Here is a 54,634-nt window from a genome sequence, read left to right as displayed (position 1 = left end):
TCATCTCGATGAACTCGACGGTGATCTGCTCGCCCGTACAGCTCGAGGTCGGTACGGTCGAGCACGTACGACTCGACGCGACGATCGGCACCGTCGAACGTCGGATTGCTTCCTACCGAGATCGCGGCCGGCAGCCGGGTGCCGTCGGCGCGGATCAGCCAACCGGCGTATACACCGTCCGGCGGAACCCGCGTAGGCCTCGTCGACCGGGACGTTGGCCGTCGGAAAGCCCAGGTCACGGCCACGCTGGTCGCCCTTGCAGACGACACCGGTGATCTCGTGCGGGCGGCCGAGCACCTCGGCAGCATCCGGGAGACGTCCCTCGGCGACGAAACGTCGGGTCAACGTCGAGGAGTACGGCTCCTCGCCTCCGTCGAGCTGCAAGCCGTCGACGCCGAACCCGGCGCGCAGACCTGCTTCGCGCAGGAAGGCGGTGTCGCCGCTGGCGCGGTGACCGAACCGGAAGTTGTCACCCACGGCGACGAGCGAGGCGTGCAGCTGCTCGACCAAGACCCGGTCGACGAACTCCTGCGGGGTCCACGCGGCCATCTCGAGGTCGAAGTCGAGGATCCGAACTTCGTCGACGCCTGCCGCGAGCAGCAGCGACCCGGCGCTCGATCGTCGTGAGCATCTTGGGCGCATGAGCCGGTGCCACGACGGCGAGCGGATGCGGGTCAAAGGTCACTGCAATGACAGGCAGATCACCGGCAAGCTCGCGGGTGCGCTGCACGACATGCTGGTGTCCTCGGTGCACACCGTCGAAGTCGCCCACCGTCACAGCCGCGGGATCGACGCGGGTGCGGTCGAAGCACCCAGGATGTCTCGCCAGATCGTCACGGAAAAACTGTGCCATACCGTGCTGGGCGGCCGTCGGCGAGCCGAACCTAAGAACGTTCTCATCGCTTCCTCATCACCTGCCGGGCCATGATGCGGCAGGCTGGTCACCATGAACGCAACCCGTCGGCTTCCGACCCTGCTGCTCGCCATCGTGGCGATAGCGCTGACTGCCGTCATCGCGGGCCGTGTGTCGGCGGGGGCCGATCCGGCGCCCGCAGGACACCACGCCGATCGTCCTCGAACCGACCCCTGCGCCGACCACGACGCCGTCTCCGACACCCACCGCGAAGCCCACGGCCACGCCGACGGTCGAGCCCGATGACGACCAGGTCACGCCACGCCTGCGCGACGACGACGATGACGACGGCCCGGACGACGACGATGACGATGACCGCGACGATGACGACCGCGACGACGACTGAGGTGAGACCGGGTCGATTTTCCACGCTGTCAGTTCGCCAACGTCTCACCCTGACGGTCGGCGTGCTGACATCGGCTGCGCTCATCGCCGTCGGCCTGACGTTGTACGCGCTCGAGTCCCGGCGTATCGACCGTGGCATCGAGAACAGTCTCACCCGAGGAGATCGGCGAGTTCCGCGCGCTCCAGAACGAGAACGACCCCGACACCGGCAAGCCGTTCGACTCGGCTGACCGGTTGCTGCGGGTGTTCCTCGAACGCAACCTCCCCGATGACAACGAGGCCCTGTACGGCTTCCGGGCGACCGGCGGCCCCACCTACCAGGGCGAGGGCGACAAGCTGATCCAGACGTCCCCCAAGTTCCGTGCAACGGTCGAACGCCTGCGCTCCACCGGGGGCTCAGCGACCATCGAGGTCTCCGGCCAGCGATACCGCGTCATGGTCCAGCCGATCCAGCAAGGTGACTCGACGTCGGCGTTCGTCGTCACGCACGACGTGACAGCCGCGCGGTCGACGCTACGTGAGCTCATGACGACGTACGCACTGCTGTCGGCCCTGTCCGTCATCGTGATCGCCGGCATCGCGTCGTGGAGTGCGGGCAGGCTGCTCAGTCCGGTACGTCAGCTGCGTGACACCGCCCGCGGCATCAGTGACGGCGACCTCGGCGGCCGGTTGGTCGTCACAGGGCACGACGACCTCTCCGACCTTCAGCGGACGTTCAACGACATGCTCGACCGGCTCGAATCCGCCTTCGTCACCCAGCGGGGCTTGCTCGACGACGCCGGGCACGAGCTGCGCACACCGTTGACGGTCCTGCGCGGCCACCTCGAGGTGCTCGACGTCGACGACCCCCACGACGTCGCTGCCACCCGTGAGCTGCTGCTCGACGAGATCGACCGGATGTCACGGCTGGTCAACGACCTGCTGATGCTGGCCAAGGCGCGCCGCCCCGACTTCGTGACCCGCACCCGGTCGACGTCGAGTCGCTGACCTACGGCGCCCTCGACCGAGCCCGCGCCCTTGCCGATCGCAACTGGCTGATCGACGGTGTCGCACGCACCACCGTCCGTCTCGACCAGCAACGCATCATCCAGGCGTTGCTGCAGCTGTCCGACAATGCCGTCAAGCACACCGAGCCGGGTGCTGAGATCGGTATCGGATCGCGACTGCACGAAGGGCACCTCGATCCTGGGTGCGCGACACCGGCCGGGCGTCGACCCCGCCGTCGCCGACGAGGTCTTCGAGCGCTTCTCCCAGGCCGAGGGCGCCACCGAAGGCTTCGGGCTCGGTCTGTCGATCGTCAGTGCCATCGCCGAGGCACATGGTGGCACGATCGTCCTAGACGACTCAGTGGCCGACGAGGCCGCACACGGGGCGACCTTTCGACTACAGCTACCCCTGGGGGGAACCGCATGAATCGCATCCTGATCGTCGAGGACGAAGAACGTATCTCGTCGTTCGTGGCGAAGGGGCTCAAGGCCGAGGGCTTCACGCCGACCGTCGTGGCAGACGGCATCACGGGTCTCGACTACGCCCTGACCGGCGAGTTCGACCTGATGGTGCTCGACATCGGGCTGCCCGGCCTCGACGGTTTCACGGTTCTCGAGCGGGTGTCTGCTGAACGTCCCGCCCTCCCGGTCATCGTCCTGACGGCTCGCGACTCGGTCACCGACACGATTGCGGCGCTGGAGGGCGGAGCAGCCGACTACATGTCGAAGCCCTTTCGGTTCGGTGAGCTTCTGGCCAGGGTCAGGCTGCGGCTCCGCTCCCCCGGCGATGCCGCGCCCGATGACGAGATCACGGTCGGCGACACCAGGCTCGACCTTCGGCGACGTCGGGCGTTCGTCGGCGACAAGGAGGTCGAGCTGTCGGCCAGGGAGTTCGCACTGGCCGAGGTGCTGATGCGCAACCAGGGGCTCGTGCTGTCGCGCGAACAGCTGTTATCGCAGGTGTGGGGCTATGAGTTCGACCCCGGCTCAAACGTCGTCGACGTGTACGTCGGCTACCTGCGCAAGAAGCGGCGCCGAGCCGTCTCGACGGTGCGAGGGCTCGGCTACCGCGTGCAGTGACCTCCGTCAGGTCACAACGTGATCTTGAATCCTGACAGCCGCGCTTGAGGCAGCCGCGCCATCATCGGTTCGAGCGCTTCTGCCACAGCGGTCGGCGTTGGGCGGTCGGCCGGGTCGTCGGACAGGCAGGCCAGGATCAGCGCGGCGAGGTCGCCCGGCACGAAGTGGGGCAGCGCGTAGGGGCTCGTCGGTCAGCTGCGCCCAACGGGGTTCCCGCTCGAAGGCCCGGAAGCCAGCCGCGGCGCGGAACATCGTGGCACCGAACGCCCACATGTCGCTGGCATGGCCGACCTCGCCGAGCTCGCCCGGGACGGCACTGCTCTGGCGCCATGTACTCGTCGCTGCCGACGGGGTGGTCCAGCGCAGCGGCATCCTTGACGTCCATCGCGACGCTGAAGTCGATGAGCTGGCCGGCGCGCCCATGATGACGTTGCTCGGCTTCAGGTCGAGATGACAGATGTCGGTGTGCCGCAGGAAGTGCAGCGCCGAGCACAGCTCGCAGTCCGAGTGGCAGCAGCTGGTGCAGCGGCAGGTAGCCGTGCTTGGAGATCAGCGACGACAGGTTCGGCCCGTCGATGTTCTCGAGCACGAGGTAGGGGCGCTCCGCCTCCTCGTCGTAGGCGAACAGCCGGACGATGCCGGGGTGGTTGAGACGCGAGAGCATCTCGACCTCGCGCAGCATCCCCGCACGCGAGCTTTCCACGTCGACGTGACCCGGACGCACGACCTTGACGATCACGGGTGCGTAGAGCCGCTCATCGAAGGCGAGCCAGGCCTCGTAGACGTCCCCGTCGCCGACCGACTTCACGGCCGACAGGCCGGGGGCGATCAGATCGCCCCCGGCCAGTCCCCAGGTGTCTGACATCAGTTCGAGCTGCCCGTGTTGACGGTGTTCTTGGTGGGCGCGCTGTTCTTGGTAGGAACGCTGTTGACGGTCTTGACCGTGTTCTTGCTGGGCGCGGTGTTGACCGTGTTGACCGTCGGCGCCGTGTTCTTGGTGTTGACCGTGTTCTTGGTGTTCACGGTGTTCTTGGTGTTGACCGTGTTCTTGCTGTTCACGGTGTTCTTGGTGTTGACCGTGTTCTTGGTCGGCGAGTCGTCGTAGCGGTCATCGTCGTAGCGATCGTTGTCATCGCGCAGATCGTCGTCGAGATCGGTCGACTGGGTCCACGACGTCGCAGTGTCTTCGCGCTTGGCAACCGGATCGGCGTTGGCCCCGGCGACGACGAATCCGACTCCGCCGAGGGCGACGGCTCCGGCGACGCTCACGATGCCTGTGCGTACGTACTTGTTCATGTTCTCTCCTCAGTCGGTGTTCCTACTGAGCCACTCTCCCACCGGACGTGAGGCACATATGAGGCCATCGTGAGAGCCCTCTCATCTCCCCCACCCCCAACGCTGAGGAGGTACTTACCGCCCTCCGACGAGGTAGTTGCCGCCCTCCGACGAGTCGCTGGCAGCGGCCACAACTGCCTCCTCAAGGGGCAGTAAGTACCTCCTCACGGGGCTGTAGGTACCTCTTCACGGGGCGGTAAGTACCTCGTCAGCGGGGAGGGTTAGAGGAGGGGGCCGAAGGGGTCGCAGGATCGCCTCGTAGAGACGGTTGATGAACGGTCGCGACTCCCACTCGTGCAGGTCGAGACGATCGGCCTTCGACAAGTCGGCGGAGAAGACCTCGTACATCCCTTGCGCGAGGCCCGCATCGAGGATCTCGAGGTTGATCTCGTAGTTGCCGGTCAGGCTGAGCCGGTCGATGTTGGCCGTGCCGATCGTCGTCCACTGGCCGTCGATCGTCGCGGTCTTGGCGTGCACCATGTGGCTGGTGTACCGGTGGATCTCGACGCCGCCGCGCAGCAGACGACCGTAGAACCCGCGTGACAGCCAGTCGGTCACGACATGGTTGGACACCTTCGGCACCAGGATGCGGACTCGCACCCCGCGTCGGCTGGCCTCGAGAAGAGCGTTGAGGATGTCGCGATCGGGGATGAAGTAGGCGGCCGTGATGTCGATCGAATGATTGGCGCGATCGATCGCCTCGAGGTACATCCCGCGGATCGGGAACATCAAGCTGACGCGGCACGTTGCGGTGCGCCCTGATCTGCGGCAACCAGCCGCGGAGGTGAGCGGACCGATCTCCGGCAGGTGCGCGGGACGCTGGATGTTCCAGAAGTCGATGAAGGCGTTGTCGAGGTCCCACACGGCAGGCCCCTCGAGCCGCAGGTGCGTGTCACGCCACTGCGTCGCATACAGCTGGCCGATGTTGTACCCGCCGACGAAGCCGACAGCGTCGTCGACCACGAGGATCTTGCGGTGATCGCGGCCGTAGCGTCGCGGGTTGAACACCTGCCAGCCAGCGCCCCAGACGGGGTACTTGAGCACGTGAACCGGCGCAGGGAACCGGAAGAACTTGCGACTGACGACGAGATTGGCGAAACCGTCGTAGATCACGTAGACCTCAACGCCACGTTCGGAAGCATCGATCAGCGCACGCTTGAACCGCTGGCCCATCGCATCGTCCTTGATGATGTACGACTCCAGCAAGATGCGCTGGCGGGCACCCGCGATCGCGTCGAGCATGTCCTCGAACAGCACAGCACCGTACGTGTAGGTCGACGCGGCGCTGCCGTCGCCGATCTCGTGACGCGAAGCCGCCGCCGGCTTGAGCGGCGCGACATTGCGTCCGCGCAGCATCTTGCGCACCTTGGTGCCACCCATGAGGGATGCCACCGCCGCGATCTGGACCAGCAGGAGACCGATGAGCCCCCGTCGCAGCATCCGACGGGTCGACTGGCGAAGACTCATGCACCGAACCCTAGACGAAGACGGCGACTGGTTTGGCCACCTGGCCGCGTTGTTCGTACAACGCCAAGAACTCGCCGGACGGATCGAACACTGCCACGGCCCGGGGAGCCCCCAGGTCGATGCCGGTCAGCGCGCGGCCGAAGCGTACGTCGCTGGCCTCCCGAGCCGTCAGGTCGTACGAGTCGAAGCTGGCACGGGCGACGTCGTCGAGCCCGATGACCGTCAGCTCGTTCTCAGGCTCCTCGAGGGTGCGGGCCAGCCGCAACGGGAACCCGCCGACGCGGGTGCGCCGCAGCATCGTGAGGTGTCCCCCGACGCCCAGCGCTGCCGATGTCGCGGGCCAGTGCCCGGATGTAGGTGCCGCTGGAGCACAGGACCCGCACGTCGACGTCGACGTGATCGCCGTCGCGGCGCACCTCGTCGAGGGTGAACTCAGAGACTGTCACGGGCCGGGCCTTGAGCTTGACCTCTTTCGCCACCACGCACCTTGGCGTAGGACCGCACGCCGTCGACCTTGATCGCCGACACCGATGACGGCACCTGCATGATCTCACCGGTGTAGGTCGGCAGCACGGCGCGAACGGCAGCCTCGTCGAGGTGCGCCGCCGACGTGGTCTCGATGACCTCGCCCTCGGCGTCGTCGGTGATGGTCGACTGTCCGAGCCTGATCGTGGCCAGGTACTCCTTGTCGGACGCCGTCAGGTAGCCGAGCAACCGGGTGGCCCGGTTGATGCCGAGCACCAGGACGCCGGTCGCCATGGGTCGAGCGTGCCGGCATGGCCGACCTTCTTGGTGCCAGCCAGCCGCCGCATCTTGCCGACGACGTCGTGCGACGTCCACCCAGTGGGCTTGTCGACGATCACGAGCCCGGACTGCGGAACATCCGTCACACGCCGTCCTCGTCGTCGTCTTCGTCCACGACAGGCTTCTTGTACGGATCGGCGTCGCCGGCGTACTCGGCCCCGGCCGAGCGGGCCGCGACCTCGTCGTCGGAGGCCTTGACCTTGGCCAAGAGGTCTTCGATCTCCTTGGCGGTCTCGGGCACGGCGTCGAGGTAGAACGTGATCGACGGGGTGATGCGGGGTGCCGAGCTGCTTGCCGACCTCGGACCTGATGAGTCCGGTCGCGCTCTTGAGCGCAGCAGCGGTGTCGGCACGCTGCGCTTCGTCACCCATCACGGTGTAGAAGACCGACGCCTGCTGACCGTCGCCGGTCATGCGCACGTCAGTGATCGTCAGGAAGCCCAGACGCGGGTCCTTGACCCGGCGCTCGAGCATCTGTGCCACGACGACCTTGATGCGGTCACCGACCTTGGCGTTGCGGGGTCCGGCCATGATGTTTCTCCCAAAATCAGTGGACGTCATCCCGTACGAGACCCGAGGGCCTCGTACGGGATGACGTCCGGGTTGATGACTAGTCCCCGCTTCTTCTCGCGGAGCTCGAACGTCTCGACGACGTCGCCGAGCTTGATGTCGTTGAAGCCCTTGAGCACGAGACCGCACTCGAAGCCTTCGCGGACCTCGGACACATCGTCCTTCTCACGTCGCAAGCTCGAGAAGTCGAGGTTGTCGGCGATGACAGAACCGTCGCGCAGCAGGCGTGCCTTGGCGTTGCGCTTGATCGTGCCGCTGGTGACCATGCAACCGGCGATGTTGCCGATCTTGCTGGAGCGGAAGATGTCGCGGATCTCGGCGGTACCGAGCTGCGCTTCTTCGAACTCCGGCTTGAGCAGACCCTTGAGCGATGCCTCGATCTCTTCGATCGCGTTGTAGATGATCGAGTAGTACTTGATCTCGACACCTTCGCGGTCGGCCAGCTCCGTCGCCTTGCCCTGCGGGCGGACGTTGAAGCCGATGATCACGGCGTTGGACGCCGCAGCCAGCATGACGTTGGTCTCGGTGATCGCACCGACACCGCGGTCGATGACACGCAGAGCGACCTCGTCGCCGACGTCGATCTGGGCCAGTGCGTCTTCGAGCGCCTCGACCGAACCGGAACCATCACCCTTGAGGATGAGGAGCAGCTCGTCGGTCTCGCCCTTCTCCATCGAGGACATGAAGTCTTCGAGGGTGCGGCGGCCGCTGCGCTGAGCCAGCAGAGCGTTGCGCTCACGGGCCTCACGCTTCTCGGCGATCTGGCGAGCCAGACGGTCATCGGCGACGACCATGAAGTTGTCACCGGCGCCAGGCACCGCTGTCAGACCCAGCACGAGGGCCGGACGCGACGGAGTTGCCTCTTCGATGTTGTTGCCGTGCTCGTCGAGCATCGCGCGAACGCGACCGAACGCCGGACCGGCGACGAGCGAGTCGCCGACCTTGAGCGTTCCACGGTGGACGAGGACAGTGGCGACCGGACCGCGACCACGGTCGAGGTGCGCCTCGATGACGAGACCCTCGGCGTTCTGGTCGGGGTTGGCGCGCAGGTCGAGCGAAGCATCAGCCGTGAGGATGATGGCCTCGAGCAGCGCGTCGAGTCCGGTGCCGGCCTTGGCCGACACGTCGACGAACATCGTGTCTCCGCCGTACTCCTCGGGCACGAGACCGTACTCGGTGGCTGGCCACGGGCCTTGGTCGGATCGGCGTCGGGCTTGTCGATCTTGTTGACTGCGACGACGATCGGGACACCCGCGGCCTTGGCGTGGTTGAGCGCCTCGACCGTCTGCGGCATGACACCGTCATCGGCTGCGACCACGAGGATCGCGATGTCGGTCGCCTGGGCACCACGGGCACGCATGGCGGTGAACGCCTCGTGACCCGGAGTATCGATCAGGGTGATGCGACGCTCGTTGCCGTCGACCTCGGTCGCTACCTGGTAGGCACCGATGGTCTGCGTGATGCCGCCGGCTTCCTTGTCGACGACGTTGCTGCTGCGCAGCGCGTCGAGGAGCTGGTCTTGCCGTGGTCGACGTGACCCATGACGGTGACGACCGGCGGGCGGGGGGCGAGATCTTCTTCGTTGCCCTCGTCCTCACCGAACTCGATGTCGAAGGACTCGAGCAGCCGCGGTCCTCGTCCTCGGGCGAGATGACCTCGACGTTGTAGTTGAGCTCTTCGCCCAGCAGCAACAGGGTCTCGTCATTGGCCGACTGCGTGGCCGTGACGATCTCACCGAGGTGGAAGAGCACCTCGACCAGGGATGCGGAGTCTGCGCCGATCTTGTCGGCGAAGTCGGCCAGCGAGGATCCGCGGGTCAGACGAACGAGCTCGCCATTGCCCTTGCGGACGCGGACGCCGCCGATGGCGGGCGCCTGCATCTGGTCGAATTCCTGACGCTTCGCGCGCTTGCTCTTGCGTCCACGACGGACGGGTCCACCGGCGCGACCGAACGCACCCTGGGTTCCGCCACGCGTGTTGCGGCCCGCGGGACCACCTGTGCGCGGAGGACCGCTGAAGCCGCCGCCACCGGGACGACCGGGTGCGCCGCCACCGGCTGCACCGCCGCCTCCGCCGGGACGACCAGCGAAACCGCCGCCGCCACCGGGACGACCGCCACCGGCACCGCCGGGACGACCCCGGAAGCCCCGGGACGACCATTGCGTGCTGCCGGTCCGGCGAGGCCGGACTGGCGCGGCATCATGGCCGGGTTCGGGACGGGGCATACCGGGCTTGCCGGCCGACGGAGCCGGAGCGGCACCGCCTTCACGAGCAGCGGGGGACGCGGAGCGGCGCTCTGCATGCCCTGCTTGGACGAGAACGGGTTGTTGCCGGGACGTGCGCCGGGAGCCTTGGGGGGCCGGAGCCTTCGGGCCGGGGCGCGGACCGGGCGTCGGTCCACCGGGCTTGGGGGCCGCTGCTGCCGGAGCCGACGGGGCGGCCGGGGCAGGTGCCGCGGACGCTGCAGGAGCGACCGGTGCTGCCGGAGCAGCAGGCGCAGGTGCAGCTGCCTCGGGTGCGGGGGCCGCAGCGGGCTTGCGGGGTCCGGGAACCGGACCGGGCGTGCGCGCCGGAGCCGCGGCCTTGTCGGCGGATGCCGGTGCCGAGGCTGCAGGAGCAGCCGGCGCCGCATCGGACGGGGCAGCTGCCGACGCGGCGGGAGCCTTGCCGGACTTCTTGGCACCCTGCGCATGCAGGGCTTCGCCGTGCACCTCTTTGAGGCGACGGATGACGGGTGCTTCAACGGTCGAAGAAGCCGACTTCACGTACTCACCCATGTCTTTCAGGGTGTTGAGGACGACCTTGCTTTCGACACCGAACTCTTTGGCGAGCCGTGGACTCTGACAGCCACTTTTCTCCTTCAGGGGGGTCCGACCCCGAAGGAGGATCAGACCACTAGTTGATGAACGTGCTCATTGCGCAGTACTCATCGCGCAGTACTCATCGCGCAGAACTCATATGCATAGTCATGAGTGTTGCTCCGATTTCTTGGGTCTTGGGACGCATGGTCTGCGTCCCTCGGTGATCAGTCTCGCTGGTCCAGCTGGGTGAGCGTCTCGGTGAGCACGCTCAAGTCGAGCGGCCCTTCGGTTCGAAGGGCCCGACCGAACGCCTTGCGGCGTGTCGCCAGCTCAAGGCACCGGATCGTGGGGTGCAGGTGCGCCCCTCGCCCCGGCAGCGTTCCGCGTAGATCGGGTGTCACGACAACTGCCGCCTCCACCTGTTCTGCCACGACTCGCACCAGAGTGGCCTTGTCCGCACGTTGCCTGCAACCGATGCAAGTACGAACGACCTTGGACAGTCTACCCGTTTCGGGAAGCGACTGCGTCATTGGTCACTGGCCCTCGGTACGAGGCGCCTCGGTGTCGGAGCGGATGTCGATGCGCCACCCCGTGAGCTTGGCTGCGAGACGGGCATTCTGGCCCTCCTTGCCGATCGCCAGCGAGAGCTGGAAGTCGGGCACGACGACTCGCGCGGAGCGGGTCGACTCGTCAACGATCGTGACGCTCTTGACCTGCGAGGGTGACAGCGCGTGGGCGATGAACTTGGCCGGATCGTCGTGGAAGTCGACGATGTCGATCTTCTCGCCGTGCAGCTCGTGCATCACGTTGCGCACACGTGAGCCCATCGGGCCGATGCAGGCGCCCTTGGCGTTGATGCCGGACTGGTTGGCGCGCACCGCGATCTTGGTGCGGTGACCGGCTTCGCGAGCGATGGCGACGATCTCGACGGAGCCGTCGGCGATCTCGGGCGCTTCGAGGGCGAACAGCAAGCTTGACGAGGTTGGGGTGGGTGCGGGAGACCTTGACGCGGGGTCCGCGCATGCCCTTCTCGACCTCGTAGACGTAGGCCTTGAGGCGCTCGCCATGGGCGTACTTCTCCTCGGGCACCCGCTCGGTCGCCGTCAGCACCGCTTCGAGGCGACCGATGTCGAGCATGACGTCGTGCGGGTTGCGTCCTTGCTGGATGACGCCCGAGACGATGTCACCGACCTTGCCGGAGAACTCGCCGTACTTCGACTCGTCCTCGGCGTCGCGGATGCGCTGCATGATGAGCTGACGGGCGATGGTCGCGGCGAAGCGGCCGAAGTCGTCGGGGGTGTCGTCGAACTCTTCGCTGAAGGCCACGGGCGGACGAACAGGCGTCTCGCCCTCTTCGGGCTCGGGTGCCGGGGGCGTCTCGAGGCGTTCCTTGGCCCACACCGTGATGTGGCCGGACTTGCGGTCGAGCTCGACCCGCGCGTGCGGGTGAGAGCTGCCGGTCTTGTGATAGGCCGAGAGCAGGGCGGTCTCGATGGCCTCGCAGACCACCTCGAACGGGATGTCCTTCTCGTGCTCGAGGGCGCGCAGTGCGGCCATGTCGATGTCCATCAGGCGTCCTTCCTGTTGAGCCGATTTGCACGAGCGCTGAATTGATCTGGTCGTAGGCGTAGCGAGTCGTCGTCCGTCCGACGATGTCGACGCCGCTGTCGTCGCTGGCACCGATACGGCCGTCGACGGATGCGTCGTCGTCGGTCAGCCGCAGGCGCACGAGACGTCCCTCGTTGCGACGCCAGTGGCGCGGCAGGGTCAGCGGTCGGTCGACGCCACGGGACGTGACTTCGAGCGTGTAGGGCTGCTCGCCCATCACGTCGGACGAGTCGAGCACCTCTGAGAGGGCCCGGGTCGCATCGGTGATGTGGTCGATGCCGACTCCGCCGTCGCGGTCGACCGCGATCCGCAGGACTCGCTTGTTGCCAGCAGGCGTCAGGTCGAGCGCCTCGAGATCGAAGCCCAGTGCGGTCACAGTGGCTTCGACGAGGGTCTCCAGACTTTGCGTCATGGCTCGTCCTCCGTCTTCTGTTGTAGGTACTTCTCTTGGTGGCAGCCAAGGTGGCGCTGCGTGAAGTATCCGGACCACCTTATCGAACTTCGAGCGGCTACCCTGCCACCATGATGACCCGTCGCGTCCTGCTCGGAACAGGTGCCGTTGTTGCCGGGGGTGCGGCCGCCCTCGGTGCGGCGCAGATCACTCACCGGCTCGACGATGCGGCACGTCTGGTGGGCCTCGAACCCAAGCCGGAGCCTGTTCCGGGCGACCGCGAGATCGTCCGGCAGGCGGCGTCGGACCAGGCTGCCGTGACAGCCACGGTGGAGGCCCTCGACTCGGCGTACCCAGCCTGGGGGCTGGCCCCCGTCGCGGGGATCTGCCAGCAGCAGCCGACGCCGTCGGCGGCAGCACGGCGAGCACCGACCTCGCGGCGCTGCCCACCGACGAGCGCGCGGCGCTCAGCCTGCTGCGATCGACGTTGCGCACCGCCTCGCGGGAACGGGCGGCTGCTGCTCAGAAGTCCTACTCCCCCGAGCTCGTTCGGGTGCTCGCGTCGATGTCGGCCGGGCTGGCCCAGTGCGAACGGCAGGTGACCGCGCGGTGAGCACTGTCAGCACCGGGGACGACCTGAACGCCTGGCTCGCGCTCGAGCACGAGGCCGTGTGGCTGTACCCGGTCATCGGGGCGCCGTTCGACGGCCTGCGTGCCCGTGCGAACCAGTCCTTCGAGGCACATCGCGACACCCGCGACGCATTGCTGGCCAGGCTCGACCGGCTAGGCGTCGAACCGGTGTCCACAGCTCTGTCGTACCGGACGCACGCTCTGAAGAACGTCGCATCGGCTCGTCGGGCGGCGCGGGACATCGAGTCGCGGATCAGCGCGGCCTGCCTGCAGGTCGCTGGTCGAAGCGATGCCGATACCCGCACCTTCGCGGTGAAGAGCTCCAGAAGGCCGCCCTCGCCGACCTGGCCTGGGGAGCGCGTCCCCAAGCCTTCCCCGGTCTGCCCTGACCGCCGCCCGACCAGCCCCTGATCAGCCCCGCAGAGCCGATACCAGATCGGCCAGGTCGACGTCTTCACGTTCACCGGTGGCCCGGTTCTTGACCTCGACCTTGCCGTCGACGAAGCTCTTGCCGACCACGACGATCGTCGGGACACCGGATCGGCTCGGCGTCCTTGAACTTGACGCCGGGCGACACCTTGCCGAGACGGTCGTCGAACAGCACGTCGAAGCCTTCACCGACCAGATCGGCGTAGACCTGCTCGGCGCCGGCCACGACGGTCTCGTCCTTGCCGGCCACGATCAGGTGGACGTCGAACGGTGCGAGCTCCTTGGGCCACACCAGCCCGGCGTCGTCGTGCGCGTACTCGGCGACGGCGGCGACGGCACGGCGAGATGCCCACGCCGTACGAACCCATCGTGACGGTGACGGCTTGCCGTTCTCGTCGAGCACCTTGAGGTCGAGCGCTTCGGCGTACTTGCGGCCGAGCTGGAAGATGTGTCCCATCTCGATGCCGCGGGCCAGCTCGAGCGGACCGGATCCGTCGGGAGCAGGGTCACCCACCCGCACCTCAGCGGCCTCGATCGTGCCGTCGGCGGTGAAGTCGCGACCGGCGACCAGGTCGATGACGTGGGAGCCCTGGATGTTCGCTCCGGTGACCCAGCTGGTGCCGTCGACGACCCGAGGGTCGAGCAGGTAACGGATGCCCGACTCGCTCTCGGAGCCCAGAGCAGCAGGCCCGATGTACCCCTTCACGAGGGTCGGGTGGGCCGCAAAGTCCTTGTCCTCGAAAGCCTCGATCTCGGCGGAGACACCTGCGCCTCGAGCCGCTTGGCGTCGACCTCACGGTCACCGGGCACGCCGATCGCCAAGGGCTCGCGGGAGCCGTCGGGGTGCCGCAGGATCACCAGGACGTTCTTGAGCGTGTCGGATGCCTGCCACGGACGATCGTCGCGGGCGAAGGCCTCGTTGAGGTGGTCGACCAGCGTCTCGATCGTCGGCGTGTCAGGTGTCTGCTGCAGCGTGCGCGGCCGGCAGTCCGTCGAATGCGATCGCGTCGGGCACGATCGTGGTCACCGCCTCGACATTGGCCGCATAGCCGCCGGCCGACCGCACGAAGGTGTCCTCGCCGGTCTCGGAGACCGCCAGGAACTCTTCGCTCGCCGAGCCGCCCATCGCACCGGAGGTCGCCTGGACGATGACGTACTCGAAGCCGAGCCGGTCGAAGATCCGCACGTACGCGTCACGGTGCGCCTGGTAGGACGCCTCGAGTCCTTCGTCGTGGGTGTCGAAGGAGTAGGAGTCCTTCATGATGAACTCACGACCACGCAGGATGCCGGCGCGAGGACGAGCCTCGTCGCGGTACTTGGTCTGGATCTGGAACAGGCTCAGCGGCAGGTCCTTGTACGACGAGTACAGGTCCTTGACCATGAGGGTGAACATCTCCTCATGGGTCGGGCCCAGCAGCAGGTCGTTGCCCTTGCGGTCCTTGAGCCGGAACAGGTTGGGGCCGTACTCCTCCCACCGGTTGGTCGCCTCGTAGGGCTCACGCGGCAGCAATGCCGGGAACCGCACCTCCTGGGCGCCCATCTCCTCCATCTCCTCGCGGACGATCTTCTCGACCTTGGCCAGGACCTTCAGGCCCAGCGGCAGCCACGAGTAGATGCCCGGAGCGATGCGACGGACGTAGCCGGCACGCACGAGGGCTTGTGGCTCGGCACCTCGGCATCGGCCGGATCGTCGCGGAGGGTACGGAGGAAGAGCCGGGACATACGCATGCCCCGAGCCTATCGGGCTACGACCGGACGGCCTTCAGGGCGATCCGGATCATCGGCGCCTGCAGCGGGAGCCGGGCGATCAGACCGATCTTGTACCAGGCGGGAGCCCGCCTGCTGCGCAGGCCGTCAGCCGCCATCTGCACGTTGGCCGGGAACACTGCCGCGAGCAGACCGGCGGCGAGCACCCCACCGAACCGCCGGCTGCGCGGGTCGAGCAGCATCGCGCCGGCGGCGATCTCGACGGCACCGGAGACCAGGACCAGCCTCCTTGGCGTACGGCAGCTTCTTCCGGCACGATCTGCTCGAAGGGCTTGGGCTTGGCGAAGTGCAGCGCACCGGCGCCGATGAGGAGGCCGGCGAGGAGCTGATGTCACGAGTCATGACAGGACCTTAGGGTAATTCTTCCCCGCTGTGCGGCCGAACATCGGCGAGAACAGCTCGGTGACGCCCTGGGTCCACGTTCCGTCGTCGCGGATCGTGATGACGACCTGCGAGGTGCCGATCTTCAGCCGTCGCGCCCCGTCGAGCCGCAACGTCAGCTGCTTGTCGAGATTGGGGGCTGGATCTCCGAGGACGCGCATCGCGATGGTGGCCGTCCGGTCTCCCCGCCGCACGAGCACCCGATGATGCACCGGACGGTAGTCGACTCCGGCGACTGCGGTGCCGTCCTGGCTGTGGACCCGGAACGACCCATTGCGCTGACTGGGCCGTCGAGTCTGAAGGTGACCCGGACGACGGCACTGTCGGCATCCTCCGTGAAGGTCTGCGGCCCGGCACTGACAGTTCCGAGTGCCATCATCTGCTCCAGCGGGACGACGCAGTAGCCCTTCTTGCGCGCGCCCTTGACGATCGCCGGGACCGCCTTGATCGTGCGCGGAGAGTTGCCGACCGCGTCGTGCATCAGGATGTTGTTCTCGCGGTGCCTGCGCAGCCCGGCCAGTGCGCTGCGAGTGATCTGCTTGGTCGAGCGGTTGCGCCAGTCGTCGGTGTCGACCGTCCACAGCACCTCGCGCAGGCCGTATCGTCTCGCGATCTTGCGAACTCGCTTGTCGGTCGCGCCGTAGGGAGGCCGGTAGAACGTCGGACTCTGCCTGATCGCCCGACGGATCGCCTGCTTGGTGAGGTGCAGCTGCCGTTTGACGCTGCGATTGGGTCGGCTGGTCAGATCGGGATGGTCCCACGAGTGCACCTCGACCGCGTGTCCGTCGCGCACCATCTGGCGCAGCAGCGCGGGGTGACGTTGAGCGTTCTGCCCGGTCACGAAGAACGTCGCCTGAGCGCGCTGCTTGCGCAACACCTTCAGCAACCGCGGCGTGTTGGTCTTGTGCGGACCGTCGTCGAAGGTCAGTGCCACCTTGCCGTGGCGGCAGGCCAGGTCTGGCGGGATCGGACGAATCGCCGCCGCGGCGGTGGCCGGGCTCAGGGTCAGGGCGGTGATCAGGAGGATCGTCGCGACGAGGGCAGACAGGCAGCGGCGAAGCACGACAGCAGTGTAGGGGTGGGACGGCCCGGCTCAGAGCAGGATCGACGCGAAGGTCGTCGTGTGCTGAAATCCGGCCCGTTCGTAGGTCCGTCGAGCCGCCGTGTTGTGGTCGTTGACGTACAGCGTCACCAGCGGGGCGACACTGCGTCGGACCTGCTGGACGACCGCTGCTATCGCCGGACCGGCGATTCCTCGTCCTCGCAGGTCGGGACGCACGTAGACCCCCTGCAACTGGCATCCGTACTCGGTGGCCGCGCCGACCTCGGTCTTGAAGATGACCTCGTCGTCCTCGATGATCGCGAACGACCACCCCTGCGAGATCAGCTGGGCGACGCGAGCGCGGTAGCCGCTGCGGTTGCCGATCTCGGGGTTGACGCCGACCTCTTCGGTGAACATCGCGACGCAGGCGGGGTACAGGATCTCGAACTCGTCCATCAGCACCGGCCGGACACGCGGATCGGGTGCCAGGGCGCTGTCGCGATCGATCACCATGAACGGCTGGTCGAGGCGCGGAGATCGCGCCGGGCCCCATCGTGGCTCGAGCAGGTTCCACATCGGCAGGACCGCGTCTCGCGGCCCGACGATCGACGACGGGCGGATCCGTTCGGACAGCAGATGCTCCGAGAACGCCTTGATCGCCCGGGGCGTTGCCTGCACGGGGATGATGTTGTTGCCCGCGTGGCAGGCGGAGATCAGCTCGTCGTCCTCGAAGTAGCCCAAGATCTGGCCACCCAGCCATCTGCTCTGCAGGCGAGTGGCGTCGACGCGGTTGCGGACGAACAGGTTGACGAGCGGATCCTGGTCGAGCAGCTCCGCGAAGTTCGGGTAGGTCATCAGGGGTCAAGGACCGAAGCTGACTTGTCGTCTTGAGCACTGAGCCTCCCCACCTAAGTTGGCTACACACTACGCGGACCCGGGCCGGGCCAGGGTGCTGGGAGCGCTCACGAGTCAGGCGTCGGGGGCTGGCCCAGCAGGCGACCTGAACGAGCCCTGCTGCTGAAATAGTCGCGGTGACACTCCGTCGGACCGCGTGAACGCGCGAGAGAAGCTGCTTGCATGCGAGTACCCGAGTCTCTCCGCAACGCTTCCCGGTGCCATACCGCCCAGCAGCAGACGTCGTGCCGAGTCCATGGCGGCGGTGAACGACTGCTCGGCAGTGCCGCTCGACACCCGCGCAACGGCGCCAACGACGCCATCTTCGAACGCGTACCAGCCTCTCAGCTCGTCATAGCCGGGCGGGCGCAAGCACGTGTACTGGGCCACAGCACCTCTCAGCATTGCTTCTTCGTCCTGCTCAGGAACGTTGAAGACCTGAACGTCCTGCTCACTCAACCGGGTCGACGCCGGCGCCGACTGTATCGGCATCATGATCGAGTCGGCGTCAACCTCGACCCGGTTGGGAATTCCGGCAGGAAGCCAGATCGCCTGGCCCGTGCCGAGTTTCCAGCTCCGCTCCCCTACCTGCACTCGAGCGCATCCGCGATACATCCAGATGATCACGTGGAAATTGTTGACCAACGGCGGTGTCGCGCTAGCGGGGATCGAGCGCGGCCCGGGTTGCCCGGTCCACTGTTGACGCAGTAGACGCACCACCTCGGCATCGCGCTGCGCAGTCCGCTGGCGTTCATTCGCGCCCGGGGTGCGCACCAGTGTGGCGTAGGCAGATGGCGGCATGCCGAACTCGGCACGAAAAGCCCGACAAAAGCCGCTCGCACTCTCGAAACCGACTCGATCGGACACCCAGCGCACATCACGTCCTGTGGTCAGATAGTCCGTGGCTGCGACAAGCCGGCACGCCGTGCGCCACTGCCTGAAGCCACCGCAACCTCGGCCAAGAACTTGCGCTGCAGGGTCCGGGGACTCGAGTCCCACCCGTCTGGCCCATTGGGCGCTCGTATAGCCTGAGCCCCGGATTGCGCATCAACTCGTCGGCGACGGCTTGAAGCGCCGGCGAACTCGGGTGACGAAGTTGAGTCCGCGGCAATGGCAACACCAGATCAGGTTCCGGCAGTTGCGTGCCGATGCACAAGAGCCACCCAGGCCCGTTTGCGGGCGACCGACAGTGCGCAGAGGCGAGATCCCCACCGTGAAGTGATGGATGAGCCACTCCCGCCAACCAGCCGGCACCATGACCCTGCTGGGTGCGTTGGTTCTGGAGATCACGTGGCGCCCAGGCACCATGACCGGAAAGCACAACGCCCCCGGCTCGGCATCGATCTGGCTGTGCGCTCCTGCGGGAATCGCACAGTGCCTGCCCGGCAACCAGGCGTTCCACACCCGTTTCGGTACGAACTGACACCACCCCCTTGTCAACCCAGACCAGGACGCACTCGTCATGCGTACGCCAGCTCATGGACGCCGACGCGCGCGAGTGAGCCGTTGACCAGATCGTGTGAAGCGCACCACTGCTAAGACTTTGGCGTTGCAGGTCAACCACTGTCACATAGGCGAGCCTACCCTTAGGCGACTCCTGGAGTCACTTCGCCTGAACGCCGACGAGCACGAGTGGATAGTCATGCCAAAGAACTCCCGTCCAACCACGGTTCATCCGTTGAGCCTGCGCGAGCTTGAGGTGATCAGGGTAGAAGATCTGACGCCCGGCATGCGCCGAATCACCCTGGCCGGGCCGCAGCTCGACGCCTTCGTCTCGTCCAATGGCCTGGACCAGCCGGCGTTTCGCAGCGCGGGCTTCGACGATGCGATCCGCTTGCACCTGCCCTATCCCGGAGCGACCGAAGCCGCGCTCCCCGTGCAGAAGCGAGGACGACTGGAGTTCGGCAAGGATCCTCGTCCGCTCTCGAAGGTCTACACCGTGCGTCGGTGGGACCCCGAGAGTCGCGCGCTTGACCTCGACTTCGTCAAGCACGGAACGGGTGTCGCAACAACCTGGGCCTACCGGGCTTCGGTCGGGGCCCGTTCCACATCTCGGACCCCCCGTCTCCGAAGGTCTCCCGGCTGTGGACTGGCTACTGGTCGCCGGCGACGAGACCGCCCTTCCGGCAATCGGGCGTCTGCTCGACCAGCTCCCCTGCTGGAACCCGCGCGCAGGTCTTTGTCGAGATCGCCGAGGCCGCACATCAACTTCAGCTCTCGGCAAGTCAGAACGTCGAACTGACCTGGCTACATCGCGATGCCTCCCCCGGCACAACCACCCACCTGCTCGATGCCGTGCGGAACGCCACCTGGTGGCCCGGACGGCCATGGGCCTGGATCGCGGGTGAGACCAGCACGGTCCGCGATATCCGCCGCTACCTCGTCGAGGAGCGCCACCTGCCCAAGTCCGACATCGAGTTCACCGGCTATTGGAAACGCGCTGAAGTTGTCGCGCTGCCCGATGACCCTGCCGTGCCCGATCCGGAGAAGAACCCAGAAGCCTTCGAAAAGCTCCACGAGCTCGGAGAACTGCTGCCACCCCTCGCCATCCGTGCCGCAGTCAACCTCGACATCCCAGAACAACTGGCCCGTGGTGCCACGACCGCCGCTCAGATCGCCGCCCAGATCGACGCCAATCCGATAGCCCTCGGCAAGTTGCTCCGCTACCTGCACGCGATCGAAATCCTCGATGAGTCGGCACCGGGGCACTACCACCTCAGCGCGGCCGGCGACTTCTTGGTCGCTGACTTCGTGATCGACGTTCTGCACCGCGACGGCGCGGTGGCCCGCCAGGAGCTTGCCTTTCACGGCATCGAAGAGGCGGTCCGTACCGGTCGGTCGTCCTATGCCTCGGTCACGGACAGGACTACAGTGCCCTGCGCAGCGAGCAGTGGTTCGAGGACACCTATCTCGACAGCATTGCCAGCTTCGCGCCCTATATTGCCGCACCGCTGGTCGAGTCTGGCGTCCTCGATGAAACAGACCACATCGTGCTGCATTCAGACGGCGCAGCGGCAATCGCCCAAGCTCTTGTCGCAAGGAACGCAGACGCTCACATCACGATCGTGGCCCTGCCCTCGCACGCAGCCTGGCTGAACCGCGAGCTCAAGACCTCCATCCCCGATGAGAACGCCCGCAAACGTGTCTCAGTCGCCGAGCAGTCGATGTTCGAGTCCCCGCCCGACTGCGATGCCGTCTTGTTCGTCAAGTCGCTGTCCCAGCTGCCCGATGCTGACGCCGTGCACGTCCTGCAAAAGACCAGCAATTCCCTGACCTCCGGCGATCGGCTGTTGGTACTCGAGGATGTGTTCGACGTCGATGGGCTCGACGAGCATGCCGCAGAGGCCGATGTGCTCAACCTGGCTCTTCACGGCTCGGGCCACCGCACAGACGCCGAGCTGCGGGCGCTGTTCGAACGGGCAGGCCTGCGTCTCGACGAGGTCCAGACCATCGGCTGGGGTCACTCGCTCTATCTCCTCCGCACCTCTGAGAAAGGCATCACATGCTGAACCGACTCCCCCATCGCCGACGTATCGCAGCGGTTGGACTGGCCGTAACCCTCGGCCTGTCGCTGGCCGCCTGCGGCTCCTCCGAGAGCGATGGCTCCGCTGCCACAGCCGAGGGCGGCTTCCCGGTCTCCGTCGACGCTGTCTACGGCAAGGTCACCGTCGACGCCGTGCCGAAACGCGTCGTGGCGCTGACAGTCCAATCGGCCGACATCCTGGTGTCCTTGGGCATCCAGCCCGTCGCAGTGGCGACCAGTGAGAAGGAGATTGCTGACACCTTCCCCTATCTGAAGGGGACGTTCACTGGTGAGCTCGAGCCTGATCTGCTGCAGGAATATCAGGCCAATGCCGAGAAGATCGCCTCCTACAACCCCGACTTGATCGTGGGAAGTTCCTACCAGATCACCGAGAAGGCCTACAAGCAGGTCTCCGAGATTGCGCCCACGCACCCGGGCGTACGAGCCGGCAATGTCGACTGGGTCGACACGGCCGCAGCCCTGGCCGAGGCTAACCGGTACCGACGTGCAGCCGGTGCTGGACAAGACCGAGCAGGCCTGTGCGGCCGCACGCTCGAAGGTTCCCGGCCTGGCGGGCAAGACGTATCAGTTTGTCGCAGCTGAGGAAGGAAACTTCCGGTTCGGCAATGGCAAGCTCCCTCGAGTGCTTCGGCCTGACAGCCGACGATAGCCAGGACGACTCGATGAAGACACCCGATGCCGGAATCTCAACTGAGCGGCTCGACGAGCTCGACGCTGATGTTCTCGCCATCTGGGACTACGCAGGCGAGTCGGCCAAAGCTCAGAAGGATCCGCGCTGGGCCAAGCTGCCAGCGGTCGCGTCCGACAGCATCATCTGGGCAGACCTCGTGCTGGCCAGCGCGGCCAACAGCCCCAGCCCATCGTCGTTCGACCATCTGATTGACGTTGTCCTCCCGGTCCTGCAGAAGTCGTCGATTAGCAAGTGACCGGGACGATCCACCCGGCGCGGTCGAGGCAGGCCACACCTGCCTCGACCGCCCCGGCCCCTCGGGCGACAGTTGCCTCCAGCGGTAAGCGGCGGACCGTTGGACTGCTGCTCGCCATCGTGCTGCTCGCGCTGGTCTGTGTAGCGAGTATTGCGATCGGTTCGAAGAACATCGGGCTGTCCGCAGTGCTCGATGCGCTGCAAGGCCACGGCGACGACGGCATCGGCTATATCGTGCGCGAGCTCCCGGGTACCCCGCACGATTGTGGGGCTGGCAGTGGGCGCCGCCCTCGGTCTGGCCGGAGCACTGATCCAGGCGCTGACCCGCAATCCCCTGGCCGATCCCGGGATCCTCGGTGTCAACGCCGGCGCCGCCTGCGCGATCGCCATCGCCATCGTGGTCTTCGACGTCGAGTCGATCTCCGGCTACGTGTGGTTCGCAGGGGGCGGCGCCCTGCTGGTGACCGTTGCGGTCTACCTGATCGGCGCGGCCGGACGGGGTGGGGTCGATCCGATCCGACTGACATTGGCCGGTGTCGCGCTCGGCGCAGTGCTGATGGGCATCACCACGGCGGTCATGGTTTCTGACGCCGAGGTGCTCCACCGCATGCGCGTGTGGAATGCCGGCACCCTCGTCAATCGCGATATCGACACCCTGGCCACGATCGCCCCCTTCCTGATATTCGGCCTGCTGATCGCCGCATGTGTGTCGGGTCCGCTCAATGCGATCGCGCTGGGTGATGACCTCGCCCAATCCCTCGGAGTCAGCGTCATACGCACTCGCGTGCTCGTCGTGCTGGCGGTTGCACTGCTGGCCGGAGCTGCGACCGCAGTTGCCGGCCCGATCAGCTTCATCGGCCTGATGATGCCGCACGTGGCACGCTGGATCGTTGGCCCCGATCAACGTTGGATCATCGCGTACACGATGGTCTTGACACCTGCGTTGCTACTGGCCGCCGACGTCGTAGGCCGAATCGTGATGCGTCCCGGCGAGGTACCGATCGGCATCATCAGCGGACTTGTCGGCGCGCCCGTGCTGATTGCGCTGATCCGGCGCAGGAAGGCAAGTGGACTGTGAGCGCCCGTCTGGTCGACTTCGGCCGACCCACTCTGATGCTGCGTCGGGGCCCGTTCGCGCTGCGCTTCGACCGCAGGACCGTGATCGTCTGCGCAGTCCTGGCCGTCCTGACGGTTGCGCTCGGCTTCTTGAACTTGATGCTGGGCGACTACTCAGTTGGCATCGATCAGGTTGCCAAGGTACTCACCGGGGCCGAGGACGGGTTTGCGCAAACTGTGGTCGTGCAGTGGCGGGCCCCCCGTATCGTGGCCGCAATCGTGTTCGGCGCGGCCTTCGGCGTGGCGGGCGCAGTTTTCCAGTCGCTCACCCGAAATCCGCTGGCAAGTCCCGACGTGATCGGCTTCGCCACTGGCTCCTACACCGGCGCACTGGTCGTCATCATCTGGTTCACCAGTGCCTATGCCGTCGTCGCGGTCGGCGCCCTGGTCGGAGGGGCCATCACCGCTGCGACGGTGTACCTGCTTGCCTACAGCAGAGGCCTACAGGGCTTTCGATTCATCGTGGTCGGCATCGCAGTCGGAGCCATGCTGGCATCGGCCAATGCCTGGATGCTCCTGGTCGCCGACGATGAGGTCGCCGGGGCGGCCGTCGTATGGGGAGCCGGTTCTTTACACGCAATCGGCTGGTCACAGACCGCAGTCGCATGCCTGGCCATCGTGCCATTCGCGGCGGCGGCCATGGTGCTGGCGCCAGGCCTACGTCAGATCGAGATCGGTGATGACGCATCCACCGCTCTTGGCCTGCGCGTCGAACGCCACCGCGGGATGCTGATCGCCGTTGGTGTCGCCCTGACCGCCGCGGTCACTGCCGCGGCCGGCCCGATCGCCTTCATCGCCCTGGCTGCTCCCCAGATCGGTCGCCGTCTGGTCCGCGGTGCCGGCGTCCCGCTGATCCCTGCCGCCATGACGGGCGCTCTGCTGCTGCTGGCAGCCGACACAGTTGCCCAACATCTCCTACCCACCTCGCCGCCGGTCGGTATCGTCACGGTGGTGATCGGCGGCGGCTATCTCATCTGGCTACTCGTCGTCGAAGCACGGCGTCGACTGTGATCCCATCCCAGGAGTTCCGTATGACCACGACCCAACCACTCTCACCGCCCTCGGCGGTGGGGTCGCCGGCCCGCCTGCGCGCCGAGGACATCACGATCGGCTACGACAAACGGGTCATCTCAGAACACCTCGACGTCGCGATCCCCGATGGCTCGTTCACCGTCATCGTGGGGCCCGAATGCCTGCGGCAAGTCGACACTGTTGCGCGCCCTCTCACGGTTGCTGACGCCAACTTCCGGTCAGGTGATCCTGGACGGACAACAGAATTGCCAGCTACAAGGCCAAGGAGGTCGCCCGCCGTATCGGCCTGCTGCCCCAGACGTCCAACGCCCCCGATGGCATCACCGTGGCCGACCTTGTCTCACGCGGGCGCTACCCGCACCAGAACCTATTGCGCCAAATGGACCTCGACGGACGAGCAGGCCGTCGCCGACGCGATGGACGCAACGGGCGTCGACGACATCTCGGGCCGGTTGGTCGACGAGCTCTCAGGTGGTCAGCGCCAGCGGGTCTGGGTCGCGATGATCCTGGCACAGCAGACTGATCTGCTGCTGCTCGACGAGCCCACGACCTTCTTGGACATCGCCCATCAGGTCGAGCTTTTGGAGCTGTTCACCGATCTCAATCACGATGGGCACACGCTGGTCGCGGTGCTGCACGATCTCAATCAAGCCGCCCGTTACGGCACCCATCTGATCGCTATGCGTGATGGCAAGGTCGTGGCCGAAGGTCCACCAGCAGAGGTCGTGACCGCCGACCTGGTCGAAGAAGTCTTCAGATTGCGTTGTGTCATCATGCCTGACCCTGTCACGGGCACGCCGTCAGTGACCCCGATCGGCCGGGGTCGCAGTCCTCGACGCTGATGGGCCAGGGCGACCACAGGCCCCCCGCGCAGATGGTGCTCCGCTGAGGGGTTGGCATGCTGGGCGAGCCCGTCGATCAGCGCGAAATGGCGTGGGTCATGGGTCCGATCCGAGACCCTGTGTCCGGCCATGACCTGCGAGGTCATGGCCAAAGCAGTCGGCCGTTCCGACATCTCGGCAGTCATCGAAGCGGTACACCAGCAATTCCCCGGCTTTGTGTTCTGCGTGGTTGGCGACGCCGACTCCCATATCTCGAGGACGTCGAGACGGGGCCCGCTGTGGTCGAGCACATGTCATGAATCACATCGACCTTCGAGCCAATCGGGCACTTTGCTTGTCCACGGCTCAGAGCCGACCGCCATGAAAGGCAACCTCCCCGGAACGGTAGTCCTCATCGGCTTTCCATTCTCCGATGCCGCTCACGAGTGGTATCGCTGCGCTGTCGAACAGGAGACCGCTGCGCTACGCGTGGAGCATTCCAGGTCGATCGTGGCGATTCTGAACGGAGTCTCCAGAAGGAGACTGTGCGGGCAACACCATCGTGAAGCCGAGCCAGGCGAGCAGACTTCTCAGCTCACGGACCTCAGCTGACGGTGACCGCCGCAGAGCCGCCCTCGACGGGTTCCATGCCTTCGGCCAGACGCATGGCCTCCTCGATCAACGTCTCGACGATCTTCGACTCCGGCACGGTCTTGATGACTTCACCCTTGACGAAGATCTGTCCCTTGCCATTGCCCGAGGCGACACCCAGATCTGCTTCCCGCGCCTCGCCGGGGCCGTTGACGACGCAGCCCATGACCGCGACCCGCAATGGCACCTCGAGACCGTCGAGACCTGCAGTGACCTGCTCGGCCAGGGTGTAGACGTCGACCTGCGCGCGACCGCACGACGGGCACGAGACGATCTCGAGCTTGCGTTCACGCAAGTTCAGCGACTGCAGGATCTGCAGACCGACCTTGACCTCCTCGACCGGAGGTGCCGACAGCGAGACCCGGATCGTGTCACCGATGCCCTTGCCCAGCAGGTAGCCGAAAGCCGTGGCGCTCTTGATCGTGCCCTGGAATGCGGGACCGGCTTCGGTCACCCCGAGATGAAGGGGCCAGTCGCCGCGTTCGGCCAGCATCTCGTAGGCCTGGGCCATGATGACCGGGTCGTTGTGCTTGACCGAGATCTTGAAGTCGTGGAAGTCGTGCTCCTCGAACAACGACGCCTCCCAGACCGCCGACTCCACCAACGCCTCAGGCGTCGCCTTGCCGTACTTGTCGTAGATCCGCTTGTCGAGCGACCCGGCGTTGACCCCGATGCGGATCGAGACTCCGGCGTCCTTGGCGGCGCGAGCGATCGCACCGACCTGGTCGTCGAACTTGCGGATGTTGCCGGGGTTGACCCGCACTGCCGCGCATCCGGCGTCGATCGCCGCGAAGACGTACTTGGGCTGGAAGTGGATGTCGGCGATGACCGGGATCTGCGACTTCTGCGCGATCGCAGGCAGCGCGTCCGCGTCGTCCTGGCTGGACAAGCCACCCGGACGATGTCGCAACCAGCAGCCGTGAGCTCGGCGATCTGCTGCAGCGTCGTGTTGATGTCGGAGGTCAACGTCGTCGTCATCGACTGCACCGACACTGGCGCGTCACCGCCGACGTCAACGGTGCCGACCTTGATCTTGCGGGTCTTGCGACGAGGTGCGAGAACTGGTGGCGGCATCGCAGGCAAACCGAGATCGGTCATGAGAGGCTCACAGGGTTGACGATGTCGGCGTAAATCAAGATCACACTCATCAGCATAAGGAGGGCACCCACGCCGTAGGCGACTGGCAGCATCTTGGCCACGTCGACGTAGCCGGGGTCGGGCTTTCCACGCAGCTTGGCGAATCCGCGGCGGATGGCTTCCCACAGAGCACCCGCGATGTGACCGCCGTCCAACGGCAGCAGCGGGATGAAGTTGAACATCGCCAGGAACAGGTTGAGGCCCGCCAGCAGCACGATGACCCGTTGGGCTCGCTCTGACCAGGTCGGGTCGTCGATCGTGAAGGACTCCCCCGCCACCCGGCTCGCACCCACGACGCTGATCGGACCGTCAGCGCGTCGCTCCGCCCCGAAGGCAGCCTTGGTGACATCGACCATCCGGGCGGGAAGATGCCAGATCGCCTTGGCCGTTCCGACGACGTAGTCACCCATGACGTCGGCGACATAGCCCGGTCCCTGACGCTCCATCTGCTGGGTCGGCGAGACACCGAGGAATCCGACGTCGACCGTCTTGTCGGGATCGTCGAGATCGACCCGGGCCAGCACCGAGGTGGCGACCGTCGCGGTACGGGTCTGGCCGTCACGGACGAACTCGATCGTCGCCTCTTTCGAGCCATTGGCGCGGATCTTGCGGGTCAACGCGTCCCACGACGTGATCTCGGTTCCGTTGAATGCCGTGATCTCGTCGCCCGGCTTCAGCCCGGCCTTGCTGGCCGGCGTCTCCGGGTCGTCGGCGGTGCACGCACGCCCGGCCTGCGCGTCGACGATCGCGCAGTCCGACACCTGCTGCACCGTGGTCGTGGGGGTCATCGCGCCGAAGCCCATGAAGACGACCGCGAACAGGAAGATCGCGATGAACACGTTGACCATCGGGCCACCGGCCATGACGATAAACTTCTGCCACCACGGCTTGCGGTAGAACAGCCGGTCCATGTCCTTGTCGTCGACGTGCTCGTACTCCGCGTCACGCGCATCGGAGATCAGCTGGGTGAACATGCCGGTGTTGCTCTTTCGCACCGCGTGCGGGTCGGCGCCTTTGGCCGGCGGCAGCATGCCGACGAGCTTGACGTAGCCGCCCAACGGGATTGCCTTGAACCCGTACTCGGTCTCACCGCGCTTGGTCGACCAGATCGTGTTGCCGAAACCGACGAAGTACTGCGTCACCTTGATGCCGAACTTCTTGGCCGGGTACATGTGCCCGACCTCGTGCAACGCGATGGACGCCACGACGCCGATCACGAAGATCACGACGCCCAACGTGTAGATCAACGCGTTCATCGTTTGTCCACCAGCTCGCGCCCTTCCAACAGCCACGCACTCGGTCTCGGGCCCAGGTGTCAGCGCCGAGCACGCCGTCGAGGGTCATCTCTTGGCGGGCGGCGTCCGGATCGGCCAGATGCTGGTCGAGAACAGCGCCCACGGTGTCAACGATGCCCAGGAAGTCCAAGTTCCCGGCGACGAATGCGTCGACGCACACTTCGTTCGCGGCATTGAACACGGCCGGGCCGGTCCGGCCGAAGGTGCCGGCACGGCGCGCGAGCGTCACGGCCGGGAACGCCTCGTCGTCGAGCGGGAAGAACTCCCAGGTCGCCGGGCGGGTCCAGTCACAGCCTGCGGCCGCGTCGGGCACCCGCTCTGGCCAGGCCAGGCCGAGCGCGATCGGCAGCTTCATGTCGGGCGGGGACGCCTGCACCATGGTCGCCCCGTCGACGAACTCGATCATGGAGTGGACGACCGACGAGGGATGCACCACGACGTCGATCCGGTCGAAGTCGATGTCGAACAGCAGATTGGCCTCGATGACCTCCAGCCCCTTGTTCACCAAGGTTGCCGAGTTGATCGTGATGACCGGTCCCATGTCCCAGGTCGGATGGGCTGCGGCTTGCTCGGGGGTCACGTCGGTCAGCTCGGCACGGCTGCGCCCGCGGAACGGCCCACCACTGGCCGTCACGATGAGGCGGCGCACGTCGCGCGGACTCTCACCGCGCATCGCCTGCGCGAGGGCCGAGTGCTCGGAGTCGACCGGGACGAGCTGGCCGGGCTTGGCCGCTCCCGTGACGAGCCGCCGCCGATGATGAGCGACTCCTTGTTGGCCAGCGCCAACGTCGTTCCGGCCTCGAGAGCAGCCAAGGTCGGCAGCAGGCCGACCGCGCCGGTCATCCCGTTCAGCACGACATCGCAGGGTGTCCGCGCCACCTCCACCGCAGCGTCGGGGCCGGCAAGCAGCCGGGGCACACGGTGGTCACCGTGCGCGTATCCGTGACGTTGCGCCTCGGCGTACAAGGCCAGCTGGACGTCTTCGGCGGCACTCCCCTTGGCCACCGCGACGAGCGGGACGTTGAAGGCGATCGCCTGCTCGGCCAGCAGCCGGGGATTGCTTCCCCCAGCGGCGAGGGCGACGACCTCGAACCGTTCGGGGTTGGCGGCGATCACCTCGAGAAGCTTCGAGTTCCGATCGAGCCGGTCGAGCCAAGAATGGCGACACGCTTGCGCATGCCGCCATTCTCGCACCCACCCGTGAAGGCGGGGTACGACGACGGCGACTCGCCCCTGGCACGAGTCGCCGTGGTGTGTCTCCGGACCGCGGGGTCTGCGATGTCCTGTCGCCCTCCCCGCGGCCCGGAAGTCTCTACTTGACCTCGGACTTCATCACCGCGAGCACGCCGAGCGTGAGCGGGATGACGAGCCAGATCAGACCGGACGTTCCGATCTGGGCCCACTCTTCGCCCGAGACTGAGTCGCTGAACAACTTGCTCGACGAGTAGTTGAAGTCAATCCACGGCTGGACATCCTTGAACCATCCCCAGAGCTCGGCAAGCACGGCAAGCAGACCCGGAATGACCAGGGAGTAGACGAAGTACCCGACAATCGCGGCAGCAGAGTTGCGGATCAGGACCCCGAGCATGAAACCGATCAGCAGACCCAGCACATTGGCGATCAGGATGAACACGAACTGCCGAACGGTGACATCCCAGTCGTAGGTGTCACCCGCGATGGTGGTGCCGACAACATAACCGACCGCACCGATTGCCATGGCCAAGACCATCGACACGAGGCCCACAATGATCGCGCTGAGTGCCTTGGCCCAGATGATCTGAGCGCGGTTGGGAGCCAGTGTGAACGTGATGAGGCCAGTCCGCTGGGTCCATTCCGACGTTACCGACAAGATCGCGATGACCGGCAACAAGATCGCCATCGGGGTGCCGACAGCCTGGGAGTAGATCCCGTACGTGACGTCAGCATTGTCATTGAGGACCTGAATCAGGAGCACGATGACCGTGGCGATCGTGGCCAGGGCGGCGATGCTCATCATGAGCCAGAACCCCGAACGGGTGTTGAACATCTTGCGGAGCTCGACCTTGACCAGTCGACTCAGCGGCACGCCCGGACGGGTCGTGTCGACGGCGATGGCTGCGGTGCTCATGAGGAGGCTCCTTCGGGAGTGATGACTTCGCGCTGGGTGTCGGCGGTGAGCTGGAGGAACATCTCCTCGAGACCGGCACCGTCGGCCGGTCGCAGCTCGACGAGAGCGACTCCGGCCGCAGCAGCGGCCTTGCCGACCGTGGCCGGATCGGCCTCGGTACGCAGGCCGCCGTCGCCGGATGCGGCGGACGAGATGCCGGCGCTGGTGAGCGCATTGGCCAGTGCCGACGGGTCGCCGGCCTTGACGAAGGTGCCTGCGGTCTGGAGCAGCTGCTCCTTGGTGCCCTGGGCGACGATCTTGCCGTTGCCGATCACGATGATCTCGTCGGCGATGACCTCGATCTCGTGCAGGAGGTGCGAGGACAGCAGCACGGTGCCGCCACGGTTGGCGTACTCGCGCAGCAGTCCGCGCATCCAGTGGATGCCTGCCGGGTCGAGGCCGTTGGCGGGCTCGTCGAGCATCAGGATCTTGGGATCGCCCATCAACGCGTTGGCGATGCCGAGCCGCTGACGCATGCCGAGCGAGTAGTTCTTGACCCGGCGCTTGGACTCGGCCGGAGTGAGGCTGACGAGCTTCAGCATCTCGTCGACGCGAGACATCGGCAGGCCCATCGTCAGGGCGCTGATCGTGAGGATCTCGCGTCCGGTGCGGCCAGCGTGCTGGGCAGAGGCGTCGAGCAGGACGCCGATCTGCGTGCCGGGGTTGGGGATGTCGGTGTACTTGACACCGCTGACGAGCGCGGAGCCCGACGAGGCCGGCGTCAGGCCGGCGATGATGCGCATCGTGGTGGACTTGCCTGCGCCATTGGGGCCGAGGAAGCCGGTGACGGCGCCGGGGCGGCATTCGAACGACACGTCGTCCACTGCCCGGAAGCCACCATAGGTCCTGGTGAGTCGGTCAACTGTGATCATGACGACCAGTCTTCCTCAAACCTCCGACAACGTCATCGTCCATGGGACCCAAGTCGGATAGCCGAAAGTATGAGCGTTCCCAGCCGTTCAGCCGTCGCCGCAGCACGCCTACGACCTCTAGCCTTGACTCGTGCCGCCCGTGACCAGCCCTCCCCGCTCCGTTGGTGGAACGAGGCCTGGCGCTATGCACTCGTGGTGGCGATCGCTGCGGTCGCCTGGGCCGAGCTCGCCCGCTGGCAGTGGAACAACGACCAAGCCTGGTTCTTCGTCGATCTCGCCTGTGGCCTGGCAGGTATCGCCCTGATGCCCCTACGACGCAGGTTCCCGGTGTGGATTGCGCTCATCACGAGCGGGCTGACTCTCATCTCGTGCTCGGCGGGCGGCCCTGCGACTCTCGCCTTGGCGTCATTGGCGACCCGTCGACGGTGGCGCGAGATCATCCCCGTCGGCATCGTCGGCTCGTGTGCGGGTCGTCCTCGAGTCGATCAACCCGACCAGCGAGCAGCCGCTGGCCTTCACGATCCCGCTCGTCGGACTCGTCATCGCCGTGACCGTCGGTTGGGGCATGTACATCGGTTCCCGCCGGCGAGCTGCTGGCGACGTTGCGCGATCGGGCCGAGACTGCCGAAGCCGAGCAGGTGGCCAGGGTCGCTCAGGCCAAGACGGCCGAACGGTCGCGGATCGCCCGTGAGATGCACGACGTGCTGGCGCACCGCATCTCGCTCGTGACGATGCACGCCGGGGCGCTGGCGTACCGCAGCGACCTGTCAGCCGACCAGATGCGAACGACCGCAGGGATCATCCAGGACAACGCCCACCAGGCCATGGTCGAGCTGCGCGAGGTGCTCGGCATCCTCCGCGACGGACCCGGCGATGCTGCCCCTGAGATGCCGCAGCCCTCGGCCGTCGACCTGCCGGGGCTGCTCTCCGAGGCCCGTGGATCCGGCATGCGCATCCACGACGACCAGAGCGTCGATCTCGAGCCGATCCCCGAGACGCTGGGGCGCACGGCCTACCGTGTCGTCCAGAAGGGCTGACGAACGCCCGCAAGCACGCCGCCGACACGCTCGTGAACGTCACGATCGCCGGTGGTCCGGGCTCAGGGCTGACGATCGAGGTGCGCAATCCCATTCGCATCGGCGCCGGCGAGTCCAGGACACCGGCCTCTGGGCTCGGCCTGGTGGGCCTGACCGAACGCACCGCTCTCGCGGGCGGGCGACTGACCCATCGCATCTCCCCCAGAGAGACTTCGTGCTCGAGGCATGGCTACCGTGGCCGACATGACGATCCGCGTGCTGCTCGCCGACGACGATCCGTTGGTCCGTGCCGGGCTCGCGATGATCCTCGGCGGCTCACCGTCCCTCTCGGTCGTCGGCGAGGTCGGCAACGGCCAAGAAGCCGTCGACCGGGTCCGCGTACGGCGGGATCGACGTCGTCCTGATGGACATCCGCATGCCGGTGCTCGACGGCATAGCGGCCACGAGTGCCGTGCTCGCGCTGCCCTCCGCCCCGAAGGTCATCGTGCTGACGACCTTCGATGCCGACGAGTACGTCGTCCGCGCGCTCGCCGCCGGAGCCAACGGCTTCCTGCTGAAGGACACGCCTCCCGCCGACATCGTCGATGCGATCGCGCGCGTCGCGGCAGGTGAACCCATGCTCTCCCCTGCCATCACCCAGCAGCTGATCCGCCAGGTCACCGACGCCGCGCCCGACGGCCGCGCCCAGCAGGCGCGCGAACGCATCGGCCTGCTGACCGAGCGCGAGACCGAGGTCGCCATCGCGATCGGCCGAGGGTCCTCGAATGCGGAGATCGCTGCCGCGCTCCACATGAGCATCGCCACGGTCAAGGCGCACATCTCGCACCTGTTCACCAAGCTGGACGCCACCAACCGCGTCCAGGTGGCCATCACGATGCACGAGGCCGGACTGCTCTGACCGTGCAGATCAGCAAGCGAGGTCGCCAGCCCCCACCTACGGTTGTCACATGCCTTCTCGCCTGACGTCCTGGATCGACACTGCCCTCGACAAGACCGTCGTCCCCGGGTACTCGTCGATCGGCCCGGCGCTGCGCCGCCGCTGGTGGCCCAGCGATCCCGCACCGCAGTCCCTCGCCGGACGTCATGTCGTCGTCACGGGTGCGAGCAGCGGTCTGGGGCAGGCCACCGCCCTGGGCCTGGCACGGCTCGGCGCGACCGTCCACCTCGTGGGTCGCAGCCAGGAACGCCTCGAATCGGCGGCCGAGGTCATCCGTCACAGTGTTCCTGCCGCCGACCTGCTCGCCGAGGTCTGCGACGTCAGCGACCTCGATGCGGTACGTGCCTACGCCGCTGGGCTGCGCGATCGCGTCCCCGTCCTGCACGCGATCATCCACGACGCCGGTTTGATGCCACCCGAACGGTCGGAGTCTGCGCAAGGCCACGAGATCGCGCTCGCCACGCACGTCATCGGACCGCTGGCGCTGACCGAAGAGCTTGCGACCTGCCTTGGCGGCGGCCGAGAGCCCACGGGTCATCTTCGTGTCGTCCGGCGGCATGTACTCCGCACCGCTCGACCAGTCGATCGGCGCTGACATCGAGTTCGAGCACGGCGACTACGAGGGCGTTCGTGCCTACGCTCGCACCAAACGTCTCCAGGTGACGCTGGCCGAGCTGCTCGCCGAGCGGTATGCCAGTGACGGCATCACGGTCCACAGCATGCACCCGGGGTGGGCCGACACCCCCGGCGTGACCGATTCGCTGCCCCGGTTCGCGAAGATCGCCAGTCCCATCCTGCGGTCGCCGGCCCAAGGCGCCGACACGATCACCTGGCTGACGGCCTCGCCCGAGGCGACCCGGTCGACCGGCAAGTTCTGGTCAGATCGGCGTCCTCGCTCGACGTACTACCTGCCCGGCAAGTCCGATGACCCGGCTGCCCGCCGCGCCGTCTGGTCGTACGTGTGCCACGCCGCTGGCATCGGCTAACGTCGGCGCATGACCGGCAACTACTACGACGCCGACCTGATCGCCTGGAACGAGCGTGCTGTCCCGCATGCGCAGTCGCCGACTACAAGCTCGACGAGTTCCGCAACGACCCAGCCTTCATCTCCGACGTCGTGCGGTTCGACCTCCCGCGGCTGGGTTCCGTCGCAGGGCTGCGCGGGGTGCACCTGCAGTGCCACATCGGCACCGACACGATCTCGTTGGCCCGGCTAGGCGCGCAGATGACGGGTCTCGACATCAGTCCCACGGCCCTCGCCGAGGCGCGTCGCCTGGCCGACGAGCTGGGCCATGACGTCGACTTCGTCGAGGCTGCGCTGTACGCAGCGCCCGACGTGCTGCCTGCGGGGCAGTTCGACCTGGTGTTCACCGGCATCGGCGCGCTCGGCTGGCTGCCCGACATCCGTCGGTGGGCCACGGTCGTCGCCGACCTACTGGCTCCCGGCGGCCGGCTGTTCCTGCGCGAAGGACATCCGATCCTGTTCGCCACCGCCGATCCTCGACCTGACGGGCTCATCACGATCGAGCACCCCTACTTCGAGCACGACGAGCCCACGGTCTGGGACGAGCCCGGCACGTACGTCGCGACCGACACCCAGTTCGAGCACACCGTGACCCATGAGTGGAACCACGGCCTCGGCGAGATCGTCACCTCGCTGCTCGACGCGGGCCTGACCATCACAGGGCTCGACGAGCACGACAGCGCTCCGTGGAATCCGCTGGAGGGCTACACCGAGCTGCTCCCGAACGGTGAGTACCGGCTCACCGACCGGCCTGGTCGGTTCCCGATGACCTACACGTTGCAGGCGGTCAAGCCGGGATAGGTCGCTCGTCCTGGCCCCAGGGCGAGTCGTAGCCGTCGCGCAGCAGCTCGAGGAACGGGACCGAGTCGAAGGCCTCCGGCCCCAGTACTCCCGCACCCGACCACACGCCGGTGGCCAGCAGCTCCAGCGCCACGACCGGGTTGACGGCGGTCTGCCAGACGACGCACTGGTGGCCGTACTCCTGCATCGACCAGTCGTTGTCGACGACGTGGTAGAGGTACGTCGAACGGGGCTGCCCGTCCTTGCCCGCGCCGGTGACCCAGAGCCCGGCACACGTCTTGCCGTGCATCTGCTCACCCAGCGTGGCCGGATCGGGCAGGCAGGCTGCGACGACGTCACGCGGGCTGACCGGGCACGACGGTCGGCCGGCCCCCGATCACCGACGTGACATTCGACCTTCTCGGTCGAGTCGAGACCGAGCTTGTGCAGCGTCCGCAGCACCTCGATGAACTCCTTGCCCAGGCCGTACTTGAACGTGGCCCGCTTGGTCTGACCCAGCGTGGCATCAGCAGGACTTCTTCGTGCTCGACGTTGACGCACTCGACCGGACCGATGCCCTCGGGAAAGTCGAAGATCTCCGGCTCGCTGAACGGCTCGGTCGTGAACCACTCGCCGTCCTGCCAGATCACCGGCGGGTTCAGACATTCCTCGATCGTCGTCCAGATCGAGAACGAGGGTGCGAAGTCATGGCCGTCGACCGTCAGGTTGGCACCGTCGCGGGTGCCGAGCTCGTCGATCTCGCTGAACAGGTGATCGGCGGCGTACCGGGCGAAGACATCGGACAGCCCGGGCTCGACGCCCATCCCGCACAACGCGAGGCGACCGGCGGCCTCCCAGTCTGCGGCCAGGGCGAACTGCTCGTCGCCGAGCTTGACGCCCGTCAGGGAGTGTGGCTGCTCGGGGTGCGGCTTCGACAGGCTCATCGCCATGTCGAGGTAGTCGGCACCTGCCGTGAAAGCGCCGTGGAAGATCGGCATCACGAACCGCGGGTCGACAGCGTTCATGACGTGCGTGGCACCTGCCGACCTCGCCAGCGACTCGACTGAGGCCGCGTCGGAGGCATCGACCTGCGCGGCGGTGAACCGTGGGTCGTCCAACACGTCGACGGCCCGTCGGGCGCTGTCGAGCGCGTAGTCGGCGACGACCACCGCCTCGAAGAAGTCTCGACGAGCAGCGATCGCACAGAACGCCGAACCGACTCCGCCAGCACCGACCAGGAGAATTCTCATACCCCCATCCAACCCCACACCTGGCGGCAGTTCAACGGATTCTGAAGCAAACCCGGAACCGCGCGACGAATTCCCTTGTCTTCGTGCGGACAACTAGCCAGAATGAGGGAATGAGTAGCGAACTGGACTTCGACCACCTCCAGAAGGCTGGCAAGCGCCACCTCTGGATGCACTTCTCACGGCACGGCGCGTACGACGACGCGCACGACATCCCCATCATCACCAAGGGCGACGGGATGTACATCTGGGACTCTCACGGTCGCAAGTACCTCGACGGACTTGCCGGTCTGTTCGTCGTCCAGGCGGGCCACGGTCGCGAAGAGTTCGCCGAGGCTGCAGCCAAGCAGGCCAAGGAGCTTGCCGTTCTTCCCTATCTGGACGTTCGCTCATCCCAACGCGATCATGCTCGCCGAACGCATCGCTTCCTACGCCCCAGGCGACCTCAACCGGGTGTTCTTCACGACCGGCGGCGGCGAAGCAGTCGAGACCGCGTGGAAGGCCGCCAAGCAGTACTTCAAGCTGACCGGCAAGCCGCTCAAGACCAAGGTCATCAGCCGTCAGGTCGCGTATCACGGCACCCCGCACGGCGCCTTGTCGATCACCGGCATCCCGGCGCTCAAGCAGATGTTCGAGCCGCTCGTCCCGTCGACGGTCCACGTGCCGAACACCAACTTCTACCGCGCCCCCGAGCACGGGGACAACCTCGAAGACTTCGGCCGATGGGCCGCCGACCGTATCGAGGACGCGATCCTCGCCGAAGGCCCCGACACCGTCGCGGCGGTCTTCTTGGAGCCGGTGCAGAACGCCGGCGGCTGCTTTCCTCCCCCGCCGGGATACTTCCAGCGGGTTCGTGAGATCTGCGACCGCCACGACGTCCTGCTGGTCTCCGACGAGGTCATCTGCGCCTTCGGTCGCCTCGGCGAGATGTTCGGTGCGACGAAGTTCGGCTACCAGCCCGACATCATCACCTGCGCCAAGGGACTCACGTCGGGCTACTCGCCGATGGGAGCCATGATCGCGTCCGACCGCATCATGGAGCCCTTCCTCGAGGGCAACAACTCCTTCGCGCACGGCTACACGTTCGGTGGACATCCCGTGTCAGCCGCCGTCGCGATGGCCAATCTCGACATCTTCGAGCGCGAAGACCTCAACGGTCACGTGCTGCGCAACGAAGGCGCGTTCCGCGGGACGCTCGAGAAGCTGCTCGACCTCGACATCGTCGGAGACGTGCGCGGTGACGGATTCTTCTACGGCATCGAGCCGTCAAGGACAAGACGACCAAGGAGACCTTCGACGACGACGAGTCGGAGCGGCTGCTGCGAGGGTTCTTGTCGAAGGCCCTGTTCGACAACGGGCTGTACTGCCGCGCCGATGACCGGGGCGACCCGGTCATCCAGCTGTCTCCCCCGCTCATCGCCGACCAAAGCCACTTCGACGAGATGGAGCAGATCCTGCGCTCGGTGCTGAGCGAAGCACAAACCTGCTCTAGCCCGTCCGGCATTTCCCGAGTCAACCCAGAAAGCCACCGCTTCCTCCTGGTAGAACAAGGATGAAGCGGTGGCTTTCTGAGTCTTGCTGGAAGCTTACGGGTCGGTCAGGAGGCGAGGGCCTTCTGCTGGCGGCGACGGGCAAGCCACCGGCCAGGACGATCGAGATCGCGATGACGAACATCGCCGTGCCGATGACGTTGACCTCCATCGGCACGCCCCGCTGGTTGGCGCCCCACACGAACATCGGGAACGTCACCTCCTGGCCGGAGTTGAGGTTCGTGATGATGAAGTCGTCGAACGACAGCGAGAAGCTCAACAATGCTGCCCCCACGATTCCTGGCAGCACGAGTGGGAACGTGACCCGCCAGAAGGTCTGCGCCTCGGTGGCATACAGGTCCATCGCGGCCTGCTCGAGGTTGTCGTCGAGCCCGGCGAGCCTCGCCTTGACGGTGACGATCACGAACGACAGGCAGAACATGATGTGCGCAATGAGGATCGTCCAGAAGCCCAGCTGACCGCCGAATCCGGCCGAGACGAACAAGGCCAGCAAGGACGAACCCATCACGATCTCGGGTGAGGCCATCGGCAGGAAGATGATCAGGTTCGCCGCAGAACGTCCCCTGAACCGGTGCCTGACCAGCGCGAAGGCCGCCAGCGTGCCCAAGATCGTCGCGACGAGCGTCGCGAGCAAGGCGATCTTGATGCTCAACCAGACGGAGTCAGCCATCCCCGGCGCCCAGCTGCCCGGATCGACCCAGTTGTCCCAGGTGAACTTCTGGAACTTGTACACGTTGCGCGACTTGCTGCTGTCGTTGAAGCTCATCAGCACGACGATCGCGATCGGCACGAACGTGTAGGCCAGGACCAGCAGCCCCAGTCCGAGGATCAGGTGGTCAGCGAGCCAACGCTTGGCCCGTAGGAGCGGATTCATACGAGTTCCTCCGTCCCCGCGGTGCGGACGTAGATCAGGACCGCGCCGACGATGATGACCATCAAGGTCACCGAGAGAGCACCGGCGGTCGCATAGTCGAGCTGGGTCGTGAACAGGCTCTGGATCACGTTGCCGACCATCTTGGTGTTGGTGTCACCCAACAGCTCGGCATTGACGTAGTCGCCCGCCGCCGGGATGAACGTCAGCAGGGTGCCGGCCACGACACCGGGCAGCGACAGCGGGAACGTGACCTTGAAGAAGCCGCGGATCGGCGAGGCGTAGAGATCACCGGACGCCTCGATCAGCCGGATGTCGATCTTCTCGAGACTCGCATAGAGGGGCAGGACCATGAACGGAAGGAAGTTGTACGTCAGCCCCGCGATGACCGCGAACGGCGTTGCCAGCAGACGATCGTCGGTGCTCGTCAGCCCAATCACGTTGAGCGCATTGGTCAGGTGGAGCGTCTGCGCCAGGTCGACCACGAAGCCGTCATCAGCGAGGATCAGCTTCCACGACAGCGTGCGCAGCAGGAACGACGTGAAGAACGGCGCGATGACCAGCACCAGCATGAGGTTCTTCCACCGCCCCGACTTGAACGCGATGGCGTAGGCCAGGACGTAGCCGATGACCAGGCACAACAACGTCGCAGTTCCGGCGTACAGCAGCGAACGCCCGATCTGGCCCTTGTACTGGCTGATCGCGTCGGCGAAGTTCTGGAAGTGCCACGTCATCTGATAGCCCGTCAGCACCGAGCCGTTGGGGTCGTACAGGCTCGTCGAGACCAAGGAGTAGAACGGGACGACGAAGAACAGACCCAGCCAGATCGCACCTGGCAGGATCAACCAGTAACCGGTCAGCTTGCGCTTCGGCCTGACCCCCGGCGCAGCCGCGACCTCCTCCACGGTCGCCACTACTCCTCCTCGATCCCGGCCTTGGCGTCCTGGCTCGCATCGAGCAGGAACGCGAACTCCGGGCGCCACGAGACGTCGACCTTCGTGCCGACCGGCAGCATGTGGCGAGCGCCGGTGTTCTGCTCGAAGGCCATGATCTCCTGGCCCCACGGCATCATGACGGTGTACTGGGTGCTGACGCCGACGAAGCTGATCTCGGTCACGTAGCCACCTTCGAACACGCTGCCCGGTGCGTCGATGGGGTGTCCGGCCTCGGCGATCAACACCTTCTCGGGCCGGATCCCGAGCCAGCCCTTGCCGGTGTCGCTGTGGGCACGTTCACCGCGCACCGAGGCGATCCCTCCGGGCATCCTGACCTTGACGTGATCGCCTTCGCGTCCCTCGATCTCGGCTGCGATGAGATTGGACTGCCCCAGGAAGTTCGCCACGAACGTGGTCCGCGGATTCTCGTACAGCTCGGTGGGTGCGCCCATCTGCTCGATGAGTCCTTGGTTCATGACCGCGATGGTGTCGGCCATCGTCATGGCCTCTTCCTGATCGTGCGTGACGTGCACGAAGGTCAGGCCGACCTCGGTCTGGATGCGCTTGAGCTCCAGCTGCATGCTGCGGCGCAGCTTGAGGTCGAGCGCACCCAACGGCTCGTCGAGGAGCAGCACCTCGGGCTTGTTGATCAAGGCTCGAGCCAGGGCCACCCGCTGCTGCTGACCGCCCGACATCTGCGCCGGCTTCTTGTACGCCTGCGAGGTGAGCTCGACGAGCTCCAGCATGTCGGCGACCTGCTGCTTGACGTCCTTGACGCCGCGTCGCTTCAGCCCGAAGGCCACGTTGTCGAAGATGTTCAGGTGCGGAAACAGCGCATAGTTCTGGAACACCGTGTTGACCGGCCGGCGGTACGGCTTCTCGTACGTCACGTCGGTGTCGCCGAGGTGGATCGAGCCCGAGGTCGGGATGTCGAGGCCGGCGACCATGCGCAACGTCGTGGTCTTGCCGCACCCGGAAGGGCCGAGCAGGGCGAAGAACTCGCCCTGCGGGACCACCAGGTCGAGCGACTTGACGGCCGTGAACGTCGCGAACTCCTTGGTGAGCCGCGAGAGCCGCAGATCGCGCGAGGTGCCCTGCGTGGGAGACGTCATCGCCTCAGCTGCTGGTGACATTGGCAAAATCTCCTTCGTAGGTGCGCATCTGGGCCTCATCCAGCGCCATGAAGCGGTGCGATCGATCGAGTGTCTCGGACGTCGGGAAGATCAGGCTCGTTCTCGACGTTGTCGGGGTTGACCTTCTCCATGGCTTCCTGCGCGCCCTTGACCGGACAGATGTAGCTGTTGTAATCGGCCAGCTTTGCAGCGACCTCGGGCTCGTAGTAGTAGTTGATCAGCTTCTCGGCATTGGCCTGGTGCTCGGCCAGGTTGGGCACCATCATGTTGTCGGCCCAGATCATGATCCCCTCCTCCGGCGGGATCCAGACGAGGTTCTCGTCACCGGCGTTGGCGATGTCTCCGGACCAGGCCTCGCAGGCCAGGATGTTGCCGGCGGCGAGGTCCTGCACGTAGTCGTTGCCGGTAAACCGGCGTATCTGACCGTCGGAGCGGGCCTTCTTCAGCATGTCGATCGAGTCTTGCCACTGCGCATCGGTGAACTTCTCGGGGTCGGCCCCGTTGATCAGCAGCAGGAAGCCCATCGTGTCGCGCATCTCGGTCAGCAGGGTGATGCGGCCCTTGAGGTCTTCACGGGTCAACAGCTCCTTGAACGACTTGATCTCGCCGACCTTGCTCTTGTTGTAGGCGATGCCGGTCAGTCCGCTCTGCCACGGCGCCGAGAACTCGCGCTTGGGGTCCCATTCAGGCTTGGCGAGCGAGTCGATGATGTTGGCGTGCAGATTCGGCACGTTGGCGGGATCGAGCGGCTGGATCCAGCCGACCTGGATCATGCGGGCAGCCATCCAGTCGGTCAGCGCGAACAGGTCACGCTTGGACGAGCTGCACGAGCCGAGCTGATTAGAGACCTTGGCGAAGAACTCGCTGTTGTCGTTGATGTCGGCGGTGTACTGGACGTCGATGCCCGTGTCCTTCTCGAACTGGGTCAGCGTCGAGACATAGTCGCCGTCATCCTCGTCGATGTACTCGGGCCAGTTGGAGAACACGAGCTTCTTCTGGGTGGCAGACAAGTCCTTGCCCACGCACGTCGCGGGATCCTGCTTGCGGTCGGGGGTGTCGAACCTGGTCAAGGCGAAGCCGCTGACCCCCAGGAAGGCCGCCGAGCCTCCGATACCCTTCAGCACAGTACGTCGATCGACTCCCACGATGCACTACCCCTTTTCTCCCTGTTCACGAATACTCGCAAGATTGGGGCCTCAGCACAAGGGATTCCGGCGTTAAGACTCTGTTTCGCACATGAAAGCGTCACCAGATGCCGATGAGATGCTGTCCGACTGCCGGGGATAGGGCATGATGTCGGGCATGAGCGACCGCAAGCCGAGCACCGTCCGCGGGCAGAACCTCGACGACACCGCCAAGCGCATCATCGAGCTCCTGCAGGACGACGGAAGACTCTCGTACTCCGCGATCGCCAAGGAGGTCAACCTCTCCGAGGCGGCAGTGCGCCACCGCGTGCAGAAGCTGCATCGACGGCGGCGTCATGCAGGTCGTCGCGGTCACCGATCCGATGCAGATGGGTTTTGCCCGTCAGGCCATGATCGGCATCAAGGTCAGCGGCAACGTCCGCGAGGTCGCAGCGCAGCCGCGGCGATCGAGGCGCTCGACTACATCGTCGTGACGACCGGGCGCTTCGACATCTTGGCCGAGCTCGTCGCCGAGAGCGATGACGGCTTGCTCGACATCGTGTCGGAGCAGATCAGCTCGCTCGAAGGGGTCGTCACGACCGAGACCTTCGTGTACCTGCGCCTGGAGAAGCAGACCTACGCCTGGGGCGTCCGCTAGGACTCGACCGTTCCGCCGGCCTCGAGGGTCGTCAGCAGCTCGCCCGTACACCTCTCGCAGGACCTGCTCGTACCCGTCGGGATCACGCTCGGGCGCGGCCGCCGGCTCGGTGCGGCCGGCCTTGTCGAGCAGCCCCACACCACTTCGGTGTCGGGTGCCTGCAGCACCGGCGGCGTGCCGACGAGCTTGAACTCAGCAGTCTGGCTCTGTGGCGCCGGCACCGCACCCAACCGGGCGAGCGCCAGGACCGCAGTCACGTGGTGACGTCCGGCCCCCACATCGATCGCGACCGCGGTGCCTGCGTCGACACCCATGTGGTGCAGACCAGCCGCGATGCAGGCCGACTCGTGCAGCAGCTGGGCGTACGACATCGTTCCGGCGGTGTCACGGACCGCCGTCTCGTCGGCACGACCATGGATGACGTGCGCGTCGAGCACGCGAAAGACCAAGCTCGCCATCATCGCCCCGCAAAGATCGGGGCGCGCTTCTCGGCGCGGGCGGCGGCAGCTTCACGCACGTCGTCGCTGGCCCAGACGGCATCGAAGCTCTGAGCGATCACGTCGTCGGGAGCACCGTTCAGCACGAGCTTGTTGTGCGCGATCGCGACCGGTGCCAAGGCCGCGATCTCGTGGGCCCAAGCCACCGCATCGTCGAGGGCGCCGAGACGGTCGACCAGGCCGCAGCCCAGCGCCGCGTCGCGATCGAGCATCTCTGCCGCCAGCAGGACGCGCCGCGCCACGCCGACCCCAGCGAGCTCGCCGAGCGTACGAATCGTCCAGGCATCGACGGCCATGCCGTTGCGAGCCACCGGGACCCCGAAGAGCGCGGTCTCGTCGGCGACCCTCAGGTCGCAGGCCATCGCGAGCTGCGTGCCGGCGCCGATCGCCGGGCCGTTGACCGCGGCGATGATCGGCACGGCAGCTTCGTCAAGCTGTGCAGCATGCCGTAGAGCGCTTCGAGGAACTCCGGCCCGTAGACGCCGCCCAGATCGGCTCCGGCGCAGAAGGCTGTCCCCTTGCCGGTGATGACGATCGCTCGAGCACCTCCATCGGCAGCCTCCTGGGCTGCAGCACGCAGCTCGTTGCACAGCTCGAGGTTCAGCGCATTGCGCCGATCTTCGCGCTGGAAGCTCGATGGTGACGACGTCAGCGTCGCGGGTCATGCCGATCATGGATCTCCTCCTGGTCGTCACCACGCTATCGCCGAGGGGCTCTCCCCCGTCGACCAGGCAGTGGTCAGGCGCCGGTCAGGCCGTGAGCGAGATCGGCCGCGTCGCGCCGGGTCGCTGTGAATCGATGCTGAAAGGGCAAGCACGAGTCAGTCGTCGGTCGAACCCAGGGTGTTCGACACGAGCGTCCAGACGTGGTCGGCGAGACTCGTGTCGCCGACCGTCGGGGACCGGAGCCATTCGCGGACGACGGCTACTACGCCTGCTGATGTGAAGGCGAGGTCCAGCGTCGATTCGTCTCCGAGCCCGAAATGCTCCGCGAGTCGCCGCGACACCCAGAAGCTGCAGGGTGTCGCTCGGGCCAGCGAGCAGCATGCCCGCACTGAGCAGTTCCTTGTAGGCCTGAGGATCATCGATGACGTCCGCGAGGAAGCGGGCGACGCTTGTCCGGCCGTCGTCCCGCTCGGAGGCCATCACAGCAGCTCGGACTTGCTCCATCCGCTCGTCGAGAGCGGCAGTGAGGACATCGTCGACGGTGGAGAAGTGCTGGTAGAAGGTAGGACGGCTCACGCCAGCGGCCTGGCAGAGCGCAGAGATGGTGATGCGGCTGGACGGCTGCTGCCGCAGCAGCTCGGACAGCGCAACCATCAGTCGGGCGCGGGAACGCTGAACCCGAGCGTCCACGGGTGTCTCGTGCGTCACGTCAAGCTCCTTCGTGTTGTTGTCATCCACCATATCGGCTATCTTACAAATGTAAGGTAACTACGTCAGAGAGTAGATCAGGATCGTGGACGAGGCCAGCACGTCACAGCAGTCGCCGCCGGGAGTGGCCGGTTCGCCCACCAGCGGCAAACGCCCCAACAAAATGGTGATGATCTCGCTCATTTTTCCGCTCTTCATGGCGATCGCGCTGCCCGGACTCTACCTGGCCGCGTTTCACGAGCCGACTCCTGATCGGATGCGTGTCGAGATCATCGGGACGTCGCCATCGGCGCAGCAGCTCGCGCAGGGCCTGACAATGTCGTCGGACGGCGCCTTCGACGCCACCACCGTCGCCAACCGCGCAGACGCCGTCTCGCACCTCAAAGCCATGTCCACTCGTGGCGCCTACGATCCTTCCACCGGCGTGATCTACGTGGCGTCAGCAGGTAGCCCCGCTGCCGAGCAGGCGGTCGCGACCACCTTCGCGGACGTTGCCGCTGACAGCGGCATCGAACTCACCGTGGAGGACGTCGTGCCCCTGCCCGAAGGCGACCGCCTGGGCGTGACCTTCTTGTTCCTCGGTCTGGCAGGCGTGCTTGTCGGCTTCACGACGGCAACCGTTCTCGGAGTCGCGCTCGGCGGAGTCGGCTTGCGTCGCGGCTGGGCATCCTCGCTGGCATGAGCATGCTGGCGGGCGTCGTCACGACCTTCATCGGATACGCCGTCTTCGGAGCCCTCACGACCAATCTGCTGGAAGTCGGCCTGATGATCGGCCTGATCGCGTTCGTCGCAGGTCTCATCCAGTCCGGCGGGCTCAAGCTGATTGGGCCAGGCATGACAGTTCTGTCGATCATTCTGTTGATCCTGCTAGGTGTTCCTGCCTCCGGCGCGGGCGTCCCGGCGGACATGACGCCGGGCTTCTTCGCCGATCTGCAGACCCTGCTGCCCTCGTCCGCGGCGCTCGACGGCTTGCGTCGAATCATCTACTTCGACGGCACCGGCATCGGCCCCGATGTGGCGGCCATTGCCTTCTGGGGCCTGATCGGCGCCGCCATGATCGCCTACTCTCGCCTCAAGTCGCCGGCCGCGGACGACGCGCCCGTCCTGGAGTCGCCGTTTGCCACCGATGAGTCCCTCGACGAGGACGAGGCGAAGCTGCCGGCGCGATCGCCTCACCGCTGGTGTGCTTGCCCTGCCGGTGTTCTTCGCGGTCTTCCTGCCGTTGCTGTTCGTCGGGGTGTTTCACTCCCCGCAGCCGAACGGGATGGACATCGCCGTCGTGGGCAACGGAACCGCGTCGCAGGAGGCGAAGCAACAACTGCGTGCTGCCGGCTTCGGCGACTCCTTCGATGTCACGACCGTCCCGGACCGGGCCGCTGCGATCGGTCAGCTAAGGACCTGGAGATCCGGGCCGCGTACGACGCCACGACGGGCGATGTGTATGTCTCGTCGGCCGCTGGCGCCCAGTCCAAGGTCGTGGCAACCTCAATTCTGACCGACACGGCCGAAGCCGCCGGCCTGCGCGCCGAGGTGCACGATGTCTCCGCAGTGGAGAAGAAGGATCCGATCGGTACGAGCCTGCTGTACCTGGGCATAGGCGCGATCGTGGGCGGCTTCCTGGCCGCGGTAGTGACCGCACTCACGGGGCCGCGGGTCTCGGCTGCCTGGCAGTCCCTGCTGGTCCTGATGATCAGCGTCGTGGTCGCCGCGACCGAGGTGCTATTCGGGTGGGCTGTGTTCGACATCTTCTCGGGCCACGCCGTGGCCGCGTTCGGCCTGCTGTTCGCCATGGCACTCGTCAGCGGGTTGGTGACGCTAGCGGGAATGCGGACGATCGGCCCGGCGCAGATCATGGTCTCGGTCCTGATCCTCATCCTGGCGGCGGTTTCGTCGTCCGGCATGGCTGTGCGGCTCGACCTGGCGCCATCGTTCTACGGCCTCATCCACGAGGTACTGCCGACCTCTCAGGGCCTGAGCGCTCTGCGCGGGGCCGTCTACTTCGACGGGGCGGGGGTCGGCCGGGCCGTTGTCGTGATGGCTATCTGGGGCCTCGTCGCCGCCGCGGTCATCGCTGCATCTGCTCGACGCCGCCCCGAAGGGAAGCACGAGGCGGTCAACGAAACACTTGAGGAGCTCGTCGACGTGCTGCACTCGTCCCCCACAACTGCACACACCTTTGCGGCCGCCGACTACCCGGGGTCCGATGGGATCAGCTCGCCCAATCAACCATTTGCTCGTTCTACAGACAAGGGAGAATCACGATGAGTTCTATCGAGGAACTGAAGGGTCAACTGGCCGTCGTCACCGGAGCCGCGAGCGGTCTCGGCCGCGGGCTGTGCAGCAAGCTCGGCGAGCAAGGTGCACGTCTGGTCGTAGCAGATGTCGAACAGAAGGCGCTCGACTCGCTCGCAGCAGACCTGCGCTCCAAGGGCGTCGAGGTCACAACCGTGCTCACCGACGTATCCAAGCGCGACGAGGTGGATCGGCTGGCCGCGATTGCGGCCGACATCGGGCCTGTCGATCTGCTCTTCAACAACGCAGGGGTGTCCGAGGCTCCGCAGCCCAGTTCAGGCCTGACCGAGGACGACTGGGCCTGGGTCCTGGGCGTCAACCTGATGGGCATCGTTCACGGTACGTCAGCCTTCCTCCCGGCGATGATCGAGCGGAACCAGGGAACGATCGTCAACACGGCCTCGAACTCTGCGCTGGGGTCGGTAGGGTTTGTCGCCGCCTACACCGCCAGCAAACACGCGATTGTGGGCTTCAGCGAGTCAGTGCAGTACGAGCTGTGGCAGCGCGAGAGCGCAGTGAAAATCGTAGTCTCGTTGCCTGGCGCGATGAGCACGCGCATGGCGGATTCCGCACGCAACCGCCCCGCTGAGGCAGAAGGACGCAAACCGTCAGAGGCAGAGCTGGCCATCATGACCGCGCACATCTCCCACGGCATTTCCGGCGAGCAGGCTGCGGAGATCGTCCTGGCTGGCGTGTCCCGCGGAGACTTCTACGTCGTGACGCACCCCGAAGACCTCGACACTGCGACGCGTCGTTACGAAGGCCTGATGACCGGACGTCTGGCTCCCCCAGTCGCTCCCATCGCGACCGAGTAGACCTACGGCAAGACCGGCGCGGCACACGTCGCACGCATTCAGCATCAGGCCCGTCGTGGAAGGAGCAGGCTCCGAGCTACAGCGTCATTCCGCAGCGGCGAGCTGACCGCAGGCACCGTCGATGTCGCTGCCGCGGGTGTCACGGACCGTCGTCGAGATGCCACGGGCCTCGAGCCGGCGGACGAACTCGCGCTCGTCCTCACGACGAGAAGCAGTCCATTTCGAGCCGGGCGTCGGATTGAGCGGGATCAGGTTGACGTGCACCCACCCCCAGTCGCCGCGCGCCTGCAGGACGTCGGCCAGGAGATCGGCACGCCAAGCCTGGTCGTTGATGTCACGCATCATGGCGTACTCGATCGAGACACGTCGGCCGGTCTTCTTGGCGTACTCCCACGCCGCATCGACGACCTCGTCGACCTTGAACCGGGTGTTGATCGGAACCAGCGTGTCGCGCAGCTCGTCGTCGGGCGCGTGCAGCGACACCGCCAGCGTGACCGGGATGCCCTCGTCGGTCAGCTGCTTGATGCGGGGAACCAGGCCGACCGTGCTCAGGGTGATGTTGCGGGCGCTCATGCCGAGCCCGTCGGGTGCCGGTGCCACCATGCGCCGGATCGCACCGATGACCGCCTTGTAGTTGGCCATCGGCTCGCCCATGCCCATGAACACGACGTTCGACAGTCGACCGGGGCCGCCCGCCACGTCGCCGCGCGCCATCTTGCCGGCCGCGTCGACGACCTGGTCGACGATCTCAGCGGTGCTGATGTTGCGTTCGAGGCCGCCCTGGCCGGTGGCGCAGAACGGGCACGCCATGCCGCAGCCGGCCTGGCTGGACACGCAGATCGTCGCGCGGTCGGTGTAGCGCATGAGCACTGACTCGACCAGAGCCCCGTCGAACAGCTCCAGAGAGTCTTGACCGTCGTGCCCTTGTCGGCTTCCATCGTGCGCACCGGATTGAGCAGCGTGGGCAACAAGCCGTCGACGATGCGGTCGCGGCTGGCGGCCGGCAGGTCGGTCATGTTGGCCGGATCGCGCTCGAGCCTGGCGTAGTAGTGATTCGCAACCTGCTTGACCCGGAACGCGGGCTCGCCGAGCGCCTCAGCCGCGGCGGTGCGCTCTTCGGCGCTCAGGTCGGCCAGGTGTCGCGGAGGCTTCTTGCGTCCCCGGGGTGACGTGAAGACCAACGGCAGACTGCGGGGAGATTCGGACACACCCAATTCTCTCACCCCCTGCGAGCGGGACAAAATGCTCGGCTTCCCGGCTGGGGGCTACTGGGCTGGCTCCTGGGGCGCGACATCGACCTCGACCTTCAACGTCGAGCTCTTGGCCTCGGTGAAGATCACGCCCTTGACCGGCGGGACGTCGGAGTAGTCACGGCCCCATGCGAGAGTCACGTAACGGTCGTTCGCCAGCTGGTCATTGGTCGGATCGAGAGCCAGCCAGCCATCACCCGGCACCCACACGGACGCCCAGGCATGCGTCGCGTCAGCGCCGACGATGCGCTCCTTGCCCGGCGGCGGAGTCGTGGCGAGATAGCCGCTGACGTAGCGGACCGCCAGCCCGTGCGACCGCAGGCAGGCCAACGTCAGGTGGGCGAAGTCCTGGCACACCCCGGCGCGCTGGTCGAAGATGTCGTCGACCGTGGTCGTGACCGTCGTGGCCGTCTTGTCATAGGCGAAGTCGGCGTGGATCCGGCGCATCACCTCGACGACCGCCTCGCCCAGCGGACGGGCCGCCGTCAGCGACTCGGCCGCGTAGGCGTGCGCCTCAGCCGTCTGGTCGGCCAGCGACGATGGCAACGCGAAGTCAAAGGCCCGCCAGGCATCGTCGACATCAGGCCGCGACACCGGTCGCGCCTGCTCCCACGGGACGGCCAGAGCAGCCTCGGTGTGCACCGGGACGGTCACCTCGACCTCGCTGGTCGCCAGGACGTCCAGCACCTGGTGCGGCTCGGTGACCTGGAAGTAGGTCGCATGATTGCTGTAGTAGTCGAGGTCGTGGCTGAGGTCGGACGGCACCGGGTCCAGCACCAGGTCGCGGGCGAGGACGTGCTGCCACGGCAGACTCACGAGGCGACAGGTAGGCAATGCCTAGGCTGTCGCTGACGTCCTGGTCGTAGGAGTAGGTCGTGCGGTGGGACACCCGATACCTCATGGACCCACCGCCGTGAAGCCGAAGGCGCGGGGCGTGGGACCGGCGGCGAAGTGCAGCTCGCCCACCGCATCAGCGAACCGGCTGAGCTGTCCGATGTAACCGGTGAGGAACCGCTCCAGGTTCGGCCGGTTCTCGCCCTCGGTCACCGTCGGGCTGCGACGTCGACCCGTTCGAGCTCGTCTGCGAGGTCGTCGAGCAGACGTTCGGGCCGGGTCGATCCGGTCGAGCCGGGCATCGCGGCCAGGTGGCCGCGCAGCCGGCGATCCCGAAGGCCAATGACCTCGGGTTCTCCGGCTCGAGCAGCGGCAGCCGAGCACGCCGCCGACGCGCACGTAGCCGCGATAGCGACGACGATGCGTCACGGCGCTCTCGGCTGCGGTCAGCACCGACGTGAGGACGTCGCGGTCGACGTCGATCCCGCGCCGGACCGTCGCCGTGGCTGCCAGCAGGTGGCACAGCTGGAGGCCCCGTTCGACCGCCCGGCCGGTGCCGATCATCCGCCATCCGGGATCACGCATCATGTTGGACGTGACGCCTTGCAGCGACAAGATGCCCGTCAGCATGTCGCCAGCGCTCTCGGCCACCTGGTGGCTGTAGCGGTACGCCTTGAGGTTGGCTGCGGCCCGGTCGGTCGCGCTGAACGCCTGCCACGTGTCGGGCGACAGGCTGGTCGCGGACGCTCTGCGCCGCATCCCGCAGGGCATCGATCGACTGGGCGACGGATCCCTCACGCTGGCTGTCGAGCAGCAGCGAGCGGAAGTTGTCATCCACCCGGTCGACTCCGAACGGTTCACCCGTCAACCGGGCGATGGCCGACATCAGCACCGCAAGGCTGGTGCCGCCGGCGCTGTGCGGGCGGGTGCGGTAGTCCTCCGAGCTGCCGTGAGCGGTCAGCACCAGGCGCAGCATGTCCTCGGCACGCTCGGCGTACCGCCCGAACCAGAACATGTCCTCGAGCACGCGCGGCACCATCGCGTCGGGTGCGCGCACGGAGGTCAACGGCAGGACGTCGACGAGTCCCTGGTCGGGGTCCTCAGGACGGTTCTTGAGCACCCAGACGTCCTTGCTGGAGGTCGCAAGCCCGTCTTCGTAGATGCTGGCCAGTCCGCCGACCAAAGGCCGGTACGTCGATCCGAACCGCAACGTGAACGTCCGAAGCGACACTGCCTGGGGCCGCACACCGCGGTCGTCGAGCGTCGGCGACTGCGACAGGGCCAACGGGTCCTGGCCGACGTACTTGTGCGGGGAGGCGCTGATCAAGCCCCGCAGCGTGTCGTGCGGGAGCCGGCTCAGATCGGACGAGCTGTCGATCGCCCGAACCACCAGGGTGTCGAGGTGATCGAGCACGTACGCTCGCGAACGGTCGTCGCCCGTCCAGTAGGTCTGGACCGACGGCAGCCGCAGAGGTTCGTCCAGCAGCATCTCGCACATCGCCGACATGAACGGAAGCAGACCGGGGTTCTCGAGAACACCGGAGCCGAGCCCGTTGACGACGCGGACAGTTCCACGGCGCACCGCCTCGGACAGCCCGGCCACCCCGAGTCGCGAACCCTTGCGCAGCTCGAGCGAGTCGCTCCAATCGGCGTCCACGCGCCGCAAGATGACGTCAACGCGCTCGAGCCGGCCGAACACCCGCATCCACACCGCTCCACCGCGCATCACCAGATCGCTGCCCTCGACGAGCGGGAAGCCCAGGTTGGAGGCGACGAATGCCTGGTCGTAGGCGGTCTCGGAGTGAGTGCCAGGCGACAGCACGACGACCCGAGGATTGGCGTCGTGACCAGGCGCCGAGTCGATCAAGGTTGCGCGCAGCGCCTGGAAGAACGGAGCCATGCGGTGCAGGTTGGCCTGCCGGTAGAGCTCAGGCAGGACGCGGGAGATGACCCGGCGGTTCTCCATCGCGTAGCCGATGCCCGACGGGGCTTGGGCACGATCGGCGATGACCTGCCAGTCGCCCGCCGCATTACGGCCGAGATCGGCCGCAGCGATCAGCAGCGGATGCGGGTCGTGCGCCGACGGGCGTGCGGAGACCCTCAGGAAGCCTTGGTGACCGAAGACGACCGAGGCCGGCAGCGTCCCGCTGGACAGCAGCTCCTGCGGACCGTAGAGATCGGCCAGGATCGCATCGAGCAAGCTCGGTGCGCTGTGCGAGTCCCACCTCGAGTGGAGTCCACTCCGCCGCGTCGAGGATCAACGGGAAAGGGTCGAGCTGCCACGGCACCGGTGCGCTGTCGGGCGGCGTGTACGTCACCCCGTCATTGGCGAGGAACCGCTGGATGTCTCCACCGACGCGACGGATCTCGTCCGGCGTCAGCTGTACTGCGGTCTCTGCGACGAGAGCTCCATCCCGGCCGCAGGCTCCCGTCGGGAGCCACGACCTCGTCGAAGCTCGACGCATCAGCGGTCAAGGGGGGCTGTGTGACTGCAGCAGCGTAGTCGCGGAGGGCCGTCACAGGACCACCCTGACATGTGCGGTCCCCGCAGTCATGCAGCAGCCCCGCTGAACGCGCCGACGATCAGGAAACGGGGACCAACAAATACATGATGAGCCAGGCCACGGGGGCCACGGCGATCAGCGAGTCGAGACGATCCATCAGGCCGCCGTGACCGGGCAGCAGATCGCCCATGTCCTTAATGCCGAGATCGCGCTTGATCAGCGACTCGGACAGATCGCCGAGGGTCGCGAACACGACACCGGCGACACCCAGGACGACGCCGACCCACCAGTCGCCCTCGAGCATCAACGACACCGTCGCGATGCCGGACGCGATGCCGAAGATCAGCGATCCGGTAAAGCCCTCCAGGACTTCTTGGGGCTGATCGTCGGCGCCATGGGGTGCTTGCCGAACAACACGCCGGCGATGTAGCCGCCGATGTCGGAGGCGATCGTCGCGACGATGAAGGCCACGATGCGTTCGGGGCCGTCAGCCTCGGCGAGCATGAGCACGACGAACGAACCCATCAGGAACAGGTAGGACAGGCTGAACACGCCGAGCTCGCATCGCGGACGAAGCCTTCGGCGCCCTCGGACAGTCGCCACACCATGATGCCGATGACCGTCAGGGCCATCGCCACCGACGCAGTCTCCATGCCGCCGTAGTCAGCTGCCGACCAGCATGACCGTTCCGCCGGTGGCGACCGGCAGCACGGGAATCTTGATGCCGGCCGTCGCGAAGGCGCGCGCCAGCTCGAACAGGCCGATCAGCAGTGCGACGGCCACGACGCCGATGAACACTTCCTTGACCAGGAAGAGCGCCGCACCCACCATCGCCAGAAGCCCCAGGCCGACGGCGATCGACGCCGGGAGGTTGCGGCCGGCGCGGCTGGTCTTGACCGGCTTGGCGTGTGCTGCCGGTGTCTCCTCCGCGGGAGACTCAGACTTCGAGGAGCTCGGCCTCTTTGTTCTTGAGCATCTCGTCGATGACGTCGACGTGCTTCTTGGTCAACGCGTCAAGGCGCTTCTCAGCACCCGTGTTGTCGTCCTTGCTGATCTCGGAGTCCTTCTCGGCCTTGTCGAGCGCCTGCTTGCCGTTGCGGCGGACACCGCGCACAGCGATGCGTCCGTCCTCCGCCTTGGACTTGGCCAGCTTGATGTACTCCTTGCGGCGGTCCTCGGTCAGCTCGGGCAACGTCACCCGCAGCACCTTGCCGTCATCGCTGGGGTTGACGCCCAGGTCGGACTCGCGGATGGCCTTCTCGATCGCAGGCTTCGCGCCCACGTCGTAGGGCTGGATGATGACGGTGCGCGGCTCGGGAACCTGGAAGCCGGCCAGCTGGTTCAGCGGCGTCTGCTGTCCGTAGTACTCGGCGGTGATCTGAGCGAACATCGCAGGGTGTGCCCGACCGGTGCGGATCGCCGCGAACTCTTCGCGGGTGTGCTCGACGGCCTTGTCCATCTTGGCCTCGGCATCACGCAGTGTCTGATCAATCACGATGTTCTCCCCATCAAAAAGGTAGTTCGAGAGTCGTGGGCGCTAGGCAGCGCGCACGAGCGTTCCGATCTTCTCACCGCGAAGCACGCGGGCGATATTACCCTCGCCCTCCATGCCGAAGACGATCATGGGCAGCTTGTTCTCCATGCAGAGCGCGAAAGCGGCCGCGTCGACGACCTTGAGCCCCATGCGGAGGGCGTCGTCGAAGGTCAGCTCGTCGTACTTCTTGGCATCGGGGTTGGTCCGCGGATCGTCGGAGTAGACCCCGTCGACGCCGCTCTTGGACATCAGCACCGCATCGGCGTGGATCTCGAGTGCGCGCTGCGCCGAGACCGTGTCGGTCGAGAAGTAGGGCATGCCTGCCCCCGCGCCGAAGATCACGACGCGCCCCTTCTCGAGGTGCCGGATCGCACGACGCGGAATGTACGGCTCGGCGACCTGACCCATCGTGATCGCGGACTGGACCCGCGTCTCGATACCCTGCTTCTCGCAGAAGTCCTGCAACGCCAGGCAGTTCATGACGGTTCCGAGCATGCCGATGTAGTCGGCACGCGAACGGTCCATGCCACGCTGGCTCAGCTCGGCGCCACGGAAGAAGTTGCCGCCGCCGACGACGACCGCGACCTCGACGCCTTCGGCAACGGCCGCGGCGATCTGCTTGGCGATCGCGTTGACGACATCGGGGTCGATGCCGATCTTCCCGCCGCCGAAGACCTCGCCGGAGAAGCTCAGCAGCACCCGCTTCAAATGATGACCAGAGGCCGGACTCTCGACATGCTCTGCAGTGGTCACGAATCCGGCCTCTCGATCAGCGGGTCAACGGGTGTTGCGGGTGTGTCAGGCGCCGATCTCGATGTGGGCGAAACGCTTCAGCGTGACACCGGCCTCATCGAGGAGAGCCTTGACGGTCTTCTTATTGTCCTGAACCGAAGCCTGCTCCAGCAAGACCTGCTCCTTGAAGAAGCCGTTGAGGCGACCCTCGGTGATCTTGGCGATGGCCTGCTCGGGCTTGCCCTCTTCACGCGACGTGGCCTCGGCGATCTCGCGCTCCTTGGCGACGATCTCGGCGGGGACGTCTTCGCGCGTCAGGTACCGAGGACGCATGGCAGCGATCTGCATCGCGACGCCACGAGCGACATCGTGTCCTGCCTCGCCCTCGAACTCGACGAGCACGCCGACGGCCGGCGGCAGGTCGCTGGCACGACGGTGCATGTAGGTCGCAACCTGGCCGTCGAAGCTGGCGACACGACCGGAGCTCGATCTTCTCGCCGATGACGACCGCGAGGTCGGCAACAGC

At 66.3% G+C, this 54,634-nt stretch carries 54 protein-coding genes and 19 pseudogenes (2 of these 73 running past the window's edge); 27 read left to right on the top strand and 46 right to left on the bottom strand.

The genetic code is table 11. From position 1 onward, the window contains the following. The 3 genes and pseudogenes from ACHMWU_RS16835 to ACHMWU_RS16825 all read right to left on the bottom strand — a co-directional run. Positions 1–4: the start of a riboflavin kinase gene (locus ACHMWU_RS16835; protein ID WP_396045331.1), read on the bottom strand. The gene continues 92 nt to the left of window position 1, outside the view; the window shows 4 of its 96 coding nt (coding positions 1–4); the start codon lies at positions 2–4; its stop codon lies beyond the left edge, outside the window. 100 nt (positions 5–104) lie between these two features. After that, positions 105–308, bottom strand: a pseudogene (locus ACHMWU_RS16830) (hypothetical protein); the annotation flags it as partial. Then, positions 244–730: pseudogene (locus tag ACHMWU_RS16825) on the bottom strand (bifunctional riboflavin kinase/FAD synthetase); the annotation flags it as partial. The pseudogenes ACHMWU_RS16830 and ACHMWU_RS16825, both read right to left, overlap by 65 nt. On the opposite strand from ACHMWU_RS16825, the gene ACHMWU_RS16820 reads away from it, so the two are divergent. Further along, positions 641–928, top strand: a complete 288-nt coding sequence (locus tag ACHMWU_RS16820; RefSeq protein ID WP_396047016.1) for a hypothetical protein — start codon at positions 641–643, stop codon at positions 926–928. The pseudogene ACHMWU_RS16825 and the gene ACHMWU_RS16820 sit on opposite strands and share 90 nt — an antisense overlap. Positions 929–1,010: 82 nt before the next feature. On the opposite strand, the gene ACHMWU_RS16815 is transcribed toward ACHMWU_RS16820, so the two are convergent. Then, positions 1,011–1,283, bottom strand: a complete 273-nt coding sequence (locus tag ACHMWU_RS16815; RefSeq protein ID WP_396045329.1) for a hypothetical protein — start codon at positions 1,281–1,283, stop codon at positions 1,011–1,013. Positions 1,284–1,390: 107 nt separating this feature from the next. Here ACHMWU_RS16815 and ACHMWU_RS16810 point away from each other — a divergent pair, with 107 nt between their 5' ends. The 3 genes from ACHMWU_RS16810 (at position 1,391) to ACHMWU_RS16800 (ending at position 3,324) form a co-directional block, all read left to right on the top strand. Continuing rightward, positions 1,391–2,245, top strand: coding sequence for a histidine kinase dimerization/phospho-acceptor domain-containing protein (locus tag ACHMWU_RS16810; RefSeq protein ID WP_396045327.1), 855 nt, complete (start codon positions 1,391–1,393; stop codon positions 2,243–2,245). A gap of 150 nt (positions 2,246–2,395) precedes the next feature. Beyond that, positions 2,396–2,671, top strand: coding sequence for a sensor histidine kinase (locus tag ACHMWU_RS16805; protein ID WP_396045325.1), 276 nt, complete (start codon positions 2,396–2,398; stop codon positions 2,669–2,671). Then, entirely contained in the window at positions 2,668–3,324 is a 657-nt protein-coding gene (locus tag ACHMWU_RS16800; protein ID WP_396045323.1) for a response regulator transcription factor, read from the top strand. The genes ACHMWU_RS16805 and ACHMWU_RS16800 overlap by 4 nt, the downstream gene beginning before the upstream one ends. A gap of 11 nt (positions 3,325–3,335) precedes the next feature. Here the strand turns inward: ACHMWU_RS16800 and ACHMWU_RS16795 are convergent, their stop codons facing one another. The 10 genes and pseudogenes from ACHMWU_RS16795 to rimP all read right to left on the bottom strand — a co-directional run. Then, positions 3,336–3,485: a hypothetical protein gene (locus ACHMWU_RS16795; protein ID WP_396045321.1), complete on the bottom strand. Its 150-nt coding sequence runs from the start codon at positions 3,483–3,485 to the stop codon at positions 3,336–3,338. Continuing rightward, positions 3,461–4,189, bottom strand: a complete 729-nt coding sequence (locus tag ACHMWU_RS16790; RefSeq protein WP_396045319.1) for a protein kinase — start codon at positions 4,187–4,189, stop codon at positions 3,461–3,463. Before ACHMWU_RS16790 ends, ACHMWU_RS16795 begins: the two co-directional genes overlap by 25 nt. Then, positions 4,189–4,620 (bottom strand): hypothetical protein, encoded by a 432-nt coding sequence (locus ACHMWU_RS16785; RefSeq protein ID WP_396045317.1) that lies wholly within the window; start codon positions 4,618–4,620, stop codon positions 4,189–4,191. The genes ACHMWU_RS16790 and ACHMWU_RS16785 overlap by 1 nt, the downstream gene beginning before the upstream one ends. 225 nt (positions 4,621–4,845) lie before the next feature. Next, complete coding sequence (locus tag ACHMWU_RS16780; protein WP_396045315.1) at positions 4,846–6,126, bottom strand: phosphatidylserine/phosphatidylglycerophosphate/cardiolipin synthase family protein; 1,281 nt, start codon at positions 6,124–6,126, stop codon at positions 4,846–4,848. Between the two features lie 10 nt (positions 6,127–6,136). Then, positions 6,137–7,016: pseudogene (gene truB / locus ACHMWU_RS16775) on the bottom strand (tRNA pseudouridine(55) synthase TruB). Next, a pseudogene (gene rbfA / locus ACHMWU_RS16770) lies at positions 7,013–7,460 on the bottom strand (30S ribosome-binding factor RbfA). Before rbfA ends, truB begins: the two co-directional pseudogenes overlap by 4 nt. A 26-nt stretch (positions 7,461–7,486) precedes the next feature. Beyond that, positions 7,487–10,276: pseudogene (infB, locus tag ACHMWU_RS16765) on the bottom strand (translation initiation factor IF-2). Positions 10,277–10,524: 248 nt separating this feature from the next. Next, on the bottom strand, positions 10,525–10,830 hold the full coding sequence (locus ACHMWU_RS16760) for a YlxR family protein (protein WP_396045312.1): 306 nt from the start codon (positions 10,828–10,830) through the stop codon (positions 10,525–10,527). Positions 10,831–10,833: 3 nt separating this feature from the next. Continuing rightward, a pseudogene (nusA, locus tag ACHMWU_RS16755) lies at positions 10,834–11,869 on the bottom strand (transcription termination factor NusA). 82 nt (positions 11,870–11,951) lie between these two features. Continuing rightward, positions 11,952–12,320: pseudogene (gene rimP, locus ACHMWU_RS16750) on the bottom strand (ribosome maturation factor RimP); the annotation flags it as partial. Between the two features lie 110 nt (positions 12,321–12,430). Between rimP and ACHMWU_RS16745 the strand changes: the two are divergent. Both ACHMWU_RS16745 and ACHMWU_RS16740 read left to right on the top strand, forming a co-directional pair. Next, positions 12,431–12,901, top strand: a complete 471-nt coding sequence (locus tag ACHMWU_RS16745; RefSeq protein ID WP_396045310.1) for a hypothetical protein — start codon at positions 12,431–12,433, stop codon at positions 12,899–12,901. Between the two features lie 7 nt (positions 12,902–12,908). Continuing rightward, positions 12,909–13,340: a DUF4439 domain-containing protein gene (locus ACHMWU_RS16740; protein ID WP_396045308.1), complete on the top strand. Its 432-nt coding sequence runs from the start codon at positions 12,909–12,911 to the stop codon at positions 13,338–13,340. On the opposite strand, the pseudogene ACHMWU_RS16735 reads toward ACHMWU_RS16740, so the two are convergent. From ACHMWU_RS16735 to ACHMWU_RS16710, 6 genes and pseudogenes are all read right to left on the bottom strand, one after another. Then, positions 13,341–15,086 (bottom strand): annotated as a pseudogene (locus ACHMWU_RS16735) (proline--tRNA ligase). It lies immediately after the preceding gene. A gap of 17 nt (positions 15,087–15,103) precedes the next feature. Further along, positions 15,104–15,460 (bottom strand): hypothetical protein, encoded by a 357-nt coding sequence (locus tag ACHMWU_RS16730; RefSeq protein ID WP_396045306.1) that lies wholly within the window; start codon positions 15,458–15,460, stop codon positions 15,104–15,106. Positions 15,461–15,463: 3 nt separating this feature from the next. After that, on the bottom strand, positions 15,464–15,667 hold the full coding sequence (locus tag ACHMWU_RS16725; protein ID WP_396045304.1) for a hypothetical protein: 204 nt from the start codon (positions 15,665–15,667) through the stop codon (positions 15,464–15,466). Further along, positions 15,622–16,569, bottom strand: coding sequence for a polysaccharide deacetylase family protein (locus ACHMWU_RS16720; protein WP_396045302.1), 948 nt, complete (start codon positions 16,567–16,569; stop codon positions 15,622–15,624). Before ACHMWU_RS16720 ends, ACHMWU_RS16725 begins: the two co-directional genes overlap by 46 nt. Before the next feature lie 30 nt (positions 16,570–16,599). Continuing rightward, on the bottom strand, positions 16,600–17,403 hold the full coding sequence (locus ACHMWU_RS16715) for a GNAT family N-acetyltransferase (RefSeq protein ID WP_396045300.1): 804 nt from the start codon (positions 17,401–17,403) through the stop codon (positions 16,600–16,602). Positions 17,404–17,517: 114 nt separating this feature from the next. Then, on the bottom strand, positions 17,518–18,441 hold the full coding sequence (locus tag ACHMWU_RS16710) for a helix-turn-helix domain-containing protein (protein WP_396045298.1): 924 nt from the start codon (positions 18,439–18,441) through the stop codon (positions 17,518–17,520). 226 nt (positions 18,442–18,667) lie between these two features. Here ACHMWU_RS16710 and ACHMWU_RS16705 point away from each other — a divergent pair, with 226 nt between their 5' ends. The 10 genes and pseudogenes from ACHMWU_RS16705 (at position 18,668) to ACHMWU_RS16660 (ending at position 25,492) form a co-directional block, all read left to right on the top strand. After that, complete coding sequence (locus ACHMWU_RS16705) at positions 18,668–18,865, top strand: hypothetical protein (protein ID WP_396045296.1); 198 nt, start codon at positions 18,668–18,670, stop codon at positions 18,863–18,865. A gap of 306 nt (positions 18,866–19,171) precedes the next feature. Then, the gene (locus ACHMWU_RS16700; RefSeq protein ID WP_396045294.1) at positions 19,172–19,684 is read left to right on the top strand and encodes a siderophore-interacting protein; all 513 of its coding nucleotides are present in this window, start codon (positions 19,172–19,174) and stop codon (positions 19,682–19,684) included. Beyond that, positions 19,630–19,821: pseudogene (locus tag ACHMWU_RS16695) on the top strand (SIP domain-containing protein); the annotation flags it as partial. The gene ACHMWU_RS16700 and the pseudogene ACHMWU_RS16695, both read left to right, overlap by 55 nt. 497 nt (positions 19,822–20,318) lie before the next feature. Continuing rightward, on the top strand, positions 20,319–20,951 hold the full coding sequence (locus tag ACHMWU_RS16690) for a methyltransferase (RefSeq protein ID WP_396046847.1): 633 nt from the start codon (positions 20,319–20,321) through the stop codon (positions 20,949–20,951). Continuing rightward, entirely contained in the window at positions 20,945–21,568 is a 624-nt protein-coding gene (locus tag ACHMWU_RS16685) for an ABC transporter substrate-binding protein (RefSeq protein WP_396045292.1), read from the top strand. Before ACHMWU_RS16690 ends, ACHMWU_RS16685 begins: the two co-directional genes overlap by 7 nt. A gap of 80 nt (positions 21,569–21,648) precedes the next feature. After that, positions 21,649–21,912, top strand: a complete 264-nt coding sequence (locus ACHMWU_RS16680; RefSeq protein ID WP_396045290.1) for a hypothetical protein — start codon at positions 21,649–21,651, stop codon at positions 21,910–21,912. Positions 21,913–22,104: 192 nt separating this feature from the next. After that, positions 22,105–22,989 (top strand): iron chelate uptake ABC transporter family permease subunit, encoded by an 885-nt coding sequence (locus tag ACHMWU_RS16675; RefSeq protein WP_396045288.1) that lies wholly within the window; start codon positions 22,105–22,107, stop codon positions 22,987–22,989. Continuing rightward, positions 22,986–24,038 carry a FecCD family ABC transporter permease gene (locus ACHMWU_RS16670; protein WP_396045286.1) on the top strand — a complete coding sequence of 351 codons (1,053 nt, stop codon included), beginning with the start codon at positions 22,986–22,988 and terminating at the stop codon, positions 24,036–24,038. The genes ACHMWU_RS16675 and ACHMWU_RS16670 overlap by 4 nt, the downstream gene beginning before the upstream one ends. Before the next feature lie 20 nt (positions 24,039–24,058). Further along, positions 24,059–24,901 (top strand): annotated as a pseudogene (locus ACHMWU_RS16665) (ABC transporter ATP-binding protein). Positions 24,902–25,030: 129 nt separating this feature from the next. Next, entirely contained in the window at positions 25,031–25,492 is a 462-nt protein-coding gene (locus ACHMWU_RS16660) for a DUF1330 domain-containing protein (RefSeq protein WP_396045284.1), read from the top strand. Here the strand turns inward: ACHMWU_RS16660 and ispG are convergent. The 6 genes and pseudogenes from ispG to ACHMWU_RS16630 all read right to left on the bottom strand — a co-directional run bounded on the left by ispG (position 25,485) and on the right by ACHMWU_RS16630 (position 31,548). After that, a pseudogene (gene ispG, locus ACHMWU_RS16655) lies at positions 25,485–26,629 on the bottom strand (flavodoxin-dependent (E)-4-hydroxy-3-methylbut-2-enyl-diphosphate synthase). The gene ACHMWU_RS16660 and the pseudogene ispG overlap by 8 nt on opposite strands. Continuing rightward, positions 26,626–27,924 (bottom strand): M50 family metallopeptidase, encoded by a 1,299-nt coding sequence (locus tag ACHMWU_RS16650; RefSeq protein WP_396045282.1) that lies wholly within the window; start codon positions 27,922–27,924, stop codon positions 26,626–26,628. The pseudogene ispG and the gene ACHMWU_RS16650 overlap by 4 nt, the downstream one beginning before the upstream one ends. 40 nt (positions 27,925–27,964) lie before the next feature. Further along, a pseudogene (gene dxr / locus ACHMWU_RS16645) lies at positions 27,965–29,141 on the bottom strand (1-deoxy-D-xylulose-5-phosphate reductoisomerase); the annotation flags it as partial. A 134-nt stretch (positions 29,142–29,275) separates the two neighbouring features. Next, positions 29,276–30,070, bottom strand: a complete 795-nt coding sequence (locus ACHMWU_RS16640) for an ABC transporter permease (RefSeq protein WP_396045280.1) — start codon at positions 30,068–30,070, stop codon at positions 29,276–29,278. Continuing rightward, positions 30,067–30,981: an ABC transporter ATP-binding protein gene (locus tag ACHMWU_RS16635; RefSeq protein WP_396045278.1), complete on the bottom strand. Its 915-nt coding sequence runs from the start codon at positions 30,979–30,981 to the stop codon at positions 30,067–30,069. The genes ACHMWU_RS16640 and ACHMWU_RS16635 overlap by 4 nt, the downstream gene beginning before the upstream one ends. Before the next feature lie 405 nt (positions 30,982–31,386). Next, positions 31,387–31,548 (bottom strand): hypothetical protein, encoded by a 162-nt coding sequence (locus ACHMWU_RS16630; RefSeq protein ID WP_396045276.1) that lies wholly within the window; start codon positions 31,546–31,548, stop codon positions 31,387–31,389. 35 nt (positions 31,549–31,583) lie between these two features. Between ACHMWU_RS16630 and ACHMWU_RS16625 the strand changes: the two genes are divergently transcribed. The 6 genes from ACHMWU_RS16625 to ACHMWU_RS16600 are packed head-to-tail and all read left to right on the top strand — an operon-like array spanning position 31,584 to position 34,780. After that, entirely contained in the window at positions 31,584–32,018 is a 435-nt protein-coding gene (locus ACHMWU_RS16625; protein WP_396045274.1) for a sensor histidine kinase, read from the top strand. Positions 32,019–32,050: 32 nt separating this feature from the next. Beyond that, entirely contained in the window at positions 32,051–32,422 is a 372-nt protein-coding gene (locus ACHMWU_RS16620) for a hypothetical protein (RefSeq protein WP_396045272.1), read from the top strand. Next, on the top strand, positions 32,422–32,916 hold the full coding sequence (locus ACHMWU_RS16615) for a LuxR C-terminal-related transcriptional regulator (protein ID WP_396045270.1): 495 nt from the start codon (positions 32,422–32,424) through the stop codon (positions 32,914–32,916). The genes ACHMWU_RS16620 and ACHMWU_RS16615 overlap by 1 nt, the downstream gene beginning before the upstream one ends. A gap of 49 nt (positions 32,917–32,965) precedes the next feature. Further along, positions 32,966–33,550 carry an SDR family NAD(P)-dependent oxidoreductase gene (locus ACHMWU_RS16610; RefSeq protein ID WP_396045268.1) on the top strand — a complete coding sequence of 195 codons (585 nt, stop codon included), beginning with the start codon at positions 32,966–32,968 and terminating at the stop codon, positions 33,548–33,550. Further along, the gene (locus ACHMWU_RS16605; RefSeq protein WP_396045266.1) at positions 33,513–33,941 is read left to right on the top strand and encodes a hypothetical protein; all 429 of its coding nucleotides are present in this window, start codon (positions 33,513–33,515) and stop codon (positions 33,939–33,941) included. Before ACHMWU_RS16610 ends, ACHMWU_RS16605 begins: the two co-directional genes overlap by 38 nt. Beyond that, entirely contained in the window at positions 33,917–34,780 is an 864-nt protein-coding gene (locus tag ACHMWU_RS16600; protein WP_396045264.1) for a class I SAM-dependent methyltransferase, read from the top strand. Before ACHMWU_RS16605 ends, ACHMWU_RS16600 begins: the two co-directional genes overlap by 25 nt. Here ACHMWU_RS16600 and ACHMWU_RS16595 read toward each other — a convergent pair. Further along, the gene (locus ACHMWU_RS16595) at positions 34,767–35,069 is read right to left on the bottom strand and encodes a hypothetical protein (protein WP_396045262.1); all 303 of its coding nucleotides are present in this window, start codon (positions 35,067–35,069) and stop codon (positions 34,767–34,769) included. The two genes, ACHMWU_RS16600 and ACHMWU_RS16595, sit on opposite strands and share 14 nt — an antisense overlap. 46 nt (positions 35,070–35,115) lie before the next feature. Beyond that, positions 35,116–36,009, bottom strand: coding sequence for a saccharopine dehydrogenase family protein (locus tag ACHMWU_RS16590; protein ID WP_396045260.1), 894 nt, complete (start codon positions 36,007–36,009; stop codon positions 35,116–35,118). A 110-nt stretch (positions 36,010–36,119) separates the two neighbouring features. Here ACHMWU_RS16590 and ACHMWU_RS16585 point away from each other — a divergent pair. Beyond that, a pseudogene (locus ACHMWU_RS16585) lies at positions 36,120–37,487 on the top strand (aspartate aminotransferase family protein); the annotation flags it as partial. 31 nt (positions 37,488–37,518) lie between these two features. On the opposite strand, the gene ACHMWU_RS16580 reads toward ACHMWU_RS16585, so the two are convergent. Genes ACHMWU_RS16580 through ACHMWU_RS16565 form a run of 4 tightly spaced genes read right to left on the bottom strand, consistent with a single transcriptional unit; the run spans position 37,519 to position 41,619 of the window. Beyond that, positions 37,519–38,430 (bottom strand): ABC transporter permease, encoded by a 912-nt coding sequence (locus ACHMWU_RS16580; RefSeq protein WP_396045258.1) that lies wholly within the window; start codon positions 38,428–38,430, stop codon positions 37,519–37,521. Beyond that, positions 38,427–39,341, bottom strand: a complete 915-nt coding sequence (locus tag ACHMWU_RS16575) for an ABC transporter permease (protein WP_396045255.1) — start codon at positions 39,339–39,341, stop codon at positions 38,427–38,429. The genes ACHMWU_RS16580 and ACHMWU_RS16575 overlap by 4 nt, the downstream gene beginning before the upstream one ends. After that, complete coding sequence (locus tag ACHMWU_RS16570) at positions 39,341–40,474, bottom strand: ABC transporter ATP-binding protein (protein ID WP_396045253.1); 1,134 nt, start codon at positions 40,472–40,474, stop codon at positions 39,341–39,343. Before ACHMWU_RS16570 ends, ACHMWU_RS16575 begins: the two co-directional genes overlap by 1 nt. Before the next feature lie 56 nt (positions 40,475–40,530). After that, positions 40,531–41,619: a spermidine/putrescine ABC transporter substrate-binding protein gene (locus tag ACHMWU_RS16565; protein WP_396045251.1), complete on the bottom strand. Its 1,089-nt coding sequence runs from the start codon at positions 41,617–41,619 to the stop codon at positions 40,531–40,533. A gap of 178 nt (positions 41,620–41,797) precedes the next feature. Between ACHMWU_RS16565 and ACHMWU_RS16560 the strand changes: the two genes are divergently transcribed. After that, a complete protein-coding gene (locus tag ACHMWU_RS16560; protein ID WP_396045249.1) occupies positions 41,798–42,277 on the top strand; it encodes an Lrp/AsnC family transcriptional regulator in 480 nt (159 codons plus the stop codon). On the opposite strand, the gene ACHMWU_RS16555 is transcribed toward ACHMWU_RS16560, so the two are convergent. The 3 genes and pseudogenes from ACHMWU_RS16555 to ACHMWU_RS16545 all read right to left on the bottom strand — a co-directional run bounded on the left by ACHMWU_RS16555 (position 42,274) and on the right by ACHMWU_RS16545 (position 44,093). Beyond that, complete coding sequence (locus ACHMWU_RS16555) at positions 42,274–42,726, bottom strand: AMP-binding protein (RefSeq protein ID WP_396045247.1); 453 nt, start codon at positions 42,724–42,726, stop codon at positions 42,274–42,276. The genes ACHMWU_RS16560 and ACHMWU_RS16555 overlap by 4 nt on opposite strands. An 8-nt stretch (positions 42,727–42,734) precedes the next feature. Beyond that, positions 42,735–43,354 (bottom strand): annotated as a pseudogene (locus ACHMWU_RS16550) (enoyl-CoA hydratase-related protein). Between the two features lie 169 nt (positions 43,355–43,523). Continuing rightward, positions 43,524–44,093 carry a TetR/AcrR family transcriptional regulator gene (locus ACHMWU_RS16545; protein ID WP_396046845.1) on the bottom strand — a complete coding sequence of 190 codons (570 nt, stop codon included), beginning with the start codon at positions 44,091–44,093 and terminating at the stop codon, positions 43,524–43,526. A 178-nt stretch (positions 44,094–44,271) separates the two neighbouring features. Between ACHMWU_RS16545 and ACHMWU_RS16540 the strand changes: the two genes are divergently transcribed. The 3 genes from ACHMWU_RS16540 to ACHMWU_RS16530 are packed head-to-tail and all read left to right on the top strand — an operon-like array spanning position 44,272 to position 47,254. Then, positions 44,272–44,829 carry a hypothetical protein gene (locus ACHMWU_RS16540; RefSeq protein ID WP_396045245.1) on the top strand — a complete coding sequence of 186 codons (558 nt, stop codon included), beginning with the start codon at positions 44,272–44,274 and terminating at the stop codon, positions 44,827–44,829. Continuing rightward, positions 44,826–46,412, top strand: coding sequence for a hypothetical protein (locus tag ACHMWU_RS16535; RefSeq protein ID WP_396045243.1), 1,587 nt, complete (start codon positions 44,826–44,828; stop codon positions 46,410–46,412). The genes ACHMWU_RS16540 and ACHMWU_RS16535 overlap by 4 nt, the downstream gene beginning before the upstream one ends. Then, entirely contained in the window at positions 46,409–47,254 is an 846-nt protein-coding gene (locus tag ACHMWU_RS16530) for an SDR family NAD(P)-dependent oxidoreductase (RefSeq protein WP_396045241.1), read from the top strand. The genes ACHMWU_RS16535 and ACHMWU_RS16530 overlap by 4 nt, the downstream gene beginning before the upstream one ends. A gap of 84 nt (positions 47,255–47,338) precedes the next feature. Here ACHMWU_RS16530 and rlmN read toward each other — a convergent pair. The 11 genes and pseudogenes from rlmN to tsf all read right to left on the bottom strand — a co-directional run. Beyond that, positions 47,339–48,462, bottom strand: a pseudogene (rlmN, locus tag ACHMWU_RS16525) (23S rRNA (adenine(2503)-C(2))-methyltransferase RlmN). A 57-nt stretch (positions 48,463–48,519) separates the two neighbouring features. After that, positions 48,520–49,320 carry a transglutaminase domain-containing protein gene (locus tag ACHMWU_RS16520; protein ID WP_396045239.1) on the bottom strand — a complete coding sequence of 267 codons (801 nt, stop codon included), beginning with the start codon at positions 49,318–49,320 and terminating at the stop codon, positions 48,520–48,522. A gap of 34 nt (positions 49,321–49,354) precedes the next feature. Then, positions 49,355–49,405, bottom strand: a pseudogene (locus tag ACHMWU_RS16515) (hypothetical protein); the annotation flags it as partial. After that, positions 49,402–50,097 (bottom strand): alpha-E domain-containing protein, encoded by a 696-nt coding sequence (locus tag ACHMWU_RS16510; RefSeq protein ID WP_396045237.1) that lies wholly within the window; start codon positions 50,095–50,097, stop codon positions 49,402–49,404. The pseudogene ACHMWU_RS16515 and the gene ACHMWU_RS16510, both read right to left, overlap by 4 nt. Positions 50,098–50,137: 40 nt before the next feature. Then, a pseudogene (locus ACHMWU_RS16505) lies at positions 50,138–51,538 on the bottom strand (circularly permuted type 2 ATP-grasp protein); the annotation flags it as partial. Positions 51,539–51,921: 383 nt separating this feature from the next. Further along, positions 51,922–52,346 (bottom strand): annotated as a pseudogene (locus ACHMWU_RS16500) (phosphatidate cytidylyltransferase). Between the two features lie 20 nt (positions 52,347–52,366). Beyond that, complete coding sequence (locus tag ACHMWU_RS16495; RefSeq protein WP_396045235.1) at positions 52,367–52,495, bottom strand: hypothetical protein; 129 nt, start codon at positions 52,493–52,495, stop codon at positions 52,367–52,369. Positions 52,496–52,505: 10 nt separating this feature from the next. Then, complete coding sequence (locus ACHMWU_RS16490; RefSeq protein WP_396045233.1) at positions 52,506–52,673, bottom strand: hypothetical protein; 168 nt, start codon at positions 52,671–52,673, stop codon at positions 52,506–52,508. Between the two features lie 106 nt (positions 52,674–52,779). Further along, a complete protein-coding gene (gene frr / locus ACHMWU_RS16485) occupies positions 52,780–53,301 on the bottom strand; it encodes a ribosome recycling factor (protein ID WP_396046843.1) in 522 nt (173 codons plus the stop codon). A gap of 78 nt (positions 53,302–53,379) precedes the next feature. Beyond that, on the bottom strand, positions 53,380–54,129 hold the full coding sequence (gene pyrH, locus ACHMWU_RS16480) for a UMP kinase (protein ID WP_396045231.1): 750 nt from the start codon (positions 54,127–54,129) through the stop codon (positions 53,380–53,382). A gap of 45 nt (positions 54,130–54,174) precedes the next feature. Further along, positions 54,175–54,634 (bottom strand): annotated as a pseudogene (gene tsf, locus ACHMWU_RS16475) (translation elongation factor Ts); it runs 360 nt beyond the window's last position.

It is taken from the genome of Aeromicrobium sp. UC242_57 (assembly GCF_044452305.1).
Lineage (GTDB): Bacteria > Actinomycetota > Actinomycetes > Propionibacteriales > Nocardioidaceae > Aeromicrobium.
This window is presented reverse-complemented; position numbering and strand designations above follow the sequence as displayed.

Coding starts and splice junctions, on each gene's coding strand:
- ACHMWU_RS16560 (WP_396045249.1), top strand. CDS start 41,798: ATGAGCGACCGCAAGCCGAGCACCGTCCGCGGGCAGAACCTCGACGAC.
- ACHMWU_RS16650 (WP_396045282.1), bottom strand. CDS start 27,924: ATGAACGCGTTGATCTACACGTTGGGCGTCGTGATCTTCGTGATCGGC.
- ACHMWU_RS16680 (WP_396045290.1), top strand. CDS start 21,649: ATGAAGACACCCGATGCCGGAATCTCAACTGAGCGGCTCGACGAGCTC.
- ACHMWU_RS16545 (WP_396046845.1), bottom strand. CDS start 44,093: ATGGTTGCGCTGTCCGAGCTGCTGCGGCAGCAGCCGTCCAGCCGCATC.
- ACHMWU_RS16605 (WP_396045266.1), top strand. CDS start 33,513: ATGTACTCCGCACCGCTCGACCAGTCGATCGGCGCTGACATCGAGTTC.
- ACHMWU_RS16595 (WP_396045262.1), bottom strand. CDS start 35,069: ATGCACGGCAAGACGTGTGCCGGGCTCTGGGTCACCGGCGCGGGCAAG.
- ACHMWU_RS16675 (WP_396045288.1), top strand. CDS start 22,105: ATGCGCTGCAAGGCCACGGCGACGACGGCATCGGCTATATCGTGCGCG.
- ACHMWU_RS16685 (WP_396045292.1), top strand. CDS start 20,945: ATGCTGAACCGACTCCCCCATCGCCGACGTATCGCAGCGGTTGGACTG.
- ACHMWU_RS16570 (WP_396045253.1), bottom strand. CDS start 40,474: ATGACGTCTCCCACGCAGGGCACCTCGCGCGATCTGCGGCTCTCGCGG.
- ACHMWU_RS16615 (WP_396045270.1), top strand. CDS start 32,422: ATGGACATCCGCATGCCGGTGCTCGACGGCATAGCGGCCACGAGTGCC.
- ACHMWU_RS16715 (WP_396045300.1), bottom strand. CDS start 17,403: ATGACCTACCCGAACTTCGCGGAGCTGCTCGACCAGGATCCGCTCGTC.
- frr (WP_396046843.1), bottom strand. CDS start 53,301: ATGGACAAGGCCGTCGAGCACACCCGCGAAGAGTTCGCGGCGATCCGC.
- ACHMWU_RS16785 (WP_396045317.1), bottom strand. CDS start 4,620: ATGAACAAGTACGTACGCACAGGCATCGTGAGCGTCGCCGGAGCCGTC.
- ACHMWU_RS16790 (WP_396045319.1), bottom strand. CDS start 4,189: ATGTCAGACACCTGGGGACTGGCCGGGGGCGATCTGATCGCCCCCGGC.
- ACHMWU_RS16630 (WP_396045276.1), bottom strand. CDS start 31,548: ATGCCCCAACCGACGGTCACGGCGATGACGAGTCCGACGAGCGGGATC.
- ACHMWU_RS16490 (WP_396045233.1), bottom strand. CDS start 52,673: ATGGTGGGTGCGGCGCTCTTCCTGGTCAAGGAAGTGTTCATCGGCGTC.
- ACHMWU_RS16700 (WP_396045294.1), top strand. CDS start 19,172: ATGCGCCGAATCACCCTGGCCGGGCCGCAGCTCGACGCCTTCGTCTCG.
- ACHMWU_RS16590 (WP_396045260.1), bottom strand. CDS start 36,009: ATGAGAATTCTCCTGGTCGGTGCTGGCGGAGTCGGTTCGGCGTTCTGT.
- ACHMWU_RS16745 (WP_396045310.1), top strand. CDS start 12,431: ATGATGACCCGTCGCGTCCTGCTCGGAACAGGTGCCGTTGTTGCCGGG.
- ACHMWU_RS16530 (WP_396045241.1), top strand. CDS start 46,409: ATGAGTTCTATCGAGGAACTGAAGGGTCAACTGGCCGTCGTCACCGGA.
- ACHMWU_RS16535 (WP_396045243.1), top strand. CDS start 44,826: ATGAGCATGCTGGCGGGCGTCGTCACGACCTTCATCGGATACGCCGTC.
- ACHMWU_RS16800 (WP_396045323.1), top strand. CDS start 2,668: ATGAATCGCATCCTGATCGTCGAGGACGAAGAACGTATCTCGTCGTTC.
- ACHMWU_RS16580 (WP_396045258.1), bottom strand. CDS start 38,430: ATGAATCCGCTCCTACGGGCCAAGCGTTGGCTCGCTGACCACCTGATC.
- ACHMWU_RS16725 (WP_396045304.1), bottom strand. CDS start 15,667: ATGCGCGTCCTCGGAGATCCAGCCCCCAATCTCGACAAGCAGCTGACG.
- ACHMWU_RS16610 (WP_396045268.1), top strand. CDS start 32,966: ATGCCTTCTCGCCTGACGTCCTGGATCGACACTGCCCTCGACAAGACC.
- ACHMWU_RS16705 (WP_396045296.1), top strand. CDS start 18,668: ATGAGCCACTCCCGCCAACCAGCCGGCACCATGACCCTGCTGGGTGCG.
- ACHMWU_RS16635 (WP_396045278.1), bottom strand. CDS start 30,981: ATGATCACAGTTGACCGACTCACCAGGACCTATGGTGGCTTCCGGGCA.
- ACHMWU_RS16660 (WP_396045284.1), top strand. CDS start 25,031: ATGACCTGCGAGGTCATGGCCAAAGCAGTCGGCCGTTCCGACATCTCG.
- ACHMWU_RS16820 (WP_396047016.1), top strand. CDS start 641: ATGAGCCGGTGCCACGACGGCGAGCGGATGCGGGTCAAAGGTCACTGC.
- ACHMWU_RS16760 (WP_396045312.1), bottom strand. CDS start 10,830: ATGACGCAGTCGCTTCCCGAAACGGGTAGACTGTCCAAGGTCGTTCGT.
- ACHMWU_RS16495 (WP_396045235.1), bottom strand. CDS start 52,495: ATGGAGACTGCGTCGGTGGCGATGGCCCTGACGGTCATCGGCATCATG.
- ACHMWU_RS16780 (WP_396045315.1), bottom strand. CDS start 6,126: ATGAGTCTTCGCCAGTCGACCCGTCGGATGCTGCGACGGGGGCTCATC.
- ACHMWU_RS16510 (WP_396045237.1), bottom strand. CDS start 50,097: ATGCGGCGCAGAGCGTCCGCGACCAGCCTGTCGCCCGACACGTGGCAG.
- ACHMWU_RS16640 (WP_396045280.1), bottom strand. CDS start 30,070: ATGAGCACCGCAGCCATCGCCGTCGACACGACCCGTCCGGGCGTGCCG.